This window comes from Achromobacter sp. JD-1, from assembly GCF_038594925.1.
GTDB classification, from domain to species: domain Bacteria; phylum Pseudomonadota; class Gammaproteobacteria; order Burkholderiales; family Burkholderiaceae_B; genus Achromobacter; species Achromobacter spanius_C.
In genome coordinates, this window is the sequence record NZ_JBCGCS010000034.1 from 1 (window position 1) to 42,407 (window position 42,407).

Consider the following 42,407-nt stretch of genomic DNA (forward strand, 5'->3'; position numbering starts at 1 on the left):
CCGGTGCAATTCATGCCCCGGCTAACCCTTGCTCCGATCGTCTATCAACCGATGTCTACTTGACAGGGGTGCTTACGCTATCTTGGGCAAAAGTCAGAGGGCCTCAAGGCGTCCGAACAACGGCAATTCGACGCCGCGATTGCTTCTTGCGGCCCTGGAAATTCTGAGAGCTGCGCCCGGGCGCGTGAGCTTGCCGGCATATCCGATCAGAGGGACGAAGAACTGGCGAGCGCATGTGTCATCCCTGCTTCTTCGTTGTGCCGTGCTGCGGTGCGATTGGTGGCGGCGAGCGGCAATGTGGTGCTCTTCGATAAACAGGGAAAGCCAACTGCAGTTCCTGCGGATTCGCCTTTCATTCAAGTCACGCCTGATCCTAGGGATGGAACGTTCCATTACACTCTTGCCGCGAGCGTTGCGGAGGCTTGGGCGATTGATGCGACCGGCTTCGCATTGGGCGGAGCGATTACGACGCTTCGAGCAAATGCCGCCGCCGCAAAAGCGGAAGCATTCCTCGCGGCGCAGGGAAGTGCGCCAGCGGCTGCGGTGGGATCGACGACCTTCAAGACATCTCACTATGCTCCTAGACTCGAGGCGATGGGCGTAAACGTGGTACGCGCTGAGGCTCAGGTTGCGGAAGCTGTAAACACGATGCGGCCAAACATGATCACCAATGCACCTATTAGCGGGCGAATGACAATTGATGGCGTTCTCGTGGAATACCGAGTCACGCTATTACCTAATGGCACGGCGAATGTTGGAACAATTTTTCCGGTGAAATAATGATGCGCTCGCTGACTGAGTGTGAAAGGAATGTGATCCGTGCGATTGCAGATTTTCTGCCGTTAGAACATCAACGTCGGCTTCTAGTTGACCTTGAACTTGCCACGGCGCATTCAGTGCTGCCGGATAACTCGGTAATAAAATTTAGCATTGCTGGCTATGACCGCCCGCCGTATGCCGGACAGCACTCCTTTGGGGTTGAGGGCGAGTTATTAGACAGGGATGGGACAAGAGTGGGCCTGCTCCTTTTCGCAGATCAGAATGGTCGACTTTTGGAGCTGGAGCTGATTCGCTGGGGTGATGGTGATCTGATCGATCCCGACTGGAAAACACTTAAACTGTATGGCGCTTCGTAGCGGTAAAAAGAGCGGTAAGGATTATTTTTCTAATTTTATTTACGCAAGATTGTTGTTTTTGGCTAAAAAGTAACGGTATTGATGATTAGTGAATTGCAAAAAAATTTGCACTGCAAAAACATGCAGGTGTAATTGGGTTGCACGAAATTAATTTGTCAGACCCTGAGGTTTCTTCACAAATTTCCAGCGAAATTCATTTTGAATCAACGGCCTGTGGGGCGAGGCGGGGTCAAACGGTTCGGTTGACGGCGATTAGGGCGCGCATGGCGCCAGTCTTATACCCTTCGTCAGGCGACCAAACCGTTTGAAAGAAGACAAGGCCACGCACGCAGTCGATAAGCACGGTACAAAGTGCCATGGCAACGCGACGGTTGACACTTAGCTAACTGGCGCGCGGACTGCCGACTGGGCAAGCGATACGGCATCGGATCAAGCGCCCCATTATCTTGAAAAATAAGGTGTCAGACTGGACTAACCCTGACGTCACCCTGCCGGTTTCTCCAGTCTGAGACTGTCCACTTCAGGGGAGGACGTCATATGAGAAGAAGTCGTCGCCGACTATATCCTCGCCTCGGGCTCAACGGACCGCGCTAATCGGGCAGTTGGGCTCGGGGCAACCATTGCAAACAGGCTGATTGATTGACCAAGGCAAATGATGGCGCCAGTTTTCAAAATATCCCGTGTCAGGGGAATTAAAACCGCTGCTTAGGCGCCGGGACTAGTCGTGCCAGGGACGGGTTTTCTCGTTAACGAAATCGGCGGAAGCTTAAAGCTGGGGTGTGTGAAGTGAAGCGTAGGCTACGAGAATTATTTAGGAGGCACGCAGTCCGTGACGGTCACTTGCGTTACGTATATGTTCTCCTCTGCTCTTTTGTGGGTGTGGGGATGCTGCTGATCGATCTGTATCAATGGCACACAGGGTGGTTGTACATCGTGGGCTTGGGTGTTGGGGCTTTTGGTGGCTACGCCGCGCAAGCTTATGTTTTAAAAATTCGCCCGTTTGAGGATCCTCCATATCCCCCGGAATGGTTGACTGAAAGAAAGACAACCCAGGTCAACGAGCCCGGTGATCGGGAAAGGGAGTGAATTACCTTTTTATGGCCCGGGGTTATGGGGAATCGCATCGTAGCCATCGGCGGGAATTGGGTTATGTGCTGTTGAGTCAGGAAAATAAGTTATTGAAGTAGCTACGATTTAGGTGGCGAGAAAGAGGTAATCCTGCCCCGTCGTTTGGTCCCTGTTGTGGACTCAAGAGGTCAGTCATGTGTCCGCCGGCCCATGCCGTCAGGCTCGCCTGTTTTTATCCCCCGGCCACCAATCGATCGAACAAATCATCCCCGCCCATCTGCCCGCCCTTAAGCATCAGCTCCACGCCATCAACGACGGGGTTGTCGCTGCGAGCAACGCTGACAGTCACGCCGGGCGCCAACACACATCGAAACGCCAAGCCCCACAAGCCAAGGGCCAGCGTGGCCTGGCTTGATGTGTCGCCGCCCGCGATGCCGACTCGTGCAAGCCGGGCTCCCGCCTGCGCGCTGGCGGTGATGATGGTGGCGGCAAGTTGCGCGGTGGCGCGGGCGGTGGAGGCGGCCTGATCGCTGGTCACCGCTTGTTCGGGGCGGTCGGTATGTACCAGCACGTTGTGGCCTTGCGCCAAGACGTGGGCTGCCAGCTGGACTTGATCGGCCACGTAGGCGGGGGATTCCAGCAGCGCTTGCACTTGCAGCGGCTGATGCGTGTAGCGCGTGCTCGCTGCAATTTGCCGCGCCGTGACGGGCGACAGGCTGCCGGCCATGACCAGCACGGGGCCGGTGGCGGCGGGCAGGGGAGTCGCGCTACTGCTTGCGGAAACAGCGGCATCACGCCCGGCACCCTTGCCATCCCACACAGCGCCTTCGCCATCACGCCCAGCACCCTTGCCATCACGCCCCGCCACCTCCCCCCCGCGCTCGAACACCGCCGCGCGCGCCAGCGCCTGTTGCACGCTGCTTGGGCCAACCGCCAACAACGGCGCACTCTCCGCCGCGCGCCAGATCAATCTGCCGATCACGGCCAGTTGTTCCTCGTAGGTCAGGTCGAACAGCACCGGGCCGTCACTGGCGCTGATCATCCCGTCGATCCAGCCATCCACTTCAGCGGCATCGTCGGCACTCCTCAGACGCGGATACGCAATATGCGGCACCGACCGAATCCCATCCAGCCCCTGCGCCGCCAGGTGCAGCCGCAGGTCAGCTTCATGCATCGGTGTGACCGGATGCCGGCTCATCACCGGATGCCGATCAATGCGATAGACCTCGGGGGCAGCCCCGGCTCGCGCGAACAATTGCGCAAAGCTGCAATAGCGTCCGATGCTGGGTTGCCCGCCCACAATCGGCACCAGCCGGTTAGGCATGTGGCGGCGCAGTTCGCGGATGGCGACGCCGATGCTGCCGACGTGCGGGGCGCTGTCGAAGGTGGAGCAGCATTTGTAGTGCAGCACGCGCGCGCCGGTGCCGGCCATGAAGCGGCCGACGGCGCGTAGTTCCGTTTCCATATCGGCGGGGGACATGGCGCGCGCTGCGCCCGCGATGCCGATGGCGTCCAGCGGGCCGGCGCGGCGCAGTTGTTCGGGCGTGGGCACGCCCAGGAACAGCAAGCCGCGCAAGCCGGCGCGTGCGACTTCGGCTAGCGTGTCGGTGGCGCCGGTGAAATCGTCGCCGTACCAGCAGACGCGGGGTGCGGTTAGGCTGCCCGCGTCATCCGCGCGGCCTGGGCCGTCCATATCTTTAGCGCTGCCAACCCCACCGCCAGCGCTCCCGACACCCGCAGTCATGCCCGCCCGCCAAAGAACTCCAGCGCCCGCTGCAACTCCGGCGCATTCCCCGCAAAGTCCTCCAACGCCTGCCCATCCCGCACCGCCTGCCATGCTTGCCGAATGCTCTGTACACCAGCAGCCGGCCCATCCGGATGCGCCAAAATCCCACCACCCGACATGAACATCAGATCGTCAGTACGCACCGCCGCCCACGTTGCAGGGACGGTGCCGGCCCATTGGCCGGACGAGAACGCGGGCATGACCGGGTCGTCGATGCCGGGCGTGAGCGACGCCAGGCAGTCGCGCGCGGATTCCACGACTTCGCTGTCTTCCTGTGCAAACTTGCCTTGCAGTCCATGCACGTGCATATGGTCCACGCCGGCCAGCCGCCACAGGGTTTGATACGCCTGAAAGCCAATCCCCAGCAAGGGCGCGCGCGACAAGGCGCCGAAGCCGTTACGGTGTCCGTGCAAGGCCAGCGGCGTGCTGCGGCGCAGGGTCTGGATGGCTGAAAAACCGCACCAGTTCAGGCTGGCCATGACGCAGGAGCCGCCTTCGCGTTCGATCAGGTCGGCGTGGCGGCGCATGGCGTCGGTTTCGTCGCTGATGTTGAAGGCCACCATCACCTGGCGGCCCGTGCGTTCGCGGTGGGCGCGCACCACCGCCATGACGGCGGCGACGCGTTGTGCCAGCGGCGCGTGCGCCGGGTTGGCGCAGACTTCGTCGTCTTTGATGAAGTCCACGCCCGCCGCGCACAGTTGGGCGACCAGATGCGCGGTCTGCTCGGGCGACAGGCCCACGTTGGGCTTGATGATGGTGCCCACCAGCGGGCCCTTTGCCACGCCGGTCAGTTGCCGCGTGCCGGCGATGCCCACTTGCGGCATGTCGAACTGCGCGCGGTAGTTGGCGGGCAGCTCCATGCTTTCCAGGCGCAGGCCGGTGACTTCGCCCAGGTCGTACAGGTTGCCGCCGACGGTAGCCGCCAGCGTGGGCAGGTTGGCGCCCACGTTGGCCACGGGAAAGGCGATGCGCACGCGGGCGCGCTGGTACTTGCCGGGCATGCCGCCCGGTTGGCGCGCCATCCAGGCGTTGGGCAGGCTGGGCGTGTCGGTGGTGTCCAGCAGGTCGATGGCTTCGATGCGCGCGCGCGCGCGGGCGCGCAGCTCATCGGTCTCGCCTTGCACGCGGGTGAAGGTGCCGCAGGACTGCTCGCCCGCCATCACTTCGGCGACCCGCGCGGGGTCCATCGGGGTCTCGATCAGGTAGGTCGCGCTAAAGGACTGGGAATTCATAAGCTTGGGAATTCAAAGGGGGCGGCGGGCGGCAAAGTTAGGTCAGCAAGGGACAGCAGGCGTCAGCAGGGATAAGCAAGCGACAGAGGCATCAACTGGCAGCCGCAGGCGTCCCCAGGCTTCAGCAAGCCTCAACCGACGTCAGCAGGCTTCAAAGACGGGACAAATCCGGGAACGGGCGGACCGGATCCTTGCCGTCCCAGCCGTTGGCGCTTTCTCGGATCAGGTCGAACAGGCGGCCCTTGGGGCCGGCCACTTCCGACAGTTCGATGACGGTGCCCGGGTGGTATTCGGTGTCGAAATAAATGAAGCGGCCTTTCTCGCCGACTTCGCCGCTCATCTTGGGCTTGAAGCCCTGGGCCAGCAGGCGTTCCAGGTCGGCGTCGTAGCTCTCGGTCCAGTAGGCCACGTGTTGCAGGCCGGTGCGGCCGGCTTGCAGGAAGTCGCGGTACATGGACGGCACGTCGTTGCGCGTCTGGATCAGTTCAACCTGCACGAAGCCGGAATTGGCCAGCGCAACCGAGTTGTGCGGCTGGTGGCTTTCACCGTCGTACTGGTAGTTGACGATCGGCACGCGCGGGTTGTAGTACCAGGGGCCCACGCCCAGCGTGGTGCTCCAGTACTCCATGGCGGCTTCGATGTCGTGCACCACATAACCGAGTTGGCGGATTTCGCCCAGAAAACGACTCATGATGGATCTTTATAAAGAGGGAGGCGGAAGGGGAGGCGGCCCGGCGCGGATTCACGCGCGGGCCGCGTCAGGTCACAGGAAGCCGATGGAGAACCAGGGGAAGGCGGCCACGACGATCAGCCCGATCAGCAGCGCCGCGACATAACCCCAGATGGGGCCGATGCCCTCGTTGGGATCGACGCGGCTGATGGCGCAGGCGCCGTAGTAGCCCACGCCGAAGGGCGGCGCGAACAGGCCGATGCCCATGGCGAAGATGACGACCATGGCGTAGTGCACTTCGTGCACGCCGGCCTGCACCGCGATCGGGAACAGCAGCGGGCCGAACAGCACGATGGCGGGAATGCCCTCCAGCACGCTGCCCAGGATGATGAAGGCCACGATGGACACCGCCAGGAAACCGTAGCTGCCACCGGGCATGTCGGCCATCAGTTGCGCCAGGTCGCCCGAGAAGCCGGACTGCGTCAGCGCCCATGCCATGGCCGTGGCGCAGCCCACGATCAGCATGATGGCGCCGGACAGCGATGCGGTCTCGATCAGCATGGGGCGCAGGCGCGCCCAGTCAAAGCGGCGATAGATCAGGATGCCGATCACCGCCGAATACACGATGCCGATAGTGGACACCTCGGTAGCGGTCGCCACGCCTTCGACCACCGCGGCGCGGATCACAAAGGGCAGGGCCACGGCGGGCAGCGCAATCACGAAGAAGCGGCCGATCTCTTTGAGGCTGAAGCGTTGCACCAGGCTCAGGTCTTCCTTGCGATAGCGCCACCACACCACCGAGCACAGGGCCAGGCCCAGCACCACGGCGGGCAGCAGGCCGCCCGTGAACAGCGCGGCGATCGACACGCCAGTGACCGAACCGATGGTGATCAGCACGATGGACGGCGGAATGGTTTCCGTCTGCGCGCCGGTGGCCGACAGCAGCGCCACCAGATCGCCGGGCTTGGCGCCGCGCTTGCGCATTTCCGGGAACAGCACGGGCGCAATGGCGGCCATGTCGGCGATCTTCGAACCCGAGATGCCGGACACCAGATACATGGCGCCGATCAGCACGTACGACAAGCCGCCGCGCACGTGGCCCAAAAGGCTGGCCAGAAACTGGATCATGGCGCGCGCCATGCCGGTCATCTCAATCAAGGAACCCAGGAAGATGAACAGCGGCACGGCCAGCAACATCAGGTGCGACATGCCTTCGTCCAGCCGGCCCACCATCACTTCCATGGGCGTGTTGGTGGTCAGCGCCAGGTACGAGAAGGTGGCCAGCGCGAACGAAAACGCAATCGGCACCCCTGAAAACACGGTGGCCGCCACGATGCCCACGAAGAAGATCACCAGGTTCAGCTTGCCCAGGCCCTGGAACAGGGGTTGGGCCAACCAGAACAGGGCGACCACCGCGGCCACGCCCACCAGGGCCACCAGCACCTGGCGTACCGGCGTGGTGCGCAACAGGCGCAGCATGGCCACCACGGCCATTAGCGCCATGCCCACGGGAATGGCGGCGGCGCGCCACGCGTTGCTGAGTTCCAGCGCGGGCGTGGTGATGAAGTGTTCTTCGTGCGCGTATTCGATGGCGGGCGCCAGGATCAGCACCAGGAACGCCAGCGACGCGGCCAGCGCGGCGGTTTCCAACTGCGCGCGCCGCGCGGGGCTGACGTTGTTGACCAGGGCCGTCATCCGCATGTGCTCGCCGCGCCGCAAGGCAACCACGGCGCCCAGCATCGACAGCCACAGGAACAGGATGGAGGCCAGTTCGTCGGACCAGACCAGCGGGCTATGGAAGACGTATCGCGCGACCACCCCCGCGAACAGCACGCAGATCTCGACCAGCACGATCGCGGCCGCAACGTGTTCGACCACGCCGCCCAGCACGCTGTCCAGCGCGTTGGCGGCGCGCCGCAAGGGGTTGGCCGGCAGCACCGGGGCGGCGGCGTGGGAAGCGGACAGGGACGACATGACGCGACCTCAGGCCAGCTTGCCGACGCTTTGTTCCAGCAGCGACCAGGCTTCGTTGCCGAAGCGGCCCTGCCATTCCTTATAGAAGCCCGCCGTGCGCAGTGCCTGGCGGAAGGTGTCCGGCGCCGGCTGGTTGAATTGCAGGCCCTTGGATTCCAGGTCCGACTGTACCGACGCGTTCAACTTCTTGATGTCTTCGCGCTGGGCCAGGCCGGCTTCGTTGATGCCGCGCGCCACGATGGTCTTCAGGTCTTGCGGCAGGCCTTCCCACATGCGGCCGTTGGCGATGAACCAGTAGCCGTCCCAGATGTGGTTGGTCAGCGAACAATACTTCTGCACTTCGTACAGCTTGGCCACCTGAATGATGGGCAGCGGGTTTTCTTGCGCGTCCACCACCTTGGTCTGCAACGACGAATACACCTCGCTGAACTGCAAGCTGGCGGGCGCGGCGCCCAGGCCCTTGAACATGGAAATGGGCAACGAACTGACCGGCACGCGGATCTTCAAGCCGTCCATATCGGCGGCCGTCGACACGGGCGCCTTGCTGCTGGTGGTTTGGCGAAAGCCGTTGTCCCACATTTTTTCAAAGGCGTAGAGCTTGCGCTGCGCGATGGCGGCGCGCACGTGTGCGCCGAGCGCGCCGTCCATGGCGGACCAGACCTGGTTGTAGTCCTTGAAGGCGAAGCCCACGGCGTTGATGGCGGCCACCGGCACCAGCGTGGCGATAACCAGCGCCGACGGGGTGAAGAAGTCGATGCCGCCCGAGCGCACTTGCGCCAGCATGTCGGTGTCGCCGCCCAATTGGTTGTTCGGGAAAATCTTGATGTCGACGCGGCCGTTGCTTTCCTTAAGGATGCGTTCGGCGGCTTCTTGCGCGCGGATGTTCAGCGGATGCGTCACCGGCAGGTTGTTGCCGTACTTGAGCGTGTAGTCGGCCGCGCGGGCAATCAGCGGGAATCCGCCGGCCAGGGCAACGGCGGGCACCGCGCAAAGGCGACGCAAGGCACTACGGCGTGTGAGCAGCTTCATGCTTGTCTCCAAAATGTCTTTATGATGTTTTTTGATGTGCCACAACAGCGCCAAACCCATGCGGCAGACTGGACAATAGTGAATTGCCGCTATCATCGTCAAACTTCTTTCATGATGGTTTTTGATGTGAATAAAGCCTCCCCCGACCGTAAGCTTGCAAGATTGGCCGATGTGGCGGCGCGCGCCGGCGTGTCCACCGCCACGGCCGACCGCGTGTTGAACCGCCGCCCCGGCGTGCGCGCCAACACCGCGCAGAAGGTCTTCAAGGCCGCCATTGAACTGGACTATCTGCCCGAACAGGAACTGGCCGCCGCCGTGCCCGCCGAGCCGATGCGGCTGGTGTTCCTGCTGCCGCGCGGCAGCAACCGCTATCTGCGCATGCTGGGCGATACCGTCAGCTACGCGCACGAACACTTCGCGCCGCTGAACGCCAAGTGCCAGATTGAATACGTGGAAAGCTTCAACCCCGACGCGCTGGCCCAGGCCTTGGCCAAGCACGGCAAGCGTGCCGACGGCATTGCGTTCATGGCGCTGGAACACCCCGTGGTGCGCGAAGCAGTCAACACGCTGGCGCAGCAGGGCGTGCCCACGGTGACCTTGATTTCCGACCTGGCCAACAGCGCCCGCACGGCCTATGTGGGGCTGGACAACCGCGCCGCCGGCCGCACGGCGGGCTACCTGATCGCACGCTTCATCGGCCCGCGCGCCGCCCATGTGGCCTTGATTGCGGGTTCGCGCCATTACCGCGCACACGAGGAACGCGAAAGCGGTTTCCTGCAGTTGTATGCCGAGCAGTTTCAGGCGATGCAGGTGGTGGATTTGCGCGAAGGCTATGACGATGCGCAGCGCAACTACGAGCAGACGCGGCAATTGCTTGAGCAATATCCCAACCTGGCGGGCATTTACAACATCGGTGGGGCGTCCGACGGCGTGGCGCGGGCCTTGAAGGAAGCCGGCTTGCAGCATCGCGTGGTGTTCATCGGCCATGGGCTGACGCCGGACACACGCTCGCTGCTGATCGACGGCACCATGGACGCCGTCATCACGCAAAGCCCGATGGAAGCGCTGATGAGCTGCGTGCGCATTTTCAGCAACCTGCGTGACAAGCGCAGCGCGATGAACGGGGTGGAACTGGCGCGCAGCCAGGTGATCTTCCGGGAGAATTTGCCTTGATGCCTTTGTTCAACATGCAGCGCTTGCTATTTAACTGCCTAGGCAGATAAAATCACCGAACCGCGATCCACAGGGCTTGTTGCCCGAAGCCATCGCCATCCTCGCGTCACTCCTGCAACGAGACACCATGGCTGCTGCTACCCCTTCCGTGCTGGACAAGTTCTACACCGGTGAACTCGGCTTCATGGTCACGTCCGTGCGCAACGGCATCCACGATGCGCTGGAGCGCGAGCTGGCGCCGTTCGAGCTGACCACGCCGCAGTACGTGGTGTTGAACTGCCTGGCCCGGGGCTGGGGCCGCACGCCCAGCGACTTCTGCCGGGTGCTGGCGTATGACTCGGGCGCGATGACCCGGCTGCTGGACCGCATCGTGGCGAAGGGCTTCATCCGCCGCGTGGAAAACGAAGCTGACCGCCGCAGCCATTTGATTGAACTCACCGAATTGGGCCAAGCCGCCTTGCCGCAAGCCTTCGCGGCGACGGACGTGGTGATGCGCCGCCTGCTGGCGGGGTTTTCGGAAGACGATGCGCAGACCTTGCACCTGTTGTTGTCGCGCTTGCTGGCCAATGCGCAACACGGACAGAAAACCGACTGAGTATGAACTGAGCAGACGGAGCCGTTTTTCGGCGCCGTTTTTTTATAAGCATTTACCTGCCTAGGCATATACAGCCTGGGCACAAATATGGATCACAGCCATGCAAGCTGCTGCTGCTTCCCCTGCAACATCCCCGCCGCCGGCTCTGCTGGCGACCATCGGCGCGCTCACCTTCATCGACTTTCTGCAGAACGGCATGGTCACCTTTGCCGCCACGCCCATCATGGGCGAGATCGGCGCCAGCCCCGAGGAATACACCGCCATTGCCGTCATCTACGCCTGCGTGGCGGTGGTGATGATTGCCTTGCAAGCTTGGCTGGTGCATCACCTGGGCCAGCGCCGCTATCTGCTGGCTTCCCTGGGCGCGGCGGCGATGGGGGCGGTGGTGTGCGCGTTGTCCGTGGGCCAGGGCGGTTTCCTGGCGGGCCGGGTGCTGATGGCGATTGGCTGCGCGGCGATGCTGACGTCGTCGCGGCTGACGGTGAACTTGATTCCGCCCGGCCCGGGGCGCTTTCATGGCATCAAGGCCTTGGCCACGGGGCTGTGTACCGGCACGGCGCTGGGGCCCTTGCTGGCTTCGGCGGCGGTGGATCACGATGGCTGGCCGCTGATGTTCTGGCTGGTGGCGGGGTTGTCGGTGTTGGCCATGGTGCCGGTGGCGCTCTCCATGCCGGGCAGGCAAGGGCAGGCTACCGTTGCCGGGCAGGCGCGGCTGGCGCCCATCGCGGCATTGGGCCTGGGCAGTTTCCTGCTGCTGCATGCCTTGCAGCGGTCCTATTACGACTTCTTCAGTGACCGCCATCAACTGGCGCTGTTCGCCGTGGCAGGGGTCGCCGCGCTGGCCTATTTCGTTCGATCCGAAACGCACACCGGCGCGCCGCTGCTCAAGCTGGGCGGCATGAAAGAAGTGCGTTATCTAAGCGGCCTGGCGCTCTTCATGTTCAGTTATGTGATGCTGGGCGCCAACGGCTATCTGGTGCCCCAGATGCTGCAACGCGCGCTGGGGCTGTCGTGGTCCAACACCGGCATGTTTTTTTCGATGGGCCTGGGAGCGGGGGTGCTGACTTTTGTAGTGATGGCGCAGTTGATTGCGCGCTGGCCGTCGCCGCGCAAGTTTTTCGTGGCGGGCTTTGTGGCGCTGGCGACGTTCGGCGTGTTGATGTCCGGGCTGACGCCCACGGCCCACCCCTGGACCGACGTCTTGCCCGCGCTGGCCTGCTATGGCGTGTTCATCATGGTCATCATGCCCGTCACGGCGATGAGCGCCTTTTCGGGGCTGACCCATGACGCGGCGGTGTTCGCGCACGCGCAGCAGCTCAAGAACATGCTGGCGCAGGTGGGGCAGGCGCTGGGCATCATGGCGGCCACGGTCAGTCAGCAGTGGCTGACCACCAAGCACTACAACGTGTTGAAGGAGAGCATTGCCGAGGGCAATGCCAATTTTGAAGCGGCCAAGGCGCAGCTCAGCAACGTGTACGCGGCGGTGGCCGATCCCGCCCAGGCGCAGCGGATGGCGATGGCGCGGATTGCGCAGATCCTAGATCAGCAATCGGTGCTGCTGGCCAACCTGGACCACTTCCGTGCGTTGGCCGTGTTGGCCGTGATGGGGGTGCTGGTGAGCTGGACGCAGCGGGTGTTTCGGTAGTGCTGGATTCGGTAGCGCTGGATTCCGTCGCGCTGGACCCGTCAGCCATGAATTTTGTCGCCCTGGCTTTCAGTTCCCGCCCAATTGCCCGATCACCTGCCTTGCCACGTCCGCCAGCGACAAGCCGCCGTCCATGGCGGCGCGTTGCAGGCGTTCATGCGCGGCCTGCTCGGTCAGCCCGTACTGGCTGATCAGCAGCCGCTTGGCGCGGTCGATGCGCTTTCTTTCTTCCAGCGCGCCGCGCACCGTGTTCAAGGCGTCGTCGGTGCGCTGCATGCGCAAGGTCTGTTCGCGCATCATTTCCAGCACCGAGCGTTCCAGCACGCTGCCCACGCCGTCCGCGGGTGGCGTGTCCACGATGCGGCTTTGCACGCTGAACACCATGCTGGGCGCACGGCCGCTGGCGTGGTCGGCATAGCGCGCCAACAGCAGTTGGCGGTCGTCGAGTTCCTGGCGGGTTTCGGCAATGCGGCGTTCGCATTGCTGCGCCAGCGCCTGGGCCAACAGGCTTTCCACTTCGCGCATGGCGTCGATGCGCGCCGTGTACAGGTCGAACCACAGCTCAGCCAGGGCGCCGTCCACGCGCTGCTCGGCAGAGGTGCGTTGCGCCATGTCGCGCATGCGCTCAACCGGCTGGCCTTGTTGCTGGATGCGTTCCCAACATTGCAGCGCGGCGTCTTGCGCGTATTGCGCATAGATGTCGAAGCTGCGGGCCTGGTGGGCGGCCAGGCCCAGCATGCGCGCCTTTTGCGCGTCGGTGAAGAAGCCGGCCGTAAAACCGATGACGCCCGCCGCGCGTTCCTGGCCGCTGAGTTCCTTACCCTGCATGAAGTTCAGCAGGGCGACCAGGATGCGAGTGACGCCGGGGTCCAGCGCGGAATCAGCGGCTTCGAACACCACGGCCAGCAGGCTGCTGATGATTTGCGTGAAGCGCGCGTCGGCGTCGTCGGCGGGCACGGCGTGGTCGCGCACCTGGCGGCGCAGGCCCGGCAATTCGTCCAGACGGAATAGCGCAAAGGCAATGCAGTTGAGCAAGCGCGCCTTGTCGCTGCCGTGCGGGGTCTTGGCGGCAATGGCGTCCAGGAACCCGCGTACGTCGGTTTCCACGCGGGTGGCGTCTTGCACCAGCGTCGCCAGCGTTTCCTGCTGGCTGTCCGGAGCATTGCACAGCGTCAAATTCGAATACCCGCGTTCCTTTTGCAGGGCGTGCACCAGCGCGCTGATGTGCACGGTCAGCTCGCAGGTGACGGCCAGGCTTTCCAGGCCATGGAGTTCACTGCGCCGCGCGGCAAGCAGAAAGCGCAGGGGCGGCGGGATGTGGCGTTCGACCATAAGGTGGGGTTGTGATCAGGCGCTGCGGCGCAGCAGCGGTTCGGCGGACGGCAGGGGAAAGCGGGGCTGGACGAAGGGGACCGTGGGGGTGGCAAGGTCGGCGGCCTCGGCGGGGTGGGCAGGGTAGGCCAAACCAACCGCGCCCGCCACTTCCAGCACCTGGCACGCCGCCACTTGGCCAATGACCAGCACGGCGGGGCTGCGCAACTGGAAGGCGGCGGCGTCCTGGGCCATGCTGGCAAGCGTCGAGCGGCATTCGCGCTGATCCGCCAGCGAAGCGCGTTCGATCATCGCCACGGGCATGTCGGGGGCCATGCCGGCGTTCAGCAATTGGCTGCTCATGTCCTGCAATTTGGCCACCCCCATGTAGACCACCAGCGTCGTGCCGCTCTTTGCCAGCCCCGTCCAATCCGGCGTGGCGCCGTCCTGGGAATGGGCGGTGATCAGTGTAACGCCCTGGGCCATGCCGCGTTGGGTCAGGGGGATGCCGCAGGCGGTGGCGGCAGCCAGCCCGGCGGTGATGCCGTTGATGATTTCACAGGCCACGCCGTGGTCGCTCAACCATTGGGCTTCTTCGCCGCCGCGCCCGAAAATGCAGGGGTCGCCGCCCTTCAAGCGCGCCACCCGCAGGCCTTGGCGGGCGTAGCGCAGCATCAGCCGCTGAATGAATTCCTGCGGGGTAGAACGGCAGCCGCCGCGCTTGCCCACGTACACCAGCCGCGCCTGCGGGCAGTAGTCCAGCACCTGCGGGTTGACCAGGTCGTCCACCAGCACGACGTCGGCCTGGCCCAGCACGCGTACGGCTTTCAGGGTGAGCAACTCGGGGTCGCCGGGGCCGGCGCCAATCAGCCAGACGGAGGGGGACAGGGCGGTGCTTCCGAACATGGTGTGCTCCAGAATTCAGCGATCAAGCAAAAGAAAGATGACGAGGGCAAACAGGATCAGGCTCAGGCCTTTCCAGAATGCCAAGGGGTTGCGTTCCAGCAGCGGCAGGCGTTCGCCCCGGCGCGCGGCCTCGGGCGGATGGCGCAGCGCATGCGTGAATTCCGATAATTCGGCCGTGCGCTGGGCCGGGTCGGGGTGCAAGGCGCGGCTAAGCACGCCGTCGATCCATGCCGGCAGTTCGCGCTCACGGTCCAGCACCGACACATAGTTCAGCCGCATCTGCGCGGCGCGGCTGCGGGCGCGCGCTACGTCCGCGCCGTAGGGCAGGCGGCCGGACAGCATCTGGTACAGCATCGCGGCCAGGGAATACAGGTCAGATCGCGGCGTGCCGGCTTCGCCCAGGAAGTACTCGGGCGCGGCGTATTGGGCGGTGCCCAGCATGGCCGGCGCATCGTCGTCTTGGCTGGCGCCGTCCCACAAGCCGGCCGCTTGCGTCGAACCCAGGTCGATGATGCGGGCCACGCCATCGTCGCCGATCAAGATGTTGTCGGGCCGCAGATCCTGATGCACGATCTCCAGCCGGTGAAACGCTTGTAGGCCGCGTGCAATCTGTTCAATCAGCGTCACCGCCTGGTCCAGCGTGGGGCGCGGATGCTCGGCCATCCAGCGCGTCAGTGTGCGGCCCGGCAGGTATTCGCTGACCGTATAGAGATAACGCCGCGTGCGCGGCATCGGCCAGGCGCGCACCACGTGGCGGCTGTCGATACGGCGCGCAATCCATTCCTCGGTCAGCAGCCGTTCCAGATAGGCCGGGTCGTGGCGCAGGTCCAGCGACGGGATCTTGATGACGACCTTATCGCCGCTGTCGATGTCCTCTGCCAGGTAGACGTGGCTGCGGTGGCTGGCCTGCAACTCGTCCTGAATGCGAAAGCCTTCGAATTCCATGCCGGCCGCCAGCAACGGCGGGCAGGGCAGGTTCAGGCTGTAGCGCGCGATTTCATCGGCGCGGCGCGCGGGCAGCGCATCCACGCGGACGATCTGCACGGTCAGGTTGTCGTCGCTGCCGCGTTCGAACGCCAGCCGGGCCAGGCTGCGCGCCGCCGCGTCCAGCGTGTTGGGATGCGCGGCGATGGCGGCTGCCACATCGCTCGCATTGATGTGTTCATACACGCCGTCGGTGGCCAGCAGAAAGACGTCGCCCGCTTCCAGCGGCTGCGTGTGATAGTCGATTTCAAGGTGGGGCGCCAGGCCCAGCGCGCGCCCCAGATAGCTTTTGTCTTGCGAGATCCAGACGCGATGGTCGTCGGTCAATTGCTCCATCGCGCCCGCGCGCAGCCGGTAGATGCGCGCGTCGCCAATATGCAGGATGTGCGCGGTGGTGGCCTTCAGCACCATCACGGTCATGGTGCAGACGTAGCCCCGGTCGGCGTCGCGCGGTTGGTCGGGGTGATGGCGCTGGCGCGTTTGCGCATGCAGCCAGCTATTGGCCGCGCTTAGCACTTTGTGCGCGGATTTTTTCACTGACCAGGTTTCGGGCGTGCAGTAATAGTCTTCCAGGAAGCTCGCCACGGCGGTCTCGCTGGCAATGTGGCTGACCTGGCTGCTGCTGATGCCGTCGGCCAGCGCCACCGCCACGCCCTTGGTGCCCAGCAGGGGTTCGCCCGGCACGCACAGGCCGTGAAAGTCCTGGTTGACGGGCTTTCTGCCGGGTTCGGTGTGCTGGCCCACCGTCACCTGCAAAGAGGCGGCGGTGGGCTTGAACCCGGGCTCAAACCCGGGCTTAAACCCGGGCTCGGGCTCGCGGCGGTCCATCACGGTTGGCGTCCTGGCGCGTGATCAGTTGAAGCGGCGCTTGGGAGCGGTCTTCATGTGCGTCGTGTACAAGGTCAGCCCGGTCAGCGAGAGGCCACCGATCAGGTTGCCCAGCACCACGGGGATCTCGTTCCAGATCATGTAGTCCATGATGGAAAAATTGCCCCCCATGATCATCGCCGACGGGAACAGGAACATGTTGACGATGGAATGCTCGAAGCCCATTGCGAAGAACAGCATCACGGGCATCCACATGGCAATTACCTTGCCGCTGACCGACGTGGAAATCATGGCGCCAACCACGCCCAGCGACACCATCCAGTTGCACAGCACGCCCCGGATGAAGATGGTGAGCATGCCGCCCGCGCCGTATTCCTTGTAGCCCAGCGTGCGGTTTTCACCGATGTGCGAAATGACTTCGCCGACCTTGTTGGGCGGCACGGAAAAGCCGTAGGTGAACACAATCGACATCAGCACCGCCACCGTCAGCGCACCCAGAAAGTTGCCGACAAAGACATAGCCCCAGTGCTTTAGGATGCCTTTGAAGGTTACGCCCGGGCGTTTGTCGAACAGCGCCAGCGGCGTCAGCACGAACACGCCCGTCAACAGATCGAAGCCCATCAGGTACAGGATGCAAAAGCCCACGGGGAACAGCGCCGCGCCCAGGATGGGCGAGCCGGTCTGCACGGTGACCGTCACCGCGAACACGGCGGCAATGGCCAGGATGGCGCCCGCCATGAAGGCGCGGATCAGCACGTCGCGCGTGGCCATGTAGATTTTGGATTCGCCGGCGTCCACCATCTTGGTGACGAATTCGGAAGGGACAAGGTAGGACATGAGTTACCTATCGTGTTGATGATTGTGAAAAGGGAAACGCGCGGTCAGGCGATTTCAACGGTGTCGCCGTTGAACCGGGCCTGCCAGGTGCGCAACTGCTGTTCGGGGTACTGCACGCAACTTCCATCCGCTAGACGGAAGTGCTGCTTGTAGAGCGGCGAGGCCACCACCAGGCTGCCGCCCAGGTGGCCGACCAGGCCGCGCCCGATGACGTTGGCGCCGGATTTCGGGTCGCGGTTTTCAATGGCGTAGAGCGGGTTGCCATCGGCTGCGGGCACGTAGAACAAGGCAATCTGCTGGCCGTCCAGCAAGACGACCACGCCGGAGTCGGCCACCAGGTCGTCGCGGGTGCAGACGGCGCGCCAAGCTGGCGTGGCGGAAGCGGGAACGGAAGCGGAAGCGGAAGCGGCGGCGGCCAGGGCGGAAGCATTCATCAGACGATCTCCTCGGCAATGGGAATGACGCGCGCGGGCTTGCGATCAAGCTCGGCGGCTCGCGCGGGCCGGGGCTGGCCGCGTTCTTCCACGAATTGAATGTCCGGGTCGCCGCCGCGCTCGTTGACGAAGGTGCGAAAGCGCTTGAGCTTTTCCGGGCTGCTGACGGTGTTGGCCCATTCGCATTCATAGCGGTCCACCACCAGTTGCATCTGCGCTTCCAGTTCGGCGGCCAGGCCCAGGCTGTCGTTCAGCACCACGTCTTTCAGATAGTCCAGCCCGCCTTCCAGCGACTCGCGCCACACCGAGGTGCGTTGCAGCTTGTCGGCGGTGCGGATGTAGAACATCAGCACGCGGTCGATGATGCGGATCAGCGTGGCGTCGTCCAGATCAGTGGCGAACAGTTCGGCGTGGCGCGGGCGCATGCCGCCGTTGCCGCACACGTACAGGTTCCAGCCGTTCTCGGTGGCGATGACGCCGATGTCCTTGCTTTGCGCCTCGGCGCATTCGCGGGTGCAGCCCGACACGGCAAACTTCAGCTTGTGCGGCGAACGCAGGCCCTTGTAGCGGTGTTCGATGTCCAGCGCCATGCGCACGCTGTCTTGCACGCCATAGCGGCACCAGGTGCTGCCCACGCAGGACTTCACCGTGCGGGTCGACTTGCCGTAGGCGTGCCCGGTTTCAAAACCGGCGGCGATCAGCTCGCTCCAGATGTCCGGCAGTTCATGCAGTTGCGCGCCGAACAGGTCGATGCGCTGGCCGCCCGTGATCTTCGTGTACAGCTTGTACTTCTTGGCGACGGCGCCGATGGCGATCAGGCCGTCTGGCGTGATCTCGCCGGCCGGAATGCGCGGCACCACCGAATAGGTGCCGTTCTTCTGCATGTTCGCCATAAAGGTGTCGTTGGTGTCTTGCAGCGGCACCAGGCGCGGTTCCTGGATGGGGCGGTTCCAGCACGAGGCCAGGATGGAGCCCACGGCGGGCTTGCAGATGTCGCAGCCGACGTGGCCCTTGCCATGGCTTGCCAGCAATTCTTCGAACGTTTCAATGCCGCCCACGCGCACGATGGCGTAGAGCTCCTGGCGCGTATAGGCAAAGTGTTCGCACAGGCTCTTGTCGACCACCACGCCCCGGCTGGCCAGTTCGTGTTCCACCACTTGCTTGAGCAGTGCGGCGCAACCGCCGCAGCCCGAGGCCGCCTTGGTGCAGCTTTTGACGCCAGCCAGGTCCGTGCAGCCGCCGTCGATGGCGGCGCTGACGGCGCCCTTGCTGACGTTGTGACAGGAGCAGATGGTGGCGGTGGCGGGCAGCGCGTCCATGCCCAGCGCGGGCGCGGCGCTGCTGGCGGGCAGGATCAGGCTGGCGGGGTCGGCGGGCGGCGCGATGCCGTTCTGCGCGTATTGAAGCAGCGTGTCGTAGTAGCGGTTGTCGCCCACCAGCACCGCGCCCAGCACGCGCTTGCCGTCGCCCGACACCACCAGGCGGCGATAGCTGGCGCCGGCTTCGTCGATAAAGCGGTAGCTGCGCGCGCCCGGCGTCGTGCCATGCGCGTCGCCAATCGAGCCCACGTCCACGCCCAGCAGCTTGAGCTTGGTGGACATGTCGGCGCCGGTGAACGTGTGTTCCGATGCGCCGCACAGTTCGGCCGCGGCGATGCGCGCCATCTGGTAGCCGGGTGCCACCAGGCCGAACACGCTGCCGTTCCAGGCGGCGCATTCGCCGATGGCGTAGATGTGTTCGTCGCTGGTGCGGCAATGGTCGTCAATGGCCACGCCACCGCGTTCGGCCAGCGTCAGGCCCGCCTTGCGCGCCAACGCCACTTGCGGGCGGATGCCGGCGGAAAACACAATCAGGTCGGTTTCCAGCGGCGCGCCTTCGGCAAAGCGCATTCGGTAGCGATACTGTGTGCCGGGCTTGATGTCCTGCGTGGCGCGCGACAGATGCACGCCCACGCCCAGCGCCTCGATGCGCGCCTTCAAGGCCGCGCCGCCTTCCTCGTCCAACTGCACCGGCATCAGGCGCGGCGCGAACTCCACCACATGCGCTTCCAGGTTCAGCGACTTCAAGGCGTTGGCGGCTTCCAGGCCCAGCAGGCCGCCGCCCACCACCACGCCCCGGCGCGCGCCTTGGGCGGCTTCGCGGATCAGGTCCAGGTCGTCGATGCTGCGATACACCAGGCGCGACGTGCCCTCGGCGCCAGCGATGGGCGGCACGAAGGGGTAGGAGCCGGTGGCCAGCACCAGCTTGTCGTAACCGACGCGGCCATTGGCGGTAATGACTGCTTGCGCGTGGCGGTCGATGTCCAGCACCGGCTCGCCCAGATGCAGCGTGAGCCCGTCGCGTTCGTAGAAGGCGGCATCGCTCATCGACATGGATTCGGCGTCGCGGCCGTTCAGGTATTCGGACAGGTGAACACGGTCGTAGGCGCGGCGCGTTTCCTCGCCATAGACGTGGATGCGATAGCGCTCAAGCGCGCCTTGGGCGATCAGTTGTTCGACGCAATGGTGGCCCACCATGCCGTTGCCGATCACGACCAAGGTCTGCAAGGATGCGGGAGTGGCCGCTGCTTTCATGAATATCCCCAGGCTTGTGGTTTGGGTTTCAAAAGACAAAAAGCGCCCTGGACCTTTCGGTCGGGGCGCCTTTGCCGGTACTGCTTGAATTGTGCTGCGGGCCTTGCGGCCTGCATGAACAACTTAAGCAAAGACCATGCCAGGTTTTCGTAAGGGAGCCGTGGGGCAGAGTTACGCGCGGGGCGTCATAGGGGAAAGCGCGGGCAAGCGCGGAATCCAGGCGCTGATCAAGCCAGCCCGGCGATGCGGGTGGCTGGCGCTGAATGCTTCAAAGCGGTGCAAGCCGTTGTGCGCCCCGCACTGATTTGGCGCAGCGCAACATGGCGGGGCAGGGTTGATTCAGTGACGCGCGGCTGTCCTTGTTCTGGTTTTGCTGGATCAGGAACACCATCAGGAACGTGACGATGGTGGTGCCGGTGTTGACCACCAATTGCCAGGTTTCGGAATAGCTTTTGGGGGGCGCGATGGGTCCTTGGCCGTCTCTTTCGCCTCGCCGGATAAGCAACGTGACGCTTACTTGGGCCGAGGCTCGCGCAGCCCTTTATCAGGGGCCGCCAGTTCCCCTGCGCGCAGGCGCGGCAGGCACTGCGCCATCGCGCGCGCCACGTTGCGCACTTCTTCCTGCACGGCCTGATCCTGATCCAGGTCGGCGTGGCTGGTGGCGTAGGGCTGGTAATAGCCGATATAGCGGTCCAGCCGCGACATCGCCCCGGCGTCGATCAGGCCCATCCAGTCCAGCCAGTCGCTCAAGGCGCGCCGCTGACCTTCAATGCCGGCCACATCGCCATGCACGACCAAGCCGTAAGCCCGCCCCGCCAGATGCTTGGGATAGGGCCAGCCGTCCAGTTCAATACGCTTGGCCTTGGCCGCGTCCTTGCCGGACGTGGTGGTGGGGTCGGGGTTGCCGCCATCGGCGCATACCAGGCGGTCGATCATCAGCTTTAACGGGCTGGGCGATTGATACCAATAGGTGGGCGCCAGCAATATCACCCCATGCGCCGCCACCCATTGTTCGTAGATGTCGTTCATGGCGTCGTTATCCTGGCCCAGGGAATGGTTGGGATAGCAACTGCATGGCCAATGGCACAGCGGCATGGCGGTGGACACGCAGCCTTTACAGGGGTGGATCTGGAATTGGTATTCAGACGTCAGCCGGCTCAGGTCCAGCAGGTCGGTTTGCGCCTGGGCGCTTTCCAGTTCCTCGCGGACAATCCGCGCCAGGCGCCAGGTTTTGGATATCTCGCCCGGGCAGGTGCCATCGTTGCGCGACGCGCCCGCCACCACCAGCACGCGCGATGGAGTGTCGGCGCGGCGCTGCGTCTCGGCGGCTTGCGCCAGGCGGTCGTGTGCTTCTTTCCATTCCACCGACAGGTCGTAATCCGGGTCGGCATACGCCGCGCCAGCCTTCACGGTGATGGGGGCCTTGCGGCCGCCTTGGTAAGCGTCCCAGGCGATGGCTTCCAGGCGGTTCAGCGCTTCCTGTTCCGCCTGGAAGGCGGGGTCGTAAAAGCGGCGCATGAAGCGCTGCCTGAAGGTGTCGCGCGCAAGCGGGCCGGTGTATTGGCCTTTGCGCACATCGGGCTTGGATGCGGTCATGGCAGGCTGATCGGGTACGGTGACGCCCCGCCGCCAGCAAGCCGCGTGCCCGCTGCTATTGGCCGCCCGTCATCACCACCATGACTTCGGCCGGCTTGGCGCTGCGCGACAGGTAGATATGCCCCACGCCGCTGTCGAAGTAAGCCGTCTCGTGCTTGGCCAGCACCAGCGATTGACCGTTTTCAAAGCGGATTTCAAGTTCGCCTTCTAGTACCACCAAAAATTCCTGGCCGGCGTGGCGCATATAGTCTTCGAACTCCGACTCCTCGCGGGCCAGGATGCGGCCATACATGGGCGTCATGCTGCGCTGCGGATACTGGCCGGCCAAGAGCTTGTAGTCGTAGGTGCCCGTCAGGTAGCCCGGCGATTCGGCCAGGGTGCAGCGCAAGGCCGTGGGGGCGGGGCCGCTGTCATCCTGCGCCGTCACCGGCCCGAACAGTTTGGCGATGTCCACCTCCAGCGCGCGCGCCACGGCGGCGAACTTGGCATAGCTGATGGACACCTGGCCCAGTTCCATCTTCGACAAGGTGGACAGCGCCACGCCGGTCAGCGCCGACAGTTCTTTCAACGTCATGGAGCGGGCTCGGCGCAGCGCGCGCAAGCGAATGCCCAGACTGGTGCGGTCGGCCAGGATGTTGGTGGCGGGCGAGGGCGGACGGATGATGGGCATATCGGTGCTTTCCCCTAGCGGCAAGGGCTGGCGTCATGCCGCCTGCCTTTTTTTCGTTGACGGATATTCTGTCATATTCGAGAATTCTCAAATCCGAGAATTATGGAATCGCCATGAGCTTGCAGCAGTTTGACGTGGTCATCGTGGGGGCAGGCATTGCCGGGGCCTCTCTGGCTTATCGCTTGACGGCGGAAACGCAGCCGCCTCTGCGCGTACTGCTGCTGGAGCGCGAAGCGCAGCCCGGCTATCACGCGACCGGCCGCTCGGCCGCCATGTTCATGGAAACCTATGGTACGCCTCAGATCCAGGCGCTGACTCGCGCCAGCCGCGCGTTTTATGAGCAGCCGCCCGAGGGCTTCACCGAGCACCCGCTGCTGCATGAGCGCGGCTGCATGTATATCGCCACGGCAGACCAGCGCGACGCGCTGATGGCAAGCTACGAAGGCGCCCAGGCGCTGGCGGGCAATGTGCAGTTGCTGGACGCGGCGCAAGCCCTGTCGCGCGTGCCGTGCATCCGCCCCGAGGCGGTGGCGGGCGGCGCCATGCTGGAACCCGACGCTCGCGACCTGGACGTGCATGCGCTGCATCAAGGCTTTCTGGCCGGTGCGCGTCGGCATGGCGCGGTACTGCGCTGCAACGCCGAACTGGAGTCCGGCCAGCGGCTGGGCAGTGGCCAGTCGGGCGATCAATCCGGCGGGCCTTGGACGCTGCGGCTGAAAGACGGCACGCAATGGCAGGCGGGCGTCGTGGTCAACGCCGCGGGCGCTTGGGCCGACGACGTGGCCGAACGTTGCGGTGTGGCGCCCGTGGGCTTGCAGCCTTGCCGGCGCAGCGCCTTCACGTTTGCCGCGCCGGAAGGCCTTGATTGCAGCACCTGGCCGGCCGTGGTCGGCATCGACGAGTCTTTCTATTTCAAGCCCGACGCGGGCCAGTTGCTGGGTTCACCCGCCAATGCGGACCCGGTGGCCCCGCACGATGTGGTGGCGGAAGAACTGGACGTGGCCACGGGCATCTATCACATCGAAACAGCCACCACGCTGACGATTCGGCGGCCCTCGCATGTGTGGGCCGGGCTGCGGTCCTTTGTGCCCGACGGCGACATGGTGGTGGGTTTTGACAATGCCCAGCCCGGCTTTTTCTGGCTGGCCGCGCAGGGCGGTTATGGCATTCAGTCGGCGGCCGGGGTGTCGACCTTGGCGGCGGCGCTGGTTACTGGCCAAGCCCTGCCGTTGGAACTGATCGATCAGGGCGTGGCGCCGTCCTTGATGACGCCCGCCAGGCTGCGTTGAAAGATAGGCCTGCGCAAATTGAAACGCGCTGATTGATATGTGTGTGTAGTGACTTCTGCCTAAGACTCATCGAACAACAAGGGGACAACCATGTTCATGCAACGCAGGAAGTTCGTCGCGGCGTGCGCCGCCATCACCCTGGCGGCTGGCGCGGGGGCGGCACAGGCTGCCGACTACCCGCAACGGCCTATTCAATTGGTCGTGCCGTATCCGCCAGGGGGCGCGGGCGACGTGCTGGGCCGCATCATCGCCAAGCGCCTGGGCGAAGAGCTCAAGCAATCCATCATCGTCGAAAACAAGGCCGGCGCGGGCACCATCCTGGGCGCACAGACCGTGGCCAAGGCGGCGCCCGACGGCTACACGCTGCTGCTCAGTTCGGGCACCACCTTCACGGTGAACCCGGCCGTGTACGCCAAGCTGCCCTATAGCCCGACGCAAGACTTCCAGCCCGTGGGCATGGTGGGCCGCGCGGCGCTGATCATCGTGGCCAACGAGCAAACCCCGTATTCAGACGTGAAGGGGCTGGTGGCCGCCGCGCGCAAGGAAGGCGACAAGTTTTCCTATGGCTCGTTCGGCATCGGCACGGTGTCGCACTTTGCGGGCGAAATGTTCCAGGCGGCGGCCGGCACGCACATGACGCACATCCCGTACAAGGGCAGTGGCCCCGCCATGACCGACCTGATCGGCGGGCAGATTCCCATTCTGTTCGACACGGTGGTGTCGGCAATGCCGCAGATCAAGTCGGGCAAGATCAAGGCCATTGCCGTCACCACGCCGCAGCGCTCGGCCTTCCTGCCTGACGTGCCGACGGTGGCCGAAGCCGGTTACCCCAGCGTCAGCATGGACACCTGGATTGCGGTGTTTGCGCCCAAGCGGGTGCCGGCCGATGTGGTCGCCACGCTGAACGCCGCCCTGACCAAGGCCTTGAAGGACCCCGAGACGCAAAAGCAGTTGCGCGCCAGTGGGTTCGACCCCACGCCGATGGACGCCGCAAGCGTGGCCAGGGTCATCGAGGAAGAAACACCGCGCTTTGCAGAGATCGCCAAGCGCGCGGGCATCAAGGCGCAGTAATCGCGTAACCGTCCTTAGCCGAACGCCGCCCTGACGGCGGCGAAGGCGGCCCCCACCAAAGGGTCGCCTTGGCGGGCGGCCTGGGTAATGAAAGACAGCTCGGCCGGGATGGCCAGGCTGGGCAGCAGCAACAAGCCATTGGCCTGCGATTCACGCAGCGCAATCGAATCGCGCACCAAGGATAGCCCCACGCCGGATCGCACCAGGTCCAGCATGGACGCTTCCTGATCCACTTCTGCCACCGCGTTGGGCGCGATGCCCAGCGCGTCGAACTTGGCCGCCAGCAAGCGGTGGTGCACGGAATCCGGCGGGGTCCAGATCCAGGGCAGGGCGGCAATCTCTTGCCAGCCTCGGCCGGCCACCTGCGCGCCCCAGCCCTTGGGCGCCACCACGTAATAGGTAAACGACGCCAGCGGCAAGACTTCCAGCAAGGGGGCGCCGCCCGTTGCGCCTGCCGGCCCCAAATAGAAACCCACGTCCAAATCACCCGCCCGCACCTGCCGGCCGACGGACCCTGACATGCCATGGCGCAGCGTGGGTCGGATTTTCGGATAGTGCTCCACCAGGTATTGCAGCGTGGCGCCCAGGCGCAGGAACTCCGGGTCCAGGATGGTGCCGATGCGCAGTTCGCCTTGCACCGTGTCGCGCAAGGCGCCAATGGCGCGTTGGAAATCTTCCATGGCGTCCAGAATGCGCAGCGCGGACGGCAGCAGCGCGCGTCCATCCGCATTGGGCGCCAGCCCCTGCGCCGTGCGCGCGAAGAGCGTCAGGTCCAGCGATTCCTGGAAGTTTTTCAATTGCAGGCTTAGCGCGGGCTGGGTCACATGCAGGTGTTCCGCCGCGCGCGTCAGGTTGCCTTCCCGCGCCACGGCGGCAAAGGTGCGGATGTGCTTCAAGTCCATGGTGCTGTCCGTCCCGAAATGGGGGTGAGCATTATTAAAGATGCTTATAAACCGAATTTCAACTTTTCATTGGACAGTTGGGGGCGGCTGCGCCAGAGTCATGGCAGACGCGGGGTCACGGCTGGCGATGCACAGCAAGTCATGCCCCGCAAACCAATAAAAAGCAGATAACAAGTGCTTATGGAGACATACGGTTGATGGAGACATACGATTTCGTCATCGTGGGCGCGGGTTCGGCCGGCTGCGTGCTGGCCAACCGTTTAAGCCAGGACCCCAACACGAAAGTGCTGCTGCTGGAAGCCGGGGGCCGTGACAACTACCACTGGATCCACATCCCCGTGGGCTACCTGTATTGCATCGGCAACCCGCGCACCGACTGGATGTACCGCACGGTCAAGGAAGCCGGGCTGGGCGGGCGTTCCCTGATTTATCCGCGCGGCCGGGTGCTGGGCGGATGCTCGTCGATCAACGGCATGATCTACATGCGCGGTCAGCGTGAAGACTACGAGGACTGGGCCTCGCTGTCCGGCGACCCAGGCTGGGGCTGGGACCAGGTGCTGCCGGTCTTCAAGCGCAGCGAAGACTATCACCGTGGCGCCGACGAATTCCATGGCGCGGGCGGGGAATGGCGGGTCGAGGCGCAACGGCTGCGCTGGGACATCCTGGAAGCCTTTGCCGCCGCCGCCGAACAAGAGGGCATCCCCCGGATTCAGGACTTCAACCGGGGCGACAATTTCGGCAGCGGCTATTTTGAAGTGAACCAGCGTAGCGGGTGGCGCTGGAACACGGCCAAGGCATTCTTGCGGCCGGTGATGAAGCGGCCCAATCTGCACGTGATGACGGGCGCGCAGGCCGAGCAACTGGTGTTCGAGGGCAAGCGTTGCGTGGGCGTGCAGGTGCGGCTGGAAGGCAAGGGCAAAGAGCGGGGCACGCCGCGGACGATTACCGTGCGCGCTCGCCGTGAAGTCGTCATGGCGGCGGGCGCCGTCAACACCCCGCATCTGCTTGAATTGTCGGGTGTCGGCGAACCCGCGCGCCTGCGTGAAAGCGGCATTGGTTTGCGCCACGCCTTGCCTGGCGTGGGCGAAAACCTGCAAGACCATCTGCAATTGCGCGTCATCCTGAAGGTCAATGGCGTGAAGACGCTGAATCGCATCGCCGGGTCGTGGCTGGGTAAGGCCGGCATCGGGCTGGAATACCTGCTGCGCCGACGCGGGCCAATGAGCATGGCGCCGTCGCAGTTGGGCGCGTTTGCCAAGTCGGACCCTGGCCAGGCGCGCGCCAATGTGGAATTCCATGTGCAGCCTTTATCGCTGGGGGCGTTTGGCGAACCGCTGCACGCTTTTGACGCCTTCACGGCTAGCGTGTGCAACTTGCGGCCTACCTCGCGCGGCAGCGTGCATGCGCAAGGGGCGGCGGGCACGCCCGATGGCGCGGCGCCCGTCATCGCGGCCAATTACCTGAGCACGGAAGCCGACATCCAGGTGGCGGCGGATTCCATCCGGCTGGTGCGGCGCATTGCCGCCGCGCCCGCCTTGCAGCGTTATCAGCCCGAGGAATGGTTGCCCGGTCCCGACTATCAGACGGACGAGCAATTGCGCGAGGCGGCCGGCAAGATCGGCACCACCATCTTCCATCCGGTGGGCACCTGCGCCATGGGCAAGAACGCGGACAGCGGCGCGGTGGTGGACGCGAGGCTTAGGGTGTTCGGGCTGGAAGGGCTGCGCATTGCGGACGCCTCGGTGATGCCGCTGATTACCTCGGGCAACACCAATTCGCCCACCATCATGATCGCGGAGCGCGCGGCCGACATGATCCTGGAAGACGCGCGAGCAGAATCGCGGGCAGACGCGTAGGAAAGCCCGCGCCGGGCGCGTCCTTGATGTCTCTTGGACGCGCCGCGTGATTTGAATGGATTTGAATGCGTGCGCTCAGCGCAGCGAGCGGTATACGTCCGGGCGTTGCGGGTGCGTCAGGATCACTTGCCAGAGCTGGCCTTCGCGTGACCGGAAGAAACCCGCGCAACACATCAGATAGTATTTCCACATGCGGTAAAAGCGCGTGCCATAGCGTGCCTGCAAGGCTGGCCAGGCGCGCTCAAAGCGGTCCCACCAGGCCATCAGCGTGCGGTCGTAGTCGGTGCCGAAGTTGTGCCAGTCTTCGATGATGAAGCGGTGTTCAACGGCCGTGGCGATTTCACGCGCGGACGGCAGCTTGCCGTTGGGGAACACGTAGCGGTCAATCCACGGGTCGGTGCTTTGGCTGGTGGCCGCGATACCGATCGTGTGCAAGAGGAAGATGCCGTCCGGCGCCATCAGGCGTTGCACGTTGTTGAAGTAGGTGTCGTAGTTCTTGGGGCCGACGTGTTCAAACATGCCCACCGATACGACCTTGTCGAAGCTGCCTTGCAGGTCGCGATAGTCTTGCAGCAGCAGTTGCACCGGCAAGCCCTTGACCCGTTCCTGCGCCAGCGCCAACTGTTCCTTGGACACCGTCACGCCCGTGACGGTCACGCCGTAGTTCTCGGCCGCGAACTTGGCCAGCCCACCCCAGCCGCAGCCAATGTCCAGCAGCGTCTCGCCGGGCTTGAGCTGCAGCTTGCGGCAGATCATGTCCAGCTTGGTCAGTTGGGCGTCTTCCAGCGTCTGGGCGTTTTCCCAGTACGCGCAGGAATAGATCATGCGGCTGTCCAGCATGGCTTCGAACACGTCGTTGCCGGCGTCGTAATGCTGTTCGCCCACTTCAAAGGCGCGGTGCTTGGATTGCAGGTTGAACAGCTTGTGGCGCAGGTGCTCGGCAATCAGCTTGATGCGCGCCACGCCCAGCGCGGCCGAGCCCATGTCGGCACGCAGCAGGCGGGTGAAGAGTTCGTCCAGTTGTTCGCAGTCCCATTCCCCGTCCATATAGGACTCGCCAAGGCCCAGCGACCAACTGGCAAAGACGCGCTCGTACATGTGCTTGTCATGCACCTGGATGTCCCAGGGGCGTGTGCCGTTGATTTGCACGTCGGCCCGGGACAGCACGTCCTGCAGCACTTTCGGTGGTTCGGGGGGAGGGGGGCTGACGTCGGGCGACGAGTGGTCAGCGGTTAGCGGAGAGACAGGACTGCTTTGCTGCATACGGACTCCATATCAATTTTGGGATGACTGATCTGGCAATGCCTGAAGCTCATAACTCTCGCCCCAACCGGCGGCCGATTCCAATTTAATGATTGGATCGGCCTGATAGCTAACGGCAATTCCGTACCGCCGCGACAAGGGGGCGCCGATGAGAATGGGGTGATCGTAGCGAGGCGCGGGCGCAGTGTCCAGCACGGGGCGCGGCGTCAGAATTGCACCCGGCCGCGCCGCCGTCGTCATGCGATTGTCCGGCTGACGCGATTACACTAGTGCGCCCTGGTGGGCCGCCGTTGCGGCGCCCGCCGATACGTGGAGTGATTAGTTTGGACGCCAGCCTGCAACCCCGCTTGGAATTCGTCACCTGCGCCAGCCCGGCCGGCTTGCATCGCATGGCCTACTGGGAATGGGGCGACCCCGCCAACGATCAAGTGCTGCTGTGCGTACACGGGCTGACCCGAAGCGGGCGCGATTTCGACGTGCTGGCGCGCCGGTTGGCCGGTCGCTACCGCGTGGTGTGCCCCGACGTGGTGGGCCGAGGCCGCTCTGACTGGCTGGTCAACCCCGCGTTCTACACGGTGCCGCAGTACGTGTCCGACATGGTGACGCTGATTGCGCGCTTGCAGCCCGCCACGCTGGCCTGGGTGGGCACGTCGATGGGCGGCTTGATCGCCATGGCGCTGTCCGGCGCCGCGGTGTTCGCCACCGCCATGCAGGCCATGCGCCCGCATGCGGGCATGCTGCCCCCCGACCACGGCATCCGGCTGAACAAGCTGGTGCTGAACGATGTGGGGCCGCGCCTGGAAACCGGCGCCTTGTCGCGCATCGGCCAATACGTGGGCCAGCCGGGCGAGTTTGCCTCGTTCGAGGAAGCGGTGGCCACTATGCGCGCGAATTCCGAGACTTTCGGACCGCACACCGACGCGCAATGGGCGGACCTGGCCCAGTACCTGTACCCGGAATTCGGCGGCAAATGGGTCAAGCACTACGACCTGGCGCTGGCCCAGGCGCTGGCCGCGCAAACGCCGGAAGAGCTGGCGGCGGGTGAAGAGATTCTGTGGCGGTCCTACGACGCCGTGCCGTGCCCCATCCTGATCGTGCGCGGTGAAAAGTCCGACCTGCTGACGCCGGCCACCGTGGACGAAATGCTGAAACGCAATCCACGCGCCCAAGCGCTGGAAGTCCCGGGGGTGGGGCATGCGCCGACCTTGATCGCGGACAGCCAGGTGGAGCCGGTCGCAGCGTTTCTGCTGGGCTGAACGTCCGCGGGGCGATTAGGGGGACGCCCCGGCGCTATTCAGGGTGCCGGGGCTTCTCTACAATAGCCCGATGAAATCGCCCACCCTGAACATTGATCTGCACTGCCATTCCACTGTGTCCGACGGCGCGCTGGCGCCTCGCGACGTGGCGCAGCGCGCGCACGCCAACGGCGTCGACGTCTGGGCATTGACGGATCACGACGAAGTGGGCGGCCTGGCCGAAGCTGCCAGCGCGGCGCAAGACCTGGGCATGCGGTTTTCCCCCGGCGTTGAAATCTCGGTCACGTGGGCGGGCCTGACGGTACACATCGTGGGCCTGCAATTTGATCCGGGGAACGCTGACTTGGTCGCGGGCTTGCGCAAGACCCGATCGGGCCGCGCCGAACGCGCCAAGCGCATCGGTGATCGTCTTGCGGACATGGGCATGCCTGGCGCCTACGAAGGCGCGCTGCCCTTTGCCGGCAACCCTGAATTGATCAGCCGCACCCACTTTGCGCGTTATCTTGTCGAGGCGGGTTATTGCCCCGACGTGCAAACCGTATTCACCAAACATTTGGGTGACGACCGCCCCGGCCACGTGCCCATGCAATGGGCCACGCTGGCCGAAGCAGTGGGCTGGATCCGTGGCGCGGGCGGCCGCGCGGTCATCGCGCACCCGGGCCGTTATAAATACACGCCGCTGCAATTCGCCGCGCTGTTCGATGAATTCTTGCAGTTGGGCGGCGAGGGCATCGAAGTCACCACCGGCAGCCACACCGTGGAAGAAGCCCGCCAGTATGCCGAGGTGGCGCGCCGCTATGGCTTCCTGGCGTCGCGCGGATCAGACTTCCACAGCCCCAAGGAAAGCCGCATCGACCTGGGCCGCCTACCGTCGCTGCCGTCCGACCTGAAGCCGGTCTGGCACGACTGGTTCTGACGCGGGCGGTCACCAACGCCGCCCATCCTGCAAGCCATTGATATTGGGATCGCGCCACTGCGGCGCAGCCGCTATGAACAAAGCCTTTGTTAAAGAGTCCGACAACGAGGACGACGACGACCTGCCGCAAGCCCAAGCCTTGCCCGTGGGCACCAAGAACTACATGACCCCCGAAGGCTACGAACGCCTGCGCGCCGAACTGACGCACCTGATGAACGTAGAGCGCCCGTCGGTAGTGCAGGTGGTGTCGTGGGCAGCCTCCAACGGCGACCGTTCCGAAAACGGCGACTATCTCTACGGCAAGAAACGCCTGCGCGAAATCGACCGCCGCATGCGCTTTTTGACCAAGCGCCTGGACATCGCCGAAGTGGTCGACCCCGCCTTGCAACCCAACCGCGATCAGGTCTTCTTCGGCGCCACGGTGTTGTACAGCGACAAGGCTGGCGAAGACCACACCGTCACCATCGTCGGCGTCGACGAAGCCGAGCCCCTGGCCGGAAAAATCAGCTGGATTTCCCCCGTCGCCCGCGCGCTGATCAAAGCAAGAGAAGGCGACACGGTAGTGCTGCGAACCCCCGGCGGAATAGAAGAGCTGGACATCATGGAAGTGCGATACCCGTAGGATCGCCTTGGGATACCCGTAGGATGGGTGAAGCGCGAGAATCCTTAAACAAGAACAAAGCCCTACAACGCGCGCAACCCATCAAGCAGCGGTGGAGTTTTTAACGGCAGCAGCCATAAAGCCACCTCCGCCCGATGGGTTACGCGCGATCCGCATCCGATTCCTTTTGGAATGCATCCCGCGCTTCACCCATCCTACGAGTCCGCAAAGGAAACAGGCGCCAGCTTTTGGCTGGCGCCTGTTTGGTTGGGAGGGCTCTGACGTCCCTGCCTCGGTTTGGCGGCTTGCGCCGTCGTTCCCCTGGGGCTTGCTGCTAAATCAATATCTTCTCAACAACCTTCTTCACTGCTTGCGCGCAGCGATGGATTTTTCGGCCATGTTGACCAGGTCTTCGCCGATCTGCTTCTTCCACTTGTCGTAAACCGGCTTCGTGGTCTTCACGAACGCCTCGTGTTCCGCTTTCGACAAGGACGTCACCGTCACGCCGTGGCCTTCGATTTCCTTCAGCAGCGACGGGTCGCTGGGCGTGACGCCCTTGCGTGCAATCACGATCTGCTGCTTGCCGGCATCCAGCGCGGCCTGGCGCACGATGTCGCGGTCCTTTTCCGACCAGGAATTCCACACCTCGCGGTTCACCACGAAGATCAGCGGATCGGCCACATAATTCCACAGCGTCAAATACTTCTGGCCCACCGTATACAACTTGGAACCCGTGTAGATCGACAGCGGATTTTCCTGCCCATCCACCGCACCGCTGGCCAGCGCCGGTTGCGCATCGGCCCAGCTCATCTGCGTGGGGTTCGCGCCCAAAGCCGTGAACGTGTCGATGTACAGCGGCGAGCCCACCACGCGCAGCTTCATGCCCTTCATGTCGGCGGGCGATTTCACTTCGCGCTTGGAATTGCTCAGTTGGCGATAGCCGTTTTCCCCCCAGGCCAGCGGCACCACGCCGGCTTTTTCGATCAGCTTGAACATCTCGCGGCCCACGTCGCCTTGCACCAGCGCGTCGATGGCAGCGTAGTCGGGCATCAGGAAGGGCAGCGAAAACAGGTTCAACTGCTTGACCTGCGGCGACCAGTTGATGGTGGACCCCACGGCCATGTCGATCACGCCTTGGCGGATGGCGGTGAATTCGCGCGTCTGGTCGCCCTGCACCAGCGACGTGCCCGGATACACCTTGATGTTGATGCGGCCATCGGTGCGCTCGCGCACCAGCTTGGACCAGATTTCCGCGCCCTGGCCCCACGGGAACGTCGTGCCCACCACGATGGACAGCTTGTATTCGGACTTGTAGTTCTGCGCGTGCGCGGGCGTCATGCCGACCACGGCGGCGGCGCACAACGCGGCGCCAATCAGGTTGCGGAAGTTCATACGATGTCTCCTCTCTTTGCGAGTGTGTCTGTTGTTGTAATCAAGATCGCTACGGACTTGCTTTCGCTTCAATAATCCAAATCAATAACCCAATTTCCCCGGCAGCCACAGCGCCAGTTGCGGGAACAGCAGCACCGCCACCAGCACCAAAAACATGGAGCCCAGCAGCCACACTACCCACCGCACCGTGGACTCCATGGGCACGCGTGCAATGCGGCACGACACCATCAGGTTCACGGCCAGCGGCGGGGTGAATTGGCCCAGCGCCACCTTCAAGGTCAGCACCACGCCGAACCACACCGGATCCCAGCCGTAGGCATTGGCAATCGGCATCAGCAGCGGCACGAAAATCAAAAAGATCGAAATGCCGTCCAGGAACATGCCCACCGTCATCAGCAGCAGAACCAATAACGACAGCACGCCCCATTCGCCCAAGCCGGAATTGACGATGGCGTTGGTGATCGGGTCAATCACGCTCAGCGTGGACAACGCCCACGCAAAGATGCCGGCCAACGTCACCACCAGCATGATCACGGCGGACAGTTCGGCCGCTTCGCGCAAGATGGTGTAAAGGTCGCGCAGCTTGATGGTGCGGTGAATGAAACCGCCCACGAACAAGCCGTAGAACACGGCCACCACTGCCGCCTCGGTGGGCGTGAACCAGCCCAGCCGCATGCCGCCCAGAATCAACACCGGCGCCGCCAAGCCCCATGAAGCATCGCGAAAGCTTGCCCAGAAGGGCGGGCGCGGCAGGTGGGATTCCAGCGCGCCCATCTTGTATTTGCGCGATAGCCACACGGCGGGAACGATCAGTGCAAAGCCTGCCAGCAGACCGGGAATCATGCCGGCGGCAAACAGCGCCGGCACCGACGCGCCGGGCACCAGCACCGAATAGATGATGAACGCCACCGACGGCGGAATCAGGATGTCGGTGGCCGCGCCCGCCGCCACTACAGACGCCGAGAACGAACCCGGATAGCCCGCGCGCGACATGGCGGTGATCATCACCGCGCCCACCGCCGCCGCGCAGGCCGGGCCAGAACCCGAAATACCGCCCAGGAACATGGCTACCGCAATCGACACCAGCGGCAGCATGCCCGGACCACGGCCCACGATGGCAATCGCAAAATCCACCAGGCGCTTGGCTACGCCCGACCGGTCAAAGATGGAGCCGACCAGCACGAACATGGGGATGGCCAGCAGCGGGTACTTGGCCAGCCCCGCATAAAAGTTCTGCGGCACGGCCAACAAGCCATACCAGGGCGTGTCCAGGTTGGACAGCACGATGGCGATGGTGCCGCCGATGCCCAGCGCCACGCCCACCGGCACCCCGATCAACATCAGGACGACAAAGACAATGAACAGCAGCGACACAATCATGGCTTGCCCGCGCTTTGCAGAAGGCGGCGGATGATGCCCAAGGTGCGCAACGAGATTGCCGCTGCCATCACTGGCAACCAGATCGAATACCACCAGGTCGGCACGCCGATGGCGGGAGACGTTTCTTCGTAGATGAATTCGTCTGACACCAGCTTCACCGACAGCACGGTCAGCAGCACGAAGAACGCCAGCACGCAGCTGTTGGCAATCAAGGCCATGATGCGCTGGCGGCGCGCTGACCCCGAGTCGGCCAGGATTTCAATGCGGATATGGTGGTTGCGCACAAAGGCCACGCTGCCGCCCGCCATGGTCAACACGATCAGCAGGAACACCGAGATTTCTTCGGTCCAGGCAAACGACTGGTCCGTGAAATAGCGCACCAGCACGTTGGCGAAGGTGATCAGCGCCAGCGTGGCCAGCAGAATCACGGCCAGCCATTCTTCGATGGCCAGCGGCACCTTTACGGCGGGATCGGGTTCAACGGGGATGATCGGTTCGACGGGCTCGACGGAGGCTTCAGGGCGGGACATGGGTGCGACGACGGCTTGGGCGCTGGGGCCCGCTTTATGAATTGGGTCGCTGCATCCTACCGTCGCCCTCGGGGCGCGGGTGTTCGTGTTTTCCCGTGGTGCGGGGCGACAACAACATGTTGCATTGCGTCAGACGGGGCGGCGTAGCGTTGGGAAGACTCTGGAAATTCCGCGATGACAACAGGGCTTCAGTAAAATATTGCTATGCACCATCCTGGCGCGTTCGCATCAGAATTCTTTTGTAACACTAGGGAAAACAAGGGCTTTGCAAGCTTCTTGAATAACGGCTCCGGGAAAACCCCCTAAACAGGTAAAATCCCGTTTTGCTCCCATCCTTATACGGCGCCCGCATCGTGTCCCTAGTTCAGCATCTGCCTGGTTCCTCCGTCCTGTCCTCCTTTCGTCGCGATCGCCTGTTGGCGCAACTAAAGGAAGCCGGCCTGCCGGTGGCCGACATCTCCGCTCGCTACGAGCACTTCGTCAGCACCGACGCCGCCTTGACGGCCGAACAGCAGCAACACCTGACCCAACTGCTGGATTACGGCACGCCCAGCACGGCCGACGCGCCGGCCAAGAGCCTGTCGCTGCTGGTCATTCCGCGCCTGGGCACCATTTCCCCCTGGGCCAGCAAGGCCACCGACATCGCCCACAACTGTGGCTTGTCGTCGGTACACCGCATTGAACGCGGCGTGCGCTATGTGATCACTCCCGAACGCGGTCTGCTCGGCACCAAGTCGTTTGACGACGCCATGCTGGCGCGCGCGGCCGACTGCCTGCACGACCGCATGACCGAAACCGTGGTCGACGCCAGCTTCGACGGCCAGGCGCTGTTCCAGACGCTGGCCGGCAAGCCCATGCGCACCGTCGGCGTTCAGGCCGAAGGCGTCAAGGCACTGGCCGAAGCCAACGTGTCGCTGGGCCTGGCCCTGTCGGAAGACGAAATCGAATACCTGGCCAAGTCCTTCACCGACCTGGGGCGCGACCCCACCGACGTGGAACTGATGATGTTCGCGCAGGCCAATAGCGAACACTGCCGCCACAAGATCTTCAACGCCGAATGGGTCATCGACGGCCAGTCGCAGCCCAACACGCTGTTCGGCATGATCCGCGCCACGCACAAGGCGCAGCCGGAAGGCACCGTCGTGGCTTACTCGGACAACGCCGCCATCATGGCCGGCGGCCCCGCGCAGCGCTTCCAGGCCGGCGTGCCTGGCGTGACGGGCGAGGGCGCCGACGGCGCCAAGTACATCCGCCGCGACACCACCGTGCACACCTTGATGAAGGTGGAAACCCACAACCACCCGACCGCCATCGCCCCTTTCCCGGGCGCGTCCACCGGCGCGGGCGGCGAAATCCGCGACGAAGGCGCTACCGGCCGTGGCTCCAAGCCCAAGGCCGGCCTGACCGGTTTCACCGTGTCGCACCTGCGTTTCGACGACGCGCTGCAACCCTGGGAAGCCGACCACCACGGCCTGCCCGAGCGCATCGCCTCGCCCTTGTCCATCATGATCGACGGCCCCATCGGCGGCGCGGCGTTCAACAACGAATTCGGCCGGCCCAACCTGCTGGGCTACTTCCGTTCGTTCGAGCAGACCGCCGGCGGCACGCGCTGGGGCTATCACAAGCCCATCATGATCGCGGGCGGCCTGGGCAGCATTGACGCGGGCCTGACCCACAAAGACGTGATTCCCCCCGGCGCGCTGCTGATCCAACTGGGCGGCCCGGGCTTCCGTATCGGCATGGGCGGCGGCGCCGCCTCCAGCATCAGCATGGGCAGCAACTCGGCCGAACTGGACTTTGATTCCGTCCAGCGCGGCAACCCGGAAATCGAACGCCGCGCGCAAGAAGTCATCGACCGCTGCTGGCAGCAGGCCGAGAACAACCCCATCATCGCCATCCACGACGTGGGCGCGGGCGGCTTGTCCAATGCCTTCCCGGAATTGGTCAACGACGCCGGCCGTGGCGCCATCTTTGACTTGAAGCGCGTGCCGCTGGAAGAGTCGGGCCTGTCGCCCGCTGAAATCTGGAGCAATGAGTCGCAGGAACGCTATGTTCTGTCGATTCTGCCGAAAGACCTGGAACGCTTTGACGCCATCGCCCGCCGCGAACGCTGCCCGTACGCGGTGGTGGGCGTGGCCACCGAAGAACGCCAACTGCGCGTGGTCGACGGCGAGGGCCTGCCCGGCCTGGACACGATCCGCCCGCAAGGCGACGCCGAAGTGCGTCCCGTGGACGTGCCGATCGACGTCATCCTGGGCAAGCCGCCGCGCATGACGCGCGACGTGCGCCGCCTGCCTGGCGTGTCCGCGCCGCTGGATCTGGCCGGCATCGACCTGACCGAAGCCGCTTACCGCGTGCTGCGTCACCCCACCGTCGCCAACAAGTCCTTCCTGATCACCATCGGCGACCGCACCGTGGGCGGGTTGTCCAGCCGCGACCAGATGGTCGGCCCGTGGCAAGTGCCGGTGGCTGACTGCGCCGTGACGCTGGCCGACTACGAAGGCTTCCGTGGCGAAGCCATGTCCATGGGTGAACGCACCCCCATCGCCATGCTCGACGCCCCGGCGTCCGGCCGCATGGCCGTGGCCGAAGCGCTGACCAACCTGGCCGCCGCCGACGTGGCGCGCCTGGAAGACATCAAGCTGTCTGCCAACTGGATGGCCGCTTGCGGCGTGGATGGCCAGGACGCCGCGCTGTATGACACCGTGTCCGCCGTCAGCGAACTGTGCCAGGCCACCGGCCTGTCCATTCCGGTGGGCAAGGATTCCTTGTCGATGAAGACGTCCTGGGAGCAGGACGGCGAGCAGCGTCAGGTGGTGGCGCCGGTGTCGCTGGTGGTGACGGCGTTTGCGCCCGTTGCCGACGTGCGCGCCAGCCTGACCCCGCAACTGCGCACCGACGCGGGCGACAGCGTGCTGATTTTGATTGACCTGGGCCGTGGCCGTCACCGCATGGGTGGTTCCATCCTGGCGCAGACGTACAACCAGATTGGCGAAACCGTGCCGGACATCGACGCGCCGCAAGACCTGCGCGCGTTCTTCATCACGATCCGCACGCTGGCCGAAGCCGGCACCATCCTGGCCTACCACGACCGTTCCGACGGCGGCCTGTTCGCCACGCTGACCGAAATGGCCTTCGCCGGCCGCACCGGCGTGTCCGTGAACCTGGACATGCTGACCTTCGATCCGCAGTCGGCGGATTGGGGCGACTACAAGATCCGCCCGGATCAAGTGAAGGTGCAACGCGAAGAACTGACGCTGAAGGCGCTGTTCTCGGAAGAAGCGGGCGCCGTCATCCAGGTGCCGGCCTCGCAACGCGATGCCGTCATGCAAGTGCTGCGTGGTGCCGGCCTGTCGGCTCACTCCCACGTCATTGGCGGCTTGAACGGTGCCGACGAAGTCGAGTTCTATCGCGATGGCAAGAAGGTTTGGGGCCAGCCGCGCGCTGAACTGGGCCGCGCCTGGAGCGAAGTGTCCTACCGCATCATGGCCCGCCGCGACAACCCGGCGTGCGCGCAAGCCGAGCTTGACGTCTGGAACGATACGACCGACCCCGGCATGAGCCCGAACGTGTCCTTCGACCCGCAAGAAGACATTGCCGCGCCCTTCATCAACACCGGCAAGCGTCCGCGCGTGGCCATCCTGCGCGAGCAGGGTTGCAACAGCCAGGTGGAAATGGCCTGGGCCTTCGATACCTCGGGCTTCGAAGCCATCGACGTGCACATGACCGACCTCTTGGCCGGTCGCGTGGACCTGGCGCAGATGCAAGGCCTGGTGGCCGTGGGCGGTTTCAGCTACGGCGACGTGCTGGGCGCCGGCGAAGGTTGGGCGCGCACCATCCGCTTCAACAGCCAGTTGTCGGACCAGTTCGCCGCGTACTTCGCGCGTCCGGATACGTTCGCGCTGGGTGTGTGCAACGGCTGCCAGATGATGGCCGCCTTGGCCCCGATGATTCCGGGCGCCGAGCACTGGCCGCGCTTCACGCGCAACCAATCGGAAAAGTACGAAGCGCGCCTGTCGATGGTGGAAGTGGCCAAGTCGCCGTCCATCTTCTTTGCCGGCATGGAAGGCGCCCGTATTCCGGTGGCCGTGGCCCACGGCGAAGGCTATGCCGACTTCTCGCAGCAGGGCGACGCCAGCCGCGTGCTGGCCGCCGCGCGCTACATCGACAACCGTGGACTAGCCACCGAAGCCTACCCGTTCAACCCGAACGGCAGCCCCGGCGGCCTGACTTCCGTCACCACGGCTGATGGCCGCTTCACGGTCTTGATGCCGCACCCCGAGCGCGTGACTCGCAACGTCATGATGTCTTGGGCGCCCGAGAAATGGGGCAACGCAGACAAGGGCGGCGCGTACAGCCCCTGGATGCGCATCTTCCGCAACGCGCGCGTCTGGCTGAAGTAAGTCATCCAGACACGCGGGCGGTAAGTCAGTCCGTCAAGGCGAAGCCGTGTGCAGGTCGGCGGCTTCGCGTTCAAACTGCGTCGACAGCTCTTCCGCCGCTGGCGTCAACGGCTGCGCGGTGCGTTGAATCAGGCCGATCACATAACTGGGCAGGGGCTCGGCAATGGGCACGATGTCCAGTTGCTCGCGCCACAGATCGGTGGTGATCAACGCGGTGGGCAGCAAGGCCATGCGGTCGCTGTTCGCCACCAGCGCGGCCGTGTCGATCAAGCCATCCGTCTGCATGTCCACACACGGCGTACCCAGGCCGGCATGGCTGAACACGGGGTAGACCGACGCGCCCGGCTGCCCGGGCGGCCCTGCCACCGCGAAGACGGTATCGCGTAGGTCATGCAGGCTGCGCGCCTGGCGCAACGGGTGGTCGCGACGTGCGGCCACCACCAAAGGGCTGGTCAACAGCACACGGGCCTTGAGTTGCGGGTCGGTTTCGTCCGCGTTCAGCGAACAAATGGCGAAATCCAGTTGGCCCTCGCGCAGCAGGGGGGTCAAGGTGTGGTACAGGCCGCTGCGGCAGTTGAGTTCCACTTCGGGGTAGCGCTGTCGGAAGCGCTGAATGGCGGACGTGGACAGCAATACGGATGCTGCCGCCGAGATGCCGTACTGCACGGTGCCCAGGCGGTCACCGCGCATCTGCGCCATGGTGTCCCGGGCGCGCTTGGTTTCGTGAACCAGGTGTTGGGCGTGGGGCAGAAACCGCTTGCCGTAGTCGTTGGGCCGCATGCCTTTGGCGTGCCGGTCAAACAAGGGCAATCCCAGCGTTCGTTCCAGCCGCCGCAAGGACTTGGTTAATGCCGGTTGGGTCTGCCCGGTGGCCCGGGCTGCTGCGTGCACGCTGCCATGTTGCGTGACGGCAAGAAAGTCGAATACTTGCTGCAACTTCATCTTGATGCCTCCCCGTAATTGCTCAGCCGATCTGGCTGAAAGGTCCCCGGCTGCTCGCATCTGAATTGCCGACCGACCGTAGTTCATACTTTTCAAGGCCGCAAGCAGGGGTGGGGGGGAGTAGGGGCTGCGGATCACGCACATCCAGCAACGGCGCGCCTTGCGAGGCGATTGACGTCGCGCCGTGAAGCGCCTTGTCAAACTTTTGTAACGCACTGAGATATTTAACCTTTCGTTGCAAGATGCCGTTAACCGGGGGAGCGTACTGCAACCTCCTGGAGTGGCCTTTTCATGTTCAAGAATTTAAGTATCCGCGCAATCCTGACCACCGCCTTGGGGGTCTTCTTCGCGCTTTTCCTGCTGACCGGCGTGGCCGTGCATCAGCAACTGACGTCCAATCGCACGTCCATCGAATTGCTGCTCGACACCAACCTGGTTCGCGCGAATGCCGTGGATGGCGCCGGCGCCGAACTGCTGCGCGCCCGCCTGGTGTTGTTGGCCGCGCAAAGCGCGCTGCTGGAAGGAAAGTCCATCGACAACATGGCCAGCATGCAACGTCTGGATGGCTACACGAAGAAGGCATCTGATTTGATAGAGATCGCGCGCAAGCAGCCCGAGACGTCGGCACAAGGTAAGCCGCTGTTCGACGCCGCCTTGGCCGCTTACGACGTCTATCAGCGCGATGCGATCACGCCGATGGTGGCGGCGATACGCGCCGGCAAGCCGCAAGATGCCAGCCGCCTGAACCTTGAAAAAGTCACGCCGCTGGGCATTGCGTTTACGCAGGCGATCAAGAGTTACGTGGACTACGCCGATGACGTTGGCCAGCGCGTGGCGCGTGATGCATCCACCAGCATCAACAGCGCGATCATCCTGCTGATTTGTCTGCTGGTGGTGGTGGCGGTGTTGGTGGTGAGCTTGTACGCGATCTTTGCGCGGTCGGTGTTCCGTCCGCTGCACGAGGCGGGCCGCTTGTTCGACCGTATCGCCGGCGGTGACCTCAGCAATCGCATCGAGCAGCGCGGTGACAACGAAATCGGCGTGCTGTACGCCGCCGTCAAGCGCATGCAGGACAGCCTGGCCCGCACCGTGTCGGCCGTGCGTCTGGGTGTGGAAGAGATCCACACCGGTTCGCGCGAAATCGCGGCGGGCAACATCGACCTGTCATCGCGCACCGAGCAGCAGGCGGCATCGTTGGAAGAAACCGCCGCCAGCATGGACGAGCTGTCGTCCACGGTGAAGAACAACGCCGATAGCTCGCGCAGTGCCTCGCAGTTGGCGACGGCGGCGTCCGAAGTGGCCACGCGCGGCGGCAAGGCCGTGGGCGATGTGGTGGGCACCATGCGCGGCATTGCGGATAGCTCCAAGCGCATCGCGGATATTGTGGGCGTGATCGACGGGATTGCATTCCAGACCAACATCCTGGCGCTGAACGCGGCCGTGGAAGCGGCGCGGGCCGGCGAGCAAGGCAAGGGCTTTGCGGTGGTGGCCAGCGAAGTGCGCGCCCTGGCGCAACGCAGCGGGCAGGCGGCCAAAGAGATCAAGGGGCTGATCGACGAGTCGGTGCAGAAGGTGTCGATCGGGTCGGATCAGGTGGAAGCCGCGGGCGCGACGATGCAGGAAATCGTGACATCGGTACGCCGCGTGACGGACATCATCAACGAGATTTCCAGCGCATCGGAAGAGCAGTCGCAGGGGATCCAGCAGGTGAATCAGGCGGTGTCGCAGATGGACAGCGTGACGCAGCAGAATGCGGCGCTGGTCGAGCAGGCCGCGGCGTCGGCGGCATCGTTGGAGGCGCAGGCGCAGCAGTTGCGCGAGGCGGTGGCGGTGTTCAAGTTGCAGGCCGGCGGGCAGGTGATTGATGCGGAGGCGCCGGGTTTGGGGCGGGGTGCAGAGCCGGTGATGATTGGGGGGTGATGTAGGATGAGTGCAGCGCGTGCGGGCGTTCAGCTGAAAGAAAATCCCGATCGCGCGAAACCCATCATCGGCTGTGAAGGCATGGCCGGAATTGCTGATTAATCACCGCTGCTTGATGGGTTACGCGCGATTTGCGGTGGGGCTCTTCTGTCCACTTTCGCGGGGACTGTCAGAAATTTTGTGTTCTAGGCGTTGTTCTGACGTTGCATCATTTACTCGCTGGCCCACTGGGCGTTGGT

34 protein-coding genes and 2 pseudogenes are annotated in these 42,407 nt (G+C 64.2%); 15 read left to right on the top strand and 21 right to left on the bottom strand.

The features are described 5' to 3' along the window. Window positions 1-123 precede the first annotated feature (123 nt). The 4 genes and pseudogenes from WBR68_RS31540 to WBR68_RS29575 form a co-directional block, all read left to right on the top strand. A pseudogene (locus WBR68_RS31540) lies at window positions 124-288 on the top strand (DUF6862 domain-containing protein); the annotation flags it as partial. A gap of 9 nt (window positions 289-297) precedes the next feature. Then, entirely contained in the window at window positions 298-780 is a 483-nt protein-coding gene (locus WBR68_RS29565) for a hypothetical protein (protein ID WP_230696015.1), read from the top strand. Further along, entirely contained in the window at window positions 780-1,136 is a 357-nt protein-coding gene (locus tag WBR68_RS29570) for a DUF6984 family protein (protein WP_230696016.1), read from the top strand. Before WBR68_RS29565 ends, WBR68_RS29570 begins: the two co-directional genes overlap by 1 nt. A gap of 885 nt (window positions 1,137-2,021) precedes the next feature. Continuing rightward, window positions 2,022-2,222: a hypothetical protein gene (locus WBR68_RS29575; protein ID WP_230696017.1), complete on the top strand. Its 201-nt coding sequence runs from the start codon at window positions 2,022-2,024 to the stop codon at window positions 2,220-2,222. A gap of 214 nt (window positions 2,223-2,436) precedes the next feature. Here the strand turns inward: WBR68_RS29575 and WBR68_RS29580 are convergent, their stop codons facing one another. The 5 genes from WBR68_RS29580 to WBR68_RS29600 all read right to left on the bottom strand — a co-directional run bounded on the left by WBR68_RS29580 (window position 2,437) and on the right by WBR68_RS29600 (window position 8,895). Continuing rightward, window positions 2,437-3,897, bottom strand: a complete 1,461-nt coding sequence (locus WBR68_RS29580; protein WP_230696018.1) for a four-carbon acid sugar kinase family protein — start codon at window positions 3,895-3,897, stop codon at window positions 2,437-2,439. A gap of 47 nt (window positions 3,898-3,944) precedes the next feature. Beyond that, window positions 3,945-5,222 carry a ribulose-bisphosphate carboxylase large subunit family protein gene (locus WBR68_RS29585; RefSeq protein ID WP_230696019.1) on the bottom strand — a complete coding sequence of 426 codons (1,278 nt, stop codon included), beginning with the start codon at window positions 5,220-5,222 and terminating at the stop codon, window positions 3,945-3,947. Window positions 5,223-5,373: 151 nt separating this feature from the next. Then, on the bottom strand, window positions 5,374-5,913 hold the full coding sequence (locus tag WBR68_RS29590; RefSeq protein WP_046807840.1) for a VOC family protein: 540 nt from the start codon (window positions 5,911-5,913) through the stop codon (window positions 5,374-5,376). Window positions 5,914-5,985: 72 nt separating this feature from the next. Beyond that, the gene (locus WBR68_RS29595; protein WP_230696020.1) at window positions 5,986-7,866 is read right to left on the bottom strand and encodes a TRAP transporter large permease; all 1,881 of its coding nucleotides are present in this window, start codon (window positions 7,864-7,866) and stop codon (window positions 5,986-5,988) included. Between the two features lie 9 nt (window positions 7,867-7,875). Then, window positions 7,876-8,895 carry a TRAP transporter substrate-binding protein gene (locus WBR68_RS29600; RefSeq protein WP_050450033.1) on the bottom strand — a complete coding sequence of 340 codons (1,020 nt, stop codon included), beginning with the start codon at window positions 8,893-8,895 and terminating at the stop codon, window positions 7,876-7,878. A 111-nt stretch (window positions 8,896-9,006) separates the two neighbouring features. Between WBR68_RS29600 and WBR68_RS29605 the strand changes: the two genes are divergently transcribed. From WBR68_RS29605 to WBR68_RS29615, 3 genes are all read left to right on the top strand, one after another. Further along, window positions 9,007-10,068, top strand: a complete 1,062-nt coding sequence (locus WBR68_RS29605) for a LacI family DNA-binding transcriptional regulator (protein ID WP_230696021.1) — start codon at window positions 9,007-9,009, stop codon at window positions 10,066-10,068. 127 nt (window positions 10,069-10,195) lie between these two features. Next, on the top strand, window positions 10,196-10,663 hold the full coding sequence (locus tag WBR68_RS29610; protein WP_230696022.1) for a MarR family winged helix-turn-helix transcriptional regulator: 468 nt from the start codon (window positions 10,196-10,198) through the stop codon (window positions 10,661-10,663). A 100-nt stretch (window positions 10,664-10,763) separates the two neighbouring features. Next, the gene (locus WBR68_RS29615) at window positions 10,764-12,308 is read left to right on the top strand and encodes an MFS transporter (RefSeq protein WP_230696023.1); all 1,545 of its coding nucleotides are present in this window, start codon (window positions 10,764-10,766) and stop codon (window positions 12,306-12,308) included. Window positions 12,309-12,377: 69 nt separating this feature from the next. Here WBR68_RS29615 and WBR68_RS29620 read toward each other — a convergent pair whose 3' ends face one another. The 9 genes and pseudogenes from WBR68_RS29620 to WBR68_RS29660 all read right to left on the bottom strand — a co-directional run bounded on the left by WBR68_RS29620 (window position 12,378) and on the right by WBR68_RS29660 (window position 22,447). Then, on the bottom strand, window positions 12,378-13,640 hold the full coding sequence (locus WBR68_RS29620; protein ID WP_230696024.1) for a nitrate- and nitrite sensing domain-containing protein: 1,263 nt from the start codon (window positions 13,638-13,640) through the stop codon (window positions 12,378-12,380). A gap of 15 nt (window positions 13,641-13,655) precedes the next feature. Further along, entirely contained in the window at window positions 13,656-14,525 is an 870-nt protein-coding gene (cobA, locus tag WBR68_RS29625) for a uroporphyrinogen-III C-methyltransferase (protein WP_230696025.1), read from the bottom strand. A gap of 15 nt (window positions 14,526-14,540) precedes the next feature. Beyond that, a complete protein-coding gene (locus tag WBR68_RS29630; RefSeq protein WP_230696040.1) occupies window positions 14,541-16,337 on the bottom strand; it encodes a bifunctional protein-serine/threonine kinase/phosphatase in 1,797 nt (598 codons plus the stop codon). Window positions 16,338-16,361: 24 nt separating this feature from the next. After that, window positions 16,362-17,174, bottom strand: a complete 813-nt coding sequence (locus tag WBR68_RS29635) for a formate/nitrite transporter family protein (protein ID WP_230696026.1) — start codon at window positions 17,172-17,174, stop codon at window positions 16,362-16,364. A gap of 44 nt (window positions 17,175-17,218) precedes the next feature. Further along, window positions 17,219-17,608 carry a nitrite reductase small subunit NirD gene (gene nirD, locus WBR68_RS29640; protein ID WP_230696027.1) on the bottom strand — a complete coding sequence of 130 codons (390 nt, stop codon included), beginning with the start codon at window positions 17,606-17,608 and terminating at the stop codon, window positions 17,219-17,221. Then, window positions 17,608-20,181, bottom strand: a complete 2,574-nt coding sequence (gene nirB, locus WBR68_RS29645) for a nitrite reductase large subunit NirB (protein WP_230696028.1) — start codon at window positions 20,179-20,181, stop codon at window positions 17,608-17,610. The genes nirD and nirB overlap by 1 nt, the downstream gene beginning before the upstream one ends. Window positions 20,182-20,527: 346 nt before the next feature. Beyond that, a pseudogene (locus WBR68_RS29650) lies at window positions 20,528-20,641 on the bottom strand (low affinity iron permease family protein); the annotation flags it as partial. Between the two features lie 53 nt (window positions 20,642-20,694). Further along, window positions 20,695-21,777, bottom strand: coding sequence for a flavodoxin family protein (locus WBR68_RS29655; RefSeq protein WP_230696029.1), 1,083 nt, complete (start codon window positions 21,775-21,777; stop codon window positions 20,695-20,697). A 55-nt stretch (window positions 21,778-21,832) separates the two neighbouring features. Next, window positions 21,833-22,447, bottom strand: a complete 615-nt coding sequence (locus WBR68_RS29660; RefSeq protein ID WP_127184906.1) for a helix-turn-helix domain-containing protein — start codon at window positions 22,445-22,447, stop codon at window positions 21,833-21,835. Window positions 22,448-22,560: 113 nt separating this feature from the next. Here WBR68_RS29660 and WBR68_RS29665 point away from each other — a divergent pair, with 113 nt between their 5' ends. Continuing rightward, the gene (locus tag WBR68_RS29665) at window positions 22,561-23,736 is read left to right on the top strand and encodes an NAD(P)/FAD-dependent oxidoreductase (RefSeq protein ID WP_050450022.1); all 1,176 of its coding nucleotides are present in this window, start codon (window positions 22,561-22,563) and stop codon (window positions 23,734-23,736) included. A gap of 90 nt (window positions 23,737-23,826) precedes the next feature. Continuing rightward, the gene (locus WBR68_RS29670) at window positions 23,827-24,807 is read left to right on the top strand and encodes a Bug family tripartite tricarboxylate transporter substrate binding protein (RefSeq protein ID WP_157055530.1); all 981 of its coding nucleotides are present in this window, start codon (window positions 23,827-23,829) and stop codon (window positions 24,805-24,807) included. Between the two features lie 14 nt (window positions 24,808-24,821). Here WBR68_RS29670 and WBR68_RS29675 read toward each other — a convergent pair whose 3' ends face one another. Continuing rightward, complete coding sequence (locus WBR68_RS29675; protein ID WP_230696030.1) at window positions 24,822-25,709, bottom strand: LysR family transcriptional regulator; 888 nt, start codon at window positions 25,707-25,709, stop codon at window positions 24,822-24,824. Window positions 25,710-25,906: 197 nt separating this feature from the next. Here WBR68_RS29675 and WBR68_RS29680 point away from each other — a divergent pair, with 197 nt between their 5' ends. Then, window positions 25,907-27,565: a GMC family oxidoreductase gene (locus tag WBR68_RS29680; RefSeq protein ID WP_230696031.1), complete on the top strand. Its 1,659-nt coding sequence runs from the start codon at window positions 25,907-25,909 to the stop codon at window positions 27,563-27,565. 75 nt (window positions 27,566-27,640) lie between these two features. Here the strand turns inward: WBR68_RS29680 and cfa are convergent, their stop codons facing one another. After that, on the bottom strand, window positions 27,641-28,828 hold the full coding sequence (gene cfa, locus WBR68_RS29685) for a cyclopropane fatty acyl phospholipid synthase (protein ID WP_230696032.1): 1,188 nt from the start codon (window positions 28,826-28,828) through the stop codon (window positions 27,641-27,643). Between the two features lie 12 nt (window positions 28,829-28,840). After that, window positions 28,841-29,068 (bottom strand): hypothetical protein, encoded by a 228-nt coding sequence (locus WBR68_RS29690; protein WP_230696033.1) that lies wholly within the window; start codon window positions 29,066-29,068, stop codon window positions 28,841-28,843. Between the two features lie 83 nt (window positions 29,069-29,151). On the opposite strand from WBR68_RS29690, the gene WBR68_RS29695 reads away from it, so the two are divergent. The 3 genes from WBR68_RS29695 (at window position 29,152) to greB (ending at window position 31,622) form a co-directional block, all read left to right on the top strand. Further along, the gene (locus tag WBR68_RS29695; RefSeq protein ID WP_370641291.1) at window positions 29,152-30,084 is read left to right on the top strand and encodes an alpha/beta fold hydrolase; all 933 of its coding nucleotides are present in this window, start codon (window positions 29,152-29,154) and stop codon (window positions 30,082-30,084) included. A gap of 70 nt (window positions 30,085-30,154) precedes the next feature. After that, window positions 30,155-31,000: a 3',5'-nucleoside bisphosphate phosphatase gene (locus tag WBR68_RS29700; RefSeq protein WP_230696034.1), complete on the top strand. Its 846-nt coding sequence runs from the start codon at window positions 30,155-30,157 to the stop codon at window positions 30,998-31,000. Window positions 31,001-31,073: 73 nt separating this feature from the next. Continuing rightward, window positions 31,074-31,622, top strand: coding sequence for a transcription elongation factor GreB (greB, locus tag WBR68_RS29705; RefSeq protein WP_230696035.1), 549 nt, complete (start codon window positions 31,074-31,076; stop codon window positions 31,620-31,622). Between the two features lie 342 nt (window positions 31,623-31,964). Here greB and WBR68_RS29710 read toward each other — a convergent pair whose 3' ends face one another. The 3 genes from WBR68_RS29710 to WBR68_RS29720 all read right to left on the bottom strand — a co-directional run bounded on the left by WBR68_RS29710 (window position 31,965) and on the right by WBR68_RS29720 (window position 34,903). Further along, window positions 31,965-32,993 (bottom strand): DctP family TRAP transporter solute-binding subunit, encoded by a 1,029-nt coding sequence (locus WBR68_RS29710; protein ID WP_127184897.1) that lies wholly within the window; start codon window positions 32,991-32,993, stop codon window positions 31,965-31,967. A gap of 81 nt (window positions 32,994-33,074) precedes the next feature. Continuing rightward, window positions 33,075-34,373, bottom strand: coding sequence for a TRAP transporter large permease (locus WBR68_RS29715; protein WP_230696036.1), 1,299 nt, complete (start codon window positions 34,371-34,373; stop codon window positions 33,075-33,077). After that, the gene (locus tag WBR68_RS29720) at window positions 34,370-34,903 is read right to left on the bottom strand and encodes a TRAP transporter small permease (protein ID WP_050449505.1); all 534 of its coding nucleotides are present in this window, start codon (window positions 34,901-34,903) and stop codon (window positions 34,370-34,372) included. Before WBR68_RS29720 ends, WBR68_RS29715 begins: the two co-directional genes overlap by 4 nt. Before the next feature lie 353 nt (window positions 34,904-35,256). Here WBR68_RS29720 and purL point away from each other — a divergent pair, with 353 nt between their 5' ends. Continuing rightward, window positions 35,257-39,306 carry a phosphoribosylformylglycinamidine synthase gene (gene purL, locus WBR68_RS29725; protein WP_230696037.1) on the top strand — a complete coding sequence of 1,350 codons (4,050 nt, stop codon included), beginning with the start codon at window positions 35,257-35,259 and terminating at the stop codon, window positions 39,304-39,306. A 33-nt stretch (window positions 39,307-39,339) separates the two neighbouring features. On the opposite strand, the gene WBR68_RS29730 is transcribed toward purL, so the two are convergent. Further along, entirely contained in the window at window positions 39,340-40,248 is a 909-nt protein-coding gene (locus WBR68_RS29730) for a LysR substrate-binding domain-containing protein (protein ID WP_230696038.1), read from the bottom strand. 291 nt (window positions 40,249-40,539) lie between these two features. On the opposite strand from WBR68_RS29730, the gene WBR68_RS29735 reads away from it, so the two are divergent. Further along, window positions 40,540-42,168, top strand: coding sequence for a methyl-accepting chemotaxis protein (locus WBR68_RS29735; RefSeq protein ID WP_230696039.1), 1,629 nt, complete (start codon window positions 40,540-40,542; stop codon window positions 42,166-42,168). The last annotated feature ends 239 nt before the right edge of the window (window positions 42,169-42,407 follow it).

Excerpts from the sequence above, each read along its gene's own strand:
- WBR68_RS29570 (WP_230696016.1), top strand. The coding sequence starts at position 780 with ATGATGCGCTCGCTGACTGAGTGTGAAAGGAATGTGATCCGTGCGATT.
- WBR68_RS29575 (WP_230696017.1), top strand. The coding sequence starts at position 2,022 with ATGCTGCTGATCGATCTGTATCAATGGCACACAGGGTGGTTGTACATC.
- WBR68_RS29580 (WP_230696018.1), bottom strand. The coding sequence starts at position 3,897 with ATGGACGGCCCAGGCCGCGCGGATGACGCGGGCAGCCTAACCGCACCC.
- WBR68_RS29585 (WP_230696019.1), bottom strand. The coding sequence starts at position 5,222 with ATGAATTCCCAGTCCTTTAGCGCGACCTACCTGATCGAGACCCCGATG.
- WBR68_RS29590 (WP_046807840.1), bottom strand. The coding sequence starts at position 5,913 with ATGAGTCGTTTTCTGGGCGAAATCCGCCAACTCGGTTATGTGGTGCAC.
- WBR68_RS29595 (WP_230696020.1), bottom strand. The coding sequence starts at position 7,866 with ATGTCGTCCCTGTCCGCTTCCCACGCCGCCGCCCCGGTGCTGCCGGCC.
- WBR68_RS29600 (WP_050450033.1), bottom strand. The coding sequence starts at position 8,895 with ATGAAGCTGCTCACACGCCGTAGTGCCTTGCGTCGCCTTTGCGCGGTG.
- WBR68_RS29605 (WP_230696021.1), top strand. The coding sequence starts at position 9,007 with ATGATGGTTTTTGATGTGAATAAAGCCTCCCCCGACCGTAAGCTTGCA.
- WBR68_RS29610 (WP_230696022.1), top strand. The coding sequence starts at position 10,196 with ATGGCTGCTGCTACCCCTTCCGTGCTGGACAAGTTCTACACCGGTGAA.
- WBR68_RS29615 (WP_230696023.1), top strand. The coding sequence starts at position 10,764 with ATGCAAGCTGCTGCTGCTTCCCCTGCAACATCCCCGCCGCCGGCTCTG.
- WBR68_RS29620 (WP_230696024.1), bottom strand. The coding sequence starts at position 13,640 with ATGGTCGAACGCCACATCCCGCCGCCCCTGCGCTTTCTGCTTGCCGCG.
- cobA (WP_230696025.1), bottom strand. The coding sequence starts at position 14,525 with ATGTTCGGAAGCACCGCCCTGTCCCCCTCCGTCTGGCTGATTGGCGCC.
- WBR68_RS29630 (WP_230696040.1), bottom strand. The coding sequence starts at position 16,337 with ATGGACCGCCGCGAGCCCGAGCCCGGGTTTAAGCCCGGGTTTGAGCCC.
- WBR68_RS29635 (WP_230696026.1), bottom strand. The coding sequence starts at position 17,174 with ATGTCCTACCTTGTCCCTTCCGAATTCGTCACCAAGATGGTGGACGCC.
- nirD (WP_230696027.1), bottom strand. The coding sequence starts at position 17,608 with ATGAATGCTTCCGCCCTGGCCGCCGCCGCTTCCGCTTCCGCTTCCGTT.
- nirB (WP_230696028.1), bottom strand. The coding sequence starts at position 20,181 with ATGAAAGCAGCGGCCACTCCCGCATCCTTGCAGACCTTGGTCGTGATC.
- WBR68_RS29655 (WP_230696029.1), bottom strand. The coding sequence starts at position 21,777 with ATGACCGCATCCAAGCCCGATGTGCGCAAAGGCCAATACACCGGCCCG.
- WBR68_RS29660 (WP_127184906.1), bottom strand. The coding sequence starts at position 22,447 with ATGCCCATCATCCGTCCGCCCTCGCCCGCCACCAACATCCTGGCCGAC.
- WBR68_RS29665 (WP_050450022.1), top strand. The coding sequence starts at position 22,561 with ATGAGCTTGCAGCAGTTTGACGTGGTCATCGTGGGGGCAGGCATTGCC.
- WBR68_RS29670 (WP_157055530.1), top strand. The coding sequence starts at position 23,827 with ATGTTCATGCAACGCAGGAAGTTCGTCGCGGCGTGCGCCGCCATCACC.
- WBR68_RS29675 (WP_230696030.1), bottom strand. The coding sequence starts at position 25,709 with ATGGACTTGAAGCACATCCGCACCTTTGCCGCCGTGGCGCGGGAAGGC.
- WBR68_RS29680 (WP_230696031.1), top strand. The coding sequence starts at position 25,907 with ATGGAGACATACGATTTCGTCATCGTGGGCGCGGGTTCGGCCGGCTGC.
- cfa (WP_230696032.1), bottom strand. The coding sequence starts at position 28,828 with ATGCAGCAAAGCAGTCCTGTCTCTCCGCTAACCGCTGACCACTCGTCG.
- WBR68_RS29690 (WP_230696033.1), bottom strand. The coding sequence starts at position 29,068 with ATGACGACGGCGGCGCGGCCGGGTGCAATTCTGACGCCGCGCCCCGTG.
- WBR68_RS29700 (WP_230696034.1), top strand. The coding sequence starts at position 30,155 with ATGAAATCGCCCACCCTGAACATTGATCTGCACTGCCATTCCACTGTG.
- greB (WP_230696035.1), top strand. The coding sequence starts at position 31,074 with ATGAACAAAGCCTTTGTTAAAGAGTCCGACAACGAGGACGACGACGAC.
- WBR68_RS29710 (WP_127184897.1), bottom strand. The coding sequence starts at position 32,993 with ATGAACTTCCGCAACCTGATTGGCGCCGCGTTGTGCGCCGCCGCCGTG.
- WBR68_RS29715 (WP_230696036.1), bottom strand. The coding sequence starts at position 34,373 with ATGATTGTGTCGCTGCTGTTCATTGTCTTTGTCGTCCTGATGTTGATC.
- WBR68_RS29720 (WP_050449505.1), bottom strand. The coding sequence starts at position 34,903 with ATGTCCCGCCCTGAAGCCTCCGTCGAGCCCGTCGAACCGATCATCCCC.
- WBR68_RS29730 (WP_230696038.1), bottom strand. The coding sequence starts at position 40,248 with ATGAAGTTGCAGCAAGTATTCGACTTTCTTGCCGTCACGCAACATGGC.
- WBR68_RS29735 (WP_230696039.1), top strand. The coding sequence starts at position 40,540 with ATGTTCAAGAATTTAAGTATCCGCGCAATCCTGACCACCGCCTTGGGG.